Raw genomic sequence first — 57,671 nt, forward strand, 5'->3', positions numbered from 1 at the left:
GGCGTCTCATGAACTGTTACAACTACATTGCCTAAAGAAGCCTGGATAGCCTGGATAACAGGATCAAGGTTATAAACACCAAAACCGTCGTTGTTCGTATCACAGATCTCAAGCGGTGCAGGAACTGAAGCAATGGGCGCTGGGATAACTTCTAATACCACAGGGGTAATAGTGAAACAACCGGTTTGGGCATTTTCTACTCTGGCATAAACAATTTGTAAATTATTACCGGTATAGGCAGAATCAGAAATGGTATTATTTCCACCAATTTTAGCGGCTTGAAGCGTTTCATAATATTTTACGCTGTTTCCTGTTTGATTTTGAGTGATTTCTCCGTTTTTTTGAGACAACTTAAAAACGCCTGTGTTAGGCGAAATTCCATCACTGCAAGCGAACAAAGGAGTAGGAGTGTTAATTTGAGGTGTTTTTATCCATAGAACAATCTGTCCAATGCTAAAACAATCAGTTGCTAAATTATGTTTAACCCTTACATATATAGTTTCTCCATCGGTAGCAATATACCCATTTGTGAGGCGGGCTGTATCATTTTGAGCATCAGACAATAGTTTATAATAAGTAATACTATAGTGTGATAAATCAGTATCCTGTATTGGAACAGCATTAAGCTCGAGTAACGGAATATTTAGAAATTGACTATTAGATAGCAAATTTTTAATAAAATCAATTGTGTTAATTGTTGCAGTTGTTGTATTTTCTACATCGGGGCACATAACATAACGAAAAGGATTGCCGTCAGGGTTAAGTACAGGGCTTCGTAATACCTTAAGAGAAAATGAAGCTATTTCATAGCATTCAGGATATAACAAATTGTAAACACGGGCATATATTATGGCATTGACAGAGCTATAAGTTTGAGGCAATGTTATCTCGGTACCCGGAGTACCATTATTTGCCAGGGCAACGGTAGTATAATAATTAACACCAAATTTTACCGGATCCTGACTTCCTAAAATAAGAGCAGTATTCTGCGTTAAATCAAAAGTACCTGTGGTACCATTCTGATTGCAAATTGTCATATCTACTTTTCCAAGCACCTTTGGTTTAATAATTCGCATGGTTTTAAACTCAACAGTTTTAAAACACCCAGTTGCAGTATTTGTTATTTTTGCAATTATTGTTTGGAAACTTAAAGTATGTGTTATTGAAGTAATTGCATTTCCATTAGCTAAGTCGGTTTGCGAGGCATAATAAGTTACAATCAGTACTGTAGGAATCTGATTCCCTAAAACAGCAGGAGTTTGCAATACTAAATTAAAAGTTGCGGGATCATTATCTGAAATACAAATTTTTATATCATTCGGCTGATTGGCAATGGGAGAAGCTATAATGAGAATTTGTTTAGAAAGGTTAATTATATCCGGACCCGCATTTGTAGTGAAACTAACCGTTACATTATAAGTCCCTCCTGTTTGATAGATATGTCCAGGATTTATCTCGTTTGAAGTTGTTCCATCACCAAAATTCCAATTGGCACTTACAATTGCAGCACTCATTGTGATTGAAAAAAGGGTTGGACTACCGGTACAAAATTGCTCAGCTTTAATATCCTGTAAAAAATATCCTTGTATAAAAGGAGGTAACCCACATTCACTTGTTTTTCCTCCAAGATTAACTCCATTACCCACAAAATTAGATGCGGCACCTATTTCATTTGGATTATTTATAACCCCCAAATGATTTTCAAATCTTTTCGCAGCATAAATTTTACCATCTAAAGCCAGCTGTAATCCGCCGTATTTATTTTCTGAAGTAATTTGTTTTACAGATTGTTTTATTGCTGCCAAATTACCCGCAGTTAAATCATATTGATAAATTACTCCATAGAAATCACTGCTGTAATACAGTTTTTTATTATCACCTGAAAATTCTACTCCATAAACCGAATAGATATTTAATGTCATTGCATTTGATAGTGCTCCTGAAGTATTATTAAAATCAAATAATTCTAGACCCGTATTTGTGCCCAAAAGTACTCCACAGGCAATTTTTTTACCATTAGATGAAGACTTCAAATAACCAATTGCTCCTGCACCAAGGTCGATCGTATGAATTTTGCCTACACTACTTATTATGGGTGTTGTATTTACACCATTGTTATCAATTAAGTAGCTTACATATTGATTATTACCCATTCTATGTGCAACAACCCATATTTTTTCGTTATCCGAATGCTTTACGGCAGTAAGTTTTTCGGCAGTGAGAAAACCAGGGTCTAAAGCTATATTTTTAAGAGCTGTAACAGCTCCATTTCCACCGTTTAAGGACATATCAACCTGGGTATAGCGTAAACCATTAGCTCCTGCTTCTTTTGGGGTTGTAAAAATATAATAGATATCGGGATTGCCTGGAGCAGGTATTATGATTGCTGATTGTGTACTGGAAGGATCTCCCATTAATCCTGTTCCGTTTAGGATAATCTGATGGTTGAAATTGTAAACAGAAATTCCATCGGTATATATACGCAATTGTCCTGTAGATGACGATATAGAAGCGCAGCCTTCCAACTGATCCATTTGGCCATTAAGTAATGGAACCGGACTTCCCGAGTTAAAATCGAGTCCGGCTTTATTTCCAAAATACCAGTTAGCAGCCTCTTTCTGAGAAAATAAAGAAAGGCTGGTAAGAAGTATAATTATTAAATATCTTTTTTTTAGCATAGCAATTTTATATTAAACCATATTAATCATAGATTCCCTTAATATGGATATTAAAAAAAGAGTTTTTTATAGCCTTTAGGAGTGATCACTTCCCAATCTTTTGTATTTATATACATTGCAGGATTTGGGATATAGCACCAGCATTTTAATAAAAATAAATTCTTACCAAAATGTGACCATTGGTCTACTTCAAAATCAAAATATCCCAGCTCTACCAGATTTCGTTCGTTACCATAAATTAATACGGTTTTACTAAAACTCGGATCGCTCTCATCCCGTACAGGTTTTGTTGCCATAGGAAAAAATATAATCTTGTTCACCATAATTATACGTTTTTGATAAGTAGACGGGTAATTCTTTTAATTTATTTCTATATAAACAGGCTACCGGTTGGATCTGATTCATCCGGGCAACCTGTTACTCATATTTTATTCTTGCCTGTTAATGTAAACCCAGCCAGTTTGGCTTTTACCATCGTTGCTCTCCATCATATAGTAGTAAGTACCCGTAGGCAATTCATCCCCTTTGTCGGTTTGGCCTGTCCATTCATTAGTATAATTAGATCTATTATACACTTCAACTCCATAGCGGTTGAAAATACTCAACTGGCTAACGTTAAACCCTGAAAGATCGAAAAAGTCATTTTTACCATCTCCGTTTGGAGAGATACCGCGAGGTATCTGACAATTGCCTATTTTAATCTCAAGCTCACTAATTGAAGCGCATCCTTCTGTATTTTCGGCAAGTACATATACAATAGTAGCTTCGTTAATAACATAAGCCGTAAAGTTTGTAATGCTGTTTACTTTTTCTGAAGCATCTTTTTTATTGGTATAAAAACTGTAAGAGAGTCCGTTTTGTATTTCTTTTGTAATAGTTTCCAAATTAAAAGGCGAACATCCTGTAAAATCAAAAGTATTAGGAAGGAGTGATGATTCTGTAAGGATCAAATCGAAATCAACGATAGAAAAACATCCAGTGTCATTATTTTTAATTTGAGCATACATGGTTTGTCCAGCTGAAGGAAAACTTGTTGTATTCGGTATAGGATTATTACCGATTTGTGCATCTGTACTACTTATAAAATAAGTGATAGTATATTCATTTGGATTCAAACCTCCCAAAATACTTTCATTTTGCGTTGACAAATTAAATAATGATGCTGCACTGGCTTTTTTACATTGCTGCATGTCTTTAGGAGTAACCGCTTTTGGAAGTGGATTAACCAGTAAGTTAAACTGAGAAACAGATTTGCATCCTGTTTCTTTATTAGTTACTGCGGCATAAATAGTTTGTACTGATGATGAGAAATTTACTGCTGCAGGAATAGCATTTATGCCATTTTTGGCCTCTGTAGCATCAGTATGATAGCTAACAGTAAATGCCGTTTGATTTTGTCCGGCAAGTATTACAGAATTTTGTTGCGTAAGATCAAAAATTGCTGAACCTGTTACACCTGCACATTCTTTAAGATTGTTTGCTGTACCTATTTGTGGGAGTGGGTTAATTTTAAGAACAAGTTCAATAATGGCTGTGCAGCCAGTACCAGTATTTGTTACAACAGCATAAATGGTTTGTCCGACAGTTAAAAAATTATTTGAATCTATGATAGGAGTATTCGAATCTAAATCTGCTTGTGATGCATAATAGGTTACAGTAAAACTGTTTACATCCTGTCCGTTAAGGATAGCAGCATTAAAACCAGTTAAGTTGAAAGAAGCTTTACCAGTACCGTCATTACATAGTGCAAGGTCCTTGGCTAATGGTGCAGCAGCAGTTGGGGCTGCAATAATTATAACCTCGGTAACAGCTGTTTGAATCGCACCATTACTGGTAATCTGAGCAGTAACGGTATATGTTCTGGAAGCAGTATATGTGTGCGAAGGAGCTATATCCGTAGAACTAGTGCTATCTCCAAAATCCCATGTTATTGAGGTTATACCCGGTATGCGAAGTGTTGAAAAGGTAACCTCTTTACCTGAACACTGGCCATTATGTAAAATCCCTGATTTAAAATAATCTGTAATAAAACTGGTTAAGCCATATATTGCATTTTTTGGTGCCAGACTCAATTCATTCAAGACAAATCCGCAGGCATCTCCAATATTATTAGGGTTATTAATAACGCTTAATGTTCCGTTATCCATAGCCATATAAATTTTACCATCCATACCCGTTTGCAAAGCTCCATAGCTGGAAGAAAAACTGAAAACCTGTGATATGTTTACATTTGAATCTTCAAAAGCGGTATTATCGGCAGCAGTAAGATCATATTGGTGTAAACGGCTTGGAGTTTGCTCCGTAACATAAAGAAGTTTGCTGTTAGGTGAAAATTCAATTCCGTATGCCCCTTTCAATCCTCCAAAATTAAGAGATTGACTTAAAGTAAAAATTGGTTGAGAAATTGTACCGGTATTATTATCAAAATTAAATACTTGTAAAACAGAAGGGACACCTGCAAATCCTACACCATGATAGGCCATAGCGATCTTTGTTCCATCTGGGGAAACTTTCAAATATCCTCGTTTGTGCGGATTTTGGTTTGGTATGCCTCCTGGTACCGGTGCAGATGTCATACCTACGCTACTTATAACAGGTGTTGTGCTAATTCCATTACTATCAATTAAATAAGAAACAAAATCTGAACTGGAGGCTTTATGGGATATGATCCATATTTTATGTTTGTCTGCATGGTAAACAGCAGTAACTTTTTCATCAATATCTAATTGAAGTAGAACATTTTTTGTGGTGTTTATTGCCCCTAAACCTCCATCCAATGTCATATCTATCTCTGAATAAGTAAGGTTGTAACTATTAAACGTCGAAGACCCGACCTGAAAAAGATAATAAAGGTTTGGATTTCCGGGTCTTGGAATAATTAGGGGTGATTGTGAACCGGGAACACCTTGCATATTATTACCATTAACCATAACATTATGATTAGTATTAAAAATATCCTTATGCGTTGCATAAAAAAGAAGATTACCTGTAGGAGACGATATAGTGGCTGACTCAGAACTGCTGAACAATAGATTCGGGTTATTTTGCTGATTGTTAGTTAAAGGTGTGGGAGGGACTGTATTAAAGTTTAGCGCTGCTTGTCCAAAGTACCAGTAAGCGGCCTGTTTGCCTGTCCAAAGCCCATCTTGCCATTGTGCATGCAGCATTGAACCCGTTAATAGCACTAGTAATACGAGAAATCGTTTTTGTAATAGTTTTTTCATAGTAGTCAGTTAATAGTTTAGTAAATATTTGAGATTAATAATAGTATAGCTAATCATTGTTATTATTTCCTAATTGCCCAGACATTGAAATAATATTTAATGATTATTATCGTAAAGTGATGTTGAATCGACTTCATAATACCCTTCACCCTACATTAGAATTAACCATAAGGTTAAATTTCCAACACCACTTTTACGATAATTAAGATTATAGAAGCATTAAGTTTGCACCACCTGAATATTTCTTATCCTTCACAAATTTTGTTAAATGCATCTAAACTCCTTAAAAAAATGCAAGAATAACGGGGACATACTGTTGGAAAACTGGGGACTTCCAGTATTTACTGATGTTTACAAGATGTTGTGTGTTTTACTAAAAGTTTTAATATTTAAAAATATTAAAGCGTATTGTTTAGAATTATGATAATTTAAATCTAAAAAATAAAGATATTTCTCCCTTTGAAACAAGTGTGCAATAAAAGAGAAGCTATCTTTTTTTTAAATTACAAGGCATAAGAATACATTTGTCTTTGAGTAGGACTAAAGACAATAGAAGGATGTGAAATTTGAAATTGTAAGTAAGCTTTAGGTTAGTTTAATGATGTATTCGTGTAAATCATCAGGCTCTATTTCCATTTTTTTAGCGATACGCTGCTTTCTTTTTTTACAGGCTTCCAAAGTAATATTTAGAATTGTACTGATCTCTTTCAAATCAAGATTCATATAAATATAGCATATGAAACGTAGATCCTGTGCAGTTAAAAGAGGATGTCTCTCTTGAAGGGTTTTTATAAAATCAGGATTTACTTTTTCAAAATAGGCAATGAAATCGTCCCATTCGGCATCGGTTTTAAGGTATGATTTCAGTGTTTTCATGTAATTAGCTATCTCATTATTTTTAGCAACTTCAGGAATTTCTGATAGTGAATTCATTACCTCTGCTATAAGTTCATTACGACCGGTAAGATATAAAGCCTTTGCACTTAACTTTCTATTTTTTTCGGCAATATTATTCTTTAGGTTTTCCATTTCCAGAGTGAATATTTTTTGCTGATTTTCGGTTATTATTTTCTCCTGCTTTTGTTTGGTAATTCTGTTTTTAAGTACTCTGTATACAGAGAAGAAAATAAGCAGGGAAGAAATAATACAAATAATAAAAATGATTCTTTCTGCTTTGTGCTTTTCCTGGTTTATACTAAGCTCCTTTTGATATTCCTGGAATTTCAGTTTTATTTTGTTAGTTTGATATAAACCCTTATTTATTACACCAGACATTGAATCCCGGGCTATTATAACTGAGTCTTTATATTTAAAAGCAGTATCATAATCTTTGTTCTTTAAATAGAGGGTTGATAACTGGTTATATAGATTAAAACGATATTCGATAGACTGTGACTTATTCAGTCCTTTTTTTGCATATACTATAGCAAGATCTGTTTTATTCTGTTTTGCATATATTTTAGCCAAAAGATCGACAGTTCCCATATAAACATCAGTATCATTTTTGTTATTTATATTTGGAATTAACTGTTCCATCATTTTTTGCGCTTCGGTTAGCTGTCCTTCAAGCATTAGGCTTTCAGCATAATTAATTTGCCATACTAAGGATTGCGGCCTTGTTTTTGGACTATTTTTAATGCTCATAAGGCATTTTTTTGCCTCAGTAACATTGTTTAAACGGTTATAAATGTCTGACAGGTTTATTGTAAGGGTTACCTTATCATATTTTATGTTTTTATCTTCTACCAGACTTAATGTCTTTTTATAATAATGAAGGGCATTAGGATAATCTTTTTCCAAAGCATAAAGTACTCCAATATTATTGAGTACTTTAATTTCTAATTCGGGATTGTCTTTTGCAAATTCAAGTGCTTGTTTATAATTATTGAGGGCTTCACCAGAATTAGATAAATATCGGTAGGCAATTCCAATACAGTTTTTTATTGAAAATAATTTTTCAGGGGTTGGATTCTTTTCAACAATGGCCTCGGCTTTAATAAAATATTCTAAAGCATCAGGATAATTGCCATTATCTATCGATTTTTTGCCTTTATCTTTTAAGTTCTCATATTCCTTATCTTCCTTATCAAGAACTTTTGTTTCCTGATCCTGAGCAAATGCAGTGGCAGCAGAAATTATAAAAACAGAAAGGAATAATAAATATTTTGAAAGGGTACTCATAGTCATGGTATTAAACTTTAATCGATTTAGCGGGTAAATTTTTAAGTTAGTTTAATGATATACTCATGCAGGTCATCCGGCTCTATGTCCATTTTTTTTGCAATACGCTGTTTTCTTTTTTTACAGGCTTCTAAAGTAATATTTAAAATTGTACTGATTTCCTTAAGATCAAGATTCATATAAATATAGCAGATGAAACGAAGATCCTGTGCCGTTAAAAGAGGATGTTTTATTTGAAGGGTTTTTATAAAATTAGGATTTACTTTTTCAAAATAAGCAATAAAATCATCCCATTCGGCATCGGTTTTAAGGTATGATTTAAGCGTTTTTATATAGTTGGCAACTTCTGTTTTTTGAGCCACTTCAGGTATTTGTGATAGGGAATTCATAACTTCTTCTATAAGTTCGTTACGTCCTGTTAAGTATAAAGCCTTGGCACTTAAATTCCTGTTTTTTTCAGCTATATTATTCTTTAAGCCCTCAAACTCGAGATCAAAAATTTGCTGTTGGTTTTCAGCAATTATTTTTTCATGCCTTTGTTTGATGATTCTGTGTTTGAGTCCTCTATAAATAAAGAAAAAAATGAGCAGAGTAGAAGCAATACCTATAATAAAGATGTTCCGTTCAGCCTTATGTTTTTCTGTGTTTACAACAAGTTCATTTTGATATTCCTGTACTTGCAGCTTTACTTTATTGGTCTCAAAAAGTTTCCTATTGACTAAAACAGTCATTGAGTCTTTAGCAATCAGAACAGAATCTTTATATTTAAAGGCAGTTATATAATCTTTGCTTTTAAAATATAATTGAGAAAGTGACTCATAGAGATCGACTGTGTCATGCATTTCCTGTGAATAACGCAATCCTTTTTTAGCAAACAAAATTGCTAATTCTGTTTTATTTTGTTTGGCATATATTTTCGACATAAGCTGTACTACGCATAAATAGCAGCCACTATCCTTTTTTTTATTTACTTTATTTTCCAGATTTTCCATTAAAGCCTGGCTTTCATTTATTCGTCCTTCTAAAATTAAGCTTTCAGCATAGTTTATTGTCCAAAATTGTTCTATTCTTTCTGACTTGGGAAATGATTTAACTTGCATTAAAAATTTTCTGGACTCTTTAAAATCGCCCATTTTATTATAAATATCAGAAATATTAATTGCTATATAGGTTTGATATTCTGTATTCTTATCTATAATGGCATAAGCTTTTTTATAATATGTAAGAGCGTTTTTATAATCTTTCTCCCCTAAGTAGAGTAGAGCAATATTATTTAAAACCACTATTATATTTTCTGGTTTTCCAGTGTCTTTTGCGTAATGAAGTGCTTGTTGATAATAACCGATTGCCTCTCCATAATTAGACAAGTTGGAGTACACATTGCCAATGCTGAATTTTGCTTCAAACAACTTGTCTTTCCATTGCTTTTTTTCAGCTAAAAGTTCTGCCTTTGTAAAAGCTTCTAATGCTTTTGTATAATTGCCTTTTTGCATTAATCTAGAGCCATCCGATATTAATTTCTGGCAATCCTGTATAGTTGCTGGCTGCTGGTCATTGGCAAATAGCTGACTTGAAGTGACTATTAAAAGAAGAAGGGGAATTATGAATGAAGCTCTAAAAGCAGTATTGATATTCATAGTAGTAAGCTTATGTATTATAATAGTAAGTAGTAGTAATTTAAATTTTACGCGTCGAAATAACAAATAATAGTAATTTATTCATAAGATACTTGAGGGGTAATACTAAATATACAAGCAAATAAAGGCTTTCTTTATAAATTTGGTTGAATTTAGTTTAATTACCCTTTAAATTTTGGTTGAATTTCTTTTCTAAAATTGTCGATTGATTTAATACTCTCTTTGAATTTTGGCGAAAAAGCGGCCTTACGACATTACATTATACCTAACTGATGCTTTAATGATCGCTAAGGCTCTTATTTTGCTTATTTTGACGTCTTTGTCCTGATGGTGTCTATTTTGGCTCACAAGCTTTATATAGCCCTCTTTCTCCGATTTCTGTACATACTTTATGGTTACAAGTTCCTCGCCTCCTACATCAATAGAAAGTAAATACATTTCACCCCAAAAAATGTCATTTTCAATATCATGTATCTGTTTATAGGCTATTATATCGCCGCTCTTTAATAAAGGGTACATACTATCCCCCGTTACAAACAAAGCCCCGTCACAGTTCGGTAAATTAGGAATACTTATAAAGTCTATAGGCGTTTGACTGTGAATGTTATCAAGTAACTTAACAAGCCCCGCCGTTGCCTCCATGCTATATAATGGTATTACCTGCGTTTCCCGGTTCTTATCAGTCTTCAGACGGAAATCTTTTGAAACAGTCACGTTTTTTTGAATATTTGGTTCTGTACTTAAAATGTGACTGTTTTTGTGACTGTTTGAATTAGTCACATTTTCTGCATTTTTGGTTTTTATCATTTCACCCTCTCCTGATAATAACCAGTCAACATTAAAATCATGATAATTATCAATGATTAATCGTAATTTATCCACTCCTAAACTACTCCCGCTGTCTAAAAAACCTACAGAAAGCCCGGTTTTTATATAAAACTTATTCTTGCTTATCCCCTTATATTCAAGGTATTGAAGTATTTTTTCTTTATCGGTCATGATTTTTATCTTGATAATTGTTGGAGTAATGATAATTATCTTTATATTTGTTCTTGTAATATTTAACAAAGAAAGTCAAAAAACATGAGTACAGAAAAAAAATTTACGGACGCCTACTATCACGGCACTGCGACAATAGTTGCAGAAAAAACAAACGTAACCCCAAAGTATGTAAGTGATGTTCTTGCGGGTAAGTATGACGGTCAAGGATTTACAAAGAAAAGAATTGCGACGGTAAAGAAAATTAAAGCAGCCGCCGAAAATTTTAAAAGACCAATAGCATCATGAGAAAAATGATAAAAAGGATTCTCGCACCACTGGTACGAGAAATCATAGAGGAACAGAAGGACAAAACCCCGGTAGCGGTCTTGGTTACTGCTCAAATTCTGAAAAGTCTGGAAGCTTGTAATCAGCTATAACATCATTGTAATGTTTGTTGAACTCTTCCTGTAATTCGGGGGTGTTAATAACCATCTTTTTTAGAGCCATTACAATTGCTCCCATCCTTAACTGAAGCTGCATATCCTTAGGCAACTTTTCTAAATTATCCATACCACTACTTATTAAGATTAGACACCCCAAATGTAGTGATTTTCCCGGATGGCATACTGAGCGGTTCGAGTCCGCTCCGGGAACAAATAAAATGACTTACCAACACAAATGAACTTTAAGCAAAACGACATTCTAATAAGAAAAACCTCAGACGGCCAAACTACATGGCTGAATGAGCGTTTAGTCGTTGAAGTTTGCGGTATTTCTAATGATTACTGTCGTAAAATTAGAAAGGACTATAAAAAGTCTGTCCAAAACTGCTATCAAAGGTTTAATATTTTACCCGCATCCGGTAAGGCTTGGCGTTGGGCAAAAATTAACGGGCAGTTCTATTATGATCTTGATTTTATCCCGAACCAAAAACCTAAATACTATCGTGATCTATTTGGTGATAAAAGCGACCTTATAGAAAGCTTTACTACTTACCAAGCAAATCAGGACAGCAATATTATTGAAAGCCAATTTAACGGCTATATAAAAGCCAATGAAAAGGACTTTTTACATTGCTACCTAGATTGTACTAAAGAACAACAAAAGGCACTGGCTAAAGCTTGCGCCGTTTTGGAATTTAGTGTTAAGTACATTCAGGAAAACGAGTTCAGGACAAACAACGAGGGTTATAAGATACTTGCCGACCTGATCGAAAAGAACGAACTGCGTTACCTGCCTAAAAATTACAGAATTTTAAAGGAGAAAGTAACCGAAATTATAGACAATGGCCAAGCCATTGCCGATGTTATACAATTGCCACGCGCCGGCAATACTAACGCTGTTGAATACAACGACCCGGAAGTATGGAACTGGGCAATGCAATTGACCGCAATGGGTCAGAACTATTCTAACGACTGGAAAACCCGAAAAATACAGGATATGTGCGCTATGACAGGTAAAAAAGTACCGTCACGCCGTTGGTTCGGGCAAAACATATACGAACAACACAATACCAAGTTTTTAACGGCTTCACAGCGATTTGGCAAGGGAACGACTAAAGCATCGATATATGACGGCTATATACCGTTTGATAACGCCCTGTTTGCGGGTGACTGCTGGCAGGTTGATGCGACCCGTGTGAATATTATCTCCCACAAAACCAATGAGGGTGATAAAAAGTTCTTATACATCATAGCTGTTAGGGATGTTCATAGTGGTGATATACTTGGTCAAAGCTTTGACTATAGTGAAAACCGTTGGAGCGTAATAAACGCGGTTAAAATGGCTGTTCAGTCTGCCGGGTATATTCCTTACGAGATCGTATTTGACCGTTTCCCCGGACATAATACTGATGAGGCTAAAAGGCTTATGGCATCACTTAAACAGCTTGGCGTAAAAGTAACTATTGCACACGACGCCAATGCTAAGGCATCATTAGAGCGTTGGTTCGGGACTTTACAGTCAGTATTTATGGCCGACAGTCAGTACTATTATGGTGAGGGTATCAAATCGAGACGATTACATGCTCACAGAAGCCCGGAATACATAGCACAACTAACTAAGGAAAGCGATAAGGCTAAATTTGATCTTGTGGAGGCTTACGGTGAGTCTGAGAGTATTGTTAACGCTTACAGAACTACAGCATACTCTTACTACTCAAGAAAAAACAAGCACATTAATAAGTCTCCAAAAATGCTACATGACGAGTCCGACAAACCGCATGTACAATGGTTAGAAAATCACCAAATCTCAATGATTTTCGGACTTAAGAAAAAGATCAAAATACGTAACGGCTTAATCAAAACCGAGATACAAAACATTGAATTTATCTATCAGGTAAATGACTACCAAATATTAAGCAACGAACCTGAGGTTATAATCAGTTACGACATGGAAGATTTAACTTTTGTCTACCTGTTCAAACCTAAAGGCGATTACCTCATACATCTTGGAGAAGCTGAACAATTTAACCGTATTCAAAAATATGGCCCACAAGCTGAGTTTAACCGCGTAAACACTGAGAAAATAAGGCTTGCAGAAATTGAGAGACTTAGACAGGAAGAGCTAGAAGAGAAAAAAGGGTATAACAATGATGTTGCCCTAATGTTAGGCCGCTTTACGAATAAGTATGAGGCTGAAAATGCCGAGACCGTACACCTTTTAAATTCCATTAAAAATACTGAAAATACACCTATAAAAAAAGCTGTTGGTAGTGGTTACAACACAGCCAACAGCCAAGAAATAGATATTAATTCTCTAACAAAAAATCAATACTAACTTTTAAATCCTTTTCCAATGACGAATGTACAAAAAAACGAGATCGTTACCGCTATACAGCGCGAAATTAAAGCCTTAGGCAGTGCTAATAAAGTATCTGTTAAGTGTGAGATTTCCAATGCTACCATTAGCAACATGGTTAATGAAAATTGGGACTTGATCAAGATTGAAATGTGGTTAAAGGTTGCCGGGAAACTTGGCGTACAGTTCTCAGGCTGGCAGATCGCCGAGACTACCAATTTTAAAATGATGAATCATGTACTAACCGATGCTAAAAACGCAAGTTTGTTTATTCCGGTATCTGAAAAAGCCGGGGCGGGTAAAACTGCCGCTATCGAGGTGTTTACACAGGCTAACAGTGACTCGGTTTACAGGATTAGAGCAAACGAGTGGGCAAAACGTGAGTTTCTTACTGCCTTAGCCCTTAGCCTTGGTATTGAGATACCTAAAGGGGTTATTTCTGTATATCAGCTAGGCAACAAGATCATTGAATTTTTTAAAGAAAGAGCGTTCCAAAAACCGCTATTGATCATTGATGAGGCCGATAAGCTTAAAGCTCCTGCTTTACGTTGGCTGATCGCCTTTTTTAATGAGTTAGAGGACATTGTAGGCGTAGTGATCTCAGGTACAGAAAACCTAGAAAAAGAGATCGTAAAAGGCGTAAAAATGCAAGCCAAAGGATATGACGAGATCGCAAGCCGTTTCGGTAGAAATTTCGTTCACCTGATCGGTTCTACAATGAAAGATGTTGAGTTGATCTGCCAAGCTAACGGCATTGATAACAAAGATACCATCACAAAAATATTTAATGAGTGCAACCCTGTTCCAATGATCGTAAACAAACAATCCTTTAAGGTTGTTAAGGACATGAGACGGGTTAAACGAGTAATAAAAAGAGAATTATTAACCAAAGCCGCATAATTATGATCACAGTAAATTTTGAATACAACCCGCAAAAAATGCACCTGATCTTAACTACCCCAAAAGGGAAGCCAGTTATAAGTGTTACAGGACAGATTGCAAAAGTAATGTACGACCGCATTAACCAAAAAAACAAAAAACCTGCCGACATGACTAAGAAACAGCTAGAGACCAAAGTTAATGATCTTAACGAATGGCTTATGAACCCTGTAAACTGTAAAGGAAAAGTTTACAGCGAAAGAGAACACAACCGCAATTACTATGTAAGCAAGCTCATAGAGCTAGAAGAAAGTAAACTAAAAACTATCCGGGTATGACCAAAAAAGCAACAAACAGGCGGTACAAATTACACCAACGCATAAAAGGTAAATACCGCTACGAATCACAAAAAAAAACGGTTTACATCCCACACGATGACGACCAAGCCGACAAAGATGTCAACGAATTAAAAGTAAAATTTCACTACAACATACAATTAGAGATAACATGAATACAACAAACGAAATCACAGTAAAAGACGCTCAGGAAGTAGGTGCAGGAATGGTTTTTTTAGGCAATATGACGGCTGAGCAAAAGAAAGAAGCCCTAAAACAGCTACAGGCGGAAGAAAAGGCAGAAAAGGAAAAGAAAAAAGCCGATAAACAGGCTTATAAAGATATGCAAAACGAATTTCTCGCAAAGCATATTGACGGCCTAGTAGACAGGCAGAACAGTATGGAAACTCTTGTAGCAAACATTTTTAAAGACTACGCACCCATACTGGCATTAAAGGCAAATGTTTTTGGTGAAGATATACACGATCAGGAAAGCCACACCTATACAAACCCTGACGGTTTAAGCAGTATCAGTATAGGCCATAACATAACAATCAGTTTTGATGGTACAGAGGGTGCGGGAATAGCTAAGATTAAAAGCTTCCTTTTTTCACTCCAAAGTGATGATGAAGTAGCCGTAAAACTTCATAAAGCTGTAACCGTTTTATTAAGGCCAAACAGAAAAACCGGAATGCTGAACCCCGCAAGTATCATACAGTTAAACCAAATGCGTGACGAGTTTCAAAGCAATGCTTTTAATGAAGGTCTCGACATTATAATAGAAGCGCAAAACAGGGTTAAAGGGAGTATGTATGTTAGCGGATGGAAGCATGTGGAGATAGAACCCGGAAGAACTAAAAAAATAGAGTTCAGATTTACAATTTAAGTATGAGTCAGTTAGCTGAACACCTTTGGCAACAAAAACAGGATGCAAAAGAAGCTTTGCGCAAAGCCAAAGAACAGGAAGCCCAAAAGCTCCAATCGGGCGCAAAGCTTAAAAGAGTGAATACAAAAACCTTTAAAATAGCCTAATAAGGCAAAAGACAGGAGAAACGATTAGGCGTTGTTCCGGGTTCGATTCCCGCTCCTGAAACGAATTTAAAAAGTACAGATCATGGCAACACAGGCAAAATTAATGACCCTTTTCACTAAATATGGCATTGACGAAAAGCAACGCCATGAACTTATTTACGCATGGACATCGGGCAGAACCGAAAGCACTAAGGATTTACACGGTTTAGAAATTGACGATCTATGCGAAAAACTAGAGGCTGATTTTAGGTATAGAACAAACATAGATGCTTACACCGAGCTTGAGAAAAAAAGCAAAAGAAGTATTGTCCTGACCATTGCGCAAAGAACCGCAATACATGATCCGGCAAACTGGAAAAAGTTTAACGACTTCATGTTAAATAGCAGTATTCATAAAAAACGGCTGAACGACTACGAGCTAAACGAATTAGACGAGCTTATAAAGCAGTTTAGAGGTTTAGAAAGGAACTACAACAAATCATCAAATAAAGCCGGGACAAAGGCTTATTTCCACTCAAAAGGCTTGCCTAACGTAAATCCGAACTGATGGCTTACAACAAAAAGAACTTATACAAAAAAATCATCGAAATACAGGAGCTTACAAAGTCCTGTCAGTCGCTAGGTATGACCAATGTACACATTTTCAATGAGTACATATCTAATCATTACCATATCTCTAAAAGGACTTTTGATGAGTACCTGGGCATACCTGCCGAAAGAGAGTTAAAAAAGCTTGTGGATGCCGAGAACTCCCAAACCAAGCTATTTGCAGACGAATAATAAAAACAAGTATATGAGACCCGAAAACGTGTTTACAGAACCATTCTTTAAGGATGAGAATTTTATGCTTGAGGTTGTCAATAACATGAATATTGATTACACAAGATTTGGCCATGATGTAGAGTTGCAAAACAACGGTTTACCTCTCGTTTTTGCAATAAACTACGAAGAGAACGAGGTGCTTTTATCCCAACTTATAAAAGATTTAAACGCCTATGACAAGTACTATAGAAATATATTCTATAGTGAAGCTTACGACATCGAAAAACAGACTTTATGCCTTTGCGGGCTGTTCTTCTGTTTTACAGAAATCCACGAAAGACAGGCATTTTACCACTCAGGAGACATGCAATTTTACAGTTACCCGCCTAATGGAGGGTATTAATGCTCAGGAGGTGTGTTTGCATGTAAATACACACCTCTTAACCCTTGATGTTTTAATGGCTTTTGAGACAACAGTAACCGCCTGTTTGGATTGCGGTAAACACTTAGACGAACCAAAAACAGAATTTCGATGAAAATCAATATTAAACTTAGTTCTTACGATTTAGATTTTTTGTTTGAGCTTTTCGCTTTTATGCCGCAAGTAACCTTAATAGGGAAAGATATGTCATACAGAAGCAATTTTTACATATTGAATGATCTATCTGCTAAGCTCCTGAAAAAGTCAATAGATAAAAGGCGTTCGACAGGTAAATTCAATGTTAGTTTAAAATATTACGAAGCTTATGCGCTATATCTTTTTATAGGTGTTTCGTTAGATTATACAAAAGACGAACAACGTAGGGTAACACGTGAAATATTAAGTCAATTAGACCAAAAACTAACATAATGAGCATAGGAAAAACATATACAGTTACAGGTACATCGTTTACCGGGTCATTGGTTTTTAACTATGATTTAAACGGTGTTTTAACAGGTTTTGACCTTGACGGAGAGTTAACCCCTCAACAAATAGGATGGCTATATAGTGGCCGCTTTCCATTTACTGAGGTGGGTATGAAAATGTTTGTAGCAATTACAAATTTTACTGTTCACGGCGGTGAGCTTGATTTGAGCTTTGAAAACTTTTGGAACATGTATGGCTACAAGATCGGTAAAAAGGTAATGGCTGAAAACATATGGAAACGTATGTCAAGAGCCGACAAGATCAAAGCATTAACGGCTATAAAACCGTATAACGCACACTTGGCAAGGCACGTAAGAAAAGACAAAGCCCATGCCTCGACCTACTTAAACCAAAGAATGTACGAAAATGATTTTAACAAGTTTTAAAACAGCTTTAAAACCATGCAGCAAGACATATCATTTATAACCTGTATTAAGATTTTGCTTTGTTTGGCCGGAGCTATTGCATGCGCCCTGATCTATGCCCGGATGAAAGCAAATGACGATAACGATTTAACTTATTAACCCCTTTAAATATGAATAAAACAGAAGTAGAACGCGATGACCTTTTTACTGATGCCGCTAGGCTGATTGTATCACAGCAAAAAGCATCATCGGCCATGTTGCAGTTAAAATTAAAATTAGGCTACATGCGCGCAAACAGGATAATGAACCAATTAAAAGAAGCTAAAATAATTAGCGGTTCTAACGATATGAATTGGAAAGTTAGTATTCTTTCGCCTGTCGATCTTGAAACACATTTAAACACTTTATAAAAACCATTTAAAACCCTTTTAACAATGAAGAAAATTTATGTAGCTAGTAGTTGGAGAAACGTGTACCAACAAATTGTAGTAAAACTTTTAAGATCACACGGGCATGAAGTTTACGACTTTATGAACCCGCCAAGCCGTAGCGGTTTTGCTTGGAGTTCTATTGACCCGAATTGGGAGAACTGGACTACAGAAGAGTACAAAGCGGCCTTAGAGCATCCGTTGGCCATTGCCGGGTTTGATTCCGATTTTGACGCGATGAAATGGGCTGATACCTGCGTAATGGTTCTGCCATGTGGTAGGAGTGCAAACACAGAAGCCGGATGGATGAAAGGAGCGGGTAAAGAGGTGTTTGTTTTTCAACCGTCTGAACAAGAGCCGGAACTTATGTATAAAATTTACGACGGCATATTATCAAGCTATGACGAATTAGCACAACAGTTTCGCCAAACATCAGAAGTTTAAACAGATCAATAAACAGAAGTATAAAGAGACGGTTTGAACCGTCTCTTTTTTTTATTACATTTGGCCACTTGATTAAACCTTTGCAAATGAGTGTTATTGTTGATTATTGTGAGGCATGTGGTAGTGAGACGGTTGCCGCTTACCAATCCGCAATTAATAATGTTCCCTGTTGGAAATCTGATTGTACAACCTGCAATACTACTGTTGTTATTGCCACAAAACCCAACCTAAAACATGCTTAGAATTTTTACTTTATTGTTTCTTATGGCCATTGCCCCGGCGACTGCTCAGGGCGTTACTGGCGACATGATCAAAGACATTGTTTTTAAGACAGAAAAGGAACTAACCGCCAAATATGGTAAACCTGAGAAAGAAATAAGTAAGCCGGGCGATGTATTAGCTTTTGGTAGTTATTCACTGACATGGGTAAAAGACAAAAAGCAAATAACTGTTTTTTATGAAGATGATACTTTTAAAAAGGTTGAAAGCATAGCTCTCTATGCCTATGTTTTTAATAAAGACACTTTTTACAAAAGCTTCGGTTGGGATAAACCTGTATTAAATGAAGATACTAAAGAGATAAAAGTATCAGGACTCAATGGGTTTAAGGCATACTATGTAAAGAGGGATAAAATGTTTATGATCTCTTTGCTAAGGCAAAACCCTAATATCAAAACCTTTGGTAAGAAGAAATAGTAAAGCCCTCGTTTGAGGGCTTTTTTTATAGGTCTATATTAAATTCCGGTAGTTCCTTTTCCTTTATAGTTCCGGTGGTGCTTACCTCTTCCAAGTCGACAAAGTTATAATTGCCGTCTGCTCTTTTAACCCTGCCCATATAACTGCATTCAAAGTTAAGTATATGCACATGTACAGGTGTTTCGTCCTGTACCGTGTTTTCAGACACCAGTGTGAGCTTTCCGGTGTTTAAGCTTTCCATTTGATAAACAAGATCGTAAACAACGTCCTGCCAGTCAAAAAATTGTAATGCCTTTTCCCGGTCTGCACTCTTGTTGTCGGTCTCGTAGAACTGCTCCCAAACACAATGCAGGTTAATAGTTGCCGAGTTGGTTTGATGGTTTAGGCTGTATTCAATCAGGACGGCGGGTAAAATTAACTGTTCAAATTCGGTTTGGTAGAGGTATTGCCCCCGGTACAGATCGACCATTCTAACCCCCGGCACAAATTTTTCGGTAAACTTCTCTAATGCCTGTTCAGACTGTAATGTGCTGATTATTTTGGTGTAAAACTCTTTCATTTTAAAACTATTTTAAAGCTTCTTTAATATCATTTTCTAACATTCTTTCAATTCGCCTCAACAGTACGGCCGACTCACCAATGAACTGACGTTTTTTAAACGTGCGTTCCATTTTTCGCGAGTGGGATGCTACTGTTACCCGGCGTGCGGTTCTGCCACGGGTCACGGTTCTTTCGTGCTGTCTTACCGTAACCGTTTTATTGATTACTAAGCCGTCGTTATGTGCTTGGGCGTACTCAACATCTGTCCCGATAAGAAAGTAAGTTCGCCCTATCCTTATTTTTCTGATCGATCGTTTTAAACGGCCTGTCCTCACCATAAGCGAACCCCGGTCTTTACGCTTCCGGGGTTCCCACTTTTCGCGGGTTCGGTCTACCCAGTTCTTTTGTACAAAACGCTCTTTACTAAAGTTAACCGCTACTATTGCCGCCTTTGGTATAAAAGACTCCTGAACCCGTTGAAGTTTTTTAAGCTTCTCAAAAATACTGCTACTCATGGCTTAACTCAACACTACGTAAAACCCTCATCATTGCCTCGCTAAACCACTGTTCAATCTCCTGAGGGGTCTTACTGCTCAGTGTGGTTTGTGAGGTGTTTATACCGCCTTTGTTCAGGGCATCAATGTTTATAACAATACTCCTTGGTTGTGAAGCTCTCTCAGATACATTGCCGATCTGTTCCCCAGTTACTTTATCAGTCTTGCCGCCCTTATCGTCGCTTATTAACTTCCTGCCTGCAAGATTACCAATTATACTTTTGTTTTTATCCCGCATTTTAAGTAGGTCACTGTCGGTATATCCGCCTGTAAAATCTCTTACTGTTGCTGAAAGAGCGTCCCTATACTTTTTAATGTTTTTTTGTACTTCAGGGTAGGATTGATTAGGGTTGTTTAATTCATTTTGTAACTTTCCAGTCAGATCGTTTATTTTTAGAGTGTACTTATCATTTGGATTCTTCATTGTACCTCTAAGGTTCATAATTGCCTTGTCGATTTCCTCTAATCTTGCTTCGGCAGAACTTTTTAACTCATCCCCCTGTTTTTTTGTAAGTCCACCTAATAAAGATTTATTATAATCAAGATTTGTACCGCCTACAAGCTCCTTTCTTTTGTCATTAAGTACCTTTTCTTTTTCAAGGAACTTTTTAAAACTTTCGCTTTCTCCTTTAAGATCGCCAATACTCAAGGCTAGTGTAGCGATTAACGAAGCAATAAGCCCGATCATGTTACTTTTAAAAGCGGCGTTAAATGCTTTCATTGAGGTAGTGGCCGCCCTGATGCCGTTGGTTAACCCGCCGCCAAAGGCTAAGGCGATCTTACCCACCGATGAGGCAACGAGCATGTTTGTAACCTTAAACACTGTAAAGGCTATAATGGCCTTTTTAAGCACGATCAGGATTAAGTCTATGTTCTTATAAACCTTGTTTAACATCTTCTCGAAAAACTCAAGCCCACGCGCTACAGATGGTAATATCTTTTCGCCTAACGTTATAAGAACCGTGTTGAACTTGTTTTTTACAATGCCGCTCAATACTGTAAAGTCGCCCTTAGCGTTGGCCAGTGCCTTATCTAAATCAAAACTTGAGCTATCGTACGATTCCATCATAGTAATAAAATCGTCTGCCCCGGTCTTGATCTTAGTAAACAAGGCACGTAAGCCCTCGTTACCTCCAATTTTATTGATAAGCTCGTCGATCTTTTGCGAACTCATGCCCTTAAATCTCTTGTCTACCTGTACGATGATCGACTCAAGGCTTTTCATATTGCCCTTAGTATCATACATGGCAATCCCTATCGATTTTAAACCCTCAACGGTACTCTTTTGCGTAAGACCGTCAAAAGCTCCCTTTGTCATAGTGGCCGCTATTTGGCTGTTTTTGGCAATGGTGGTAAACCCTGCAAATATCTTATTTGCCGTATCTATGTTTTGCCCGGCACTTGCGGCCGCTCCTGCAAATTCGGTCTGAACCTGTGTAAACTCCTTAAGGGTGGTTAATCCGATCTGATCGACCTTAGAGAACCCGGTAAGGATGTTTTGAACGTCGGAAGCCTCAAGGCCAAAAGCTTTGATTGCCTTAGAAACGCTGTCCATAGTGTCCTCTAATCCTGCCCCGGTTGCGGTGCTGAACTTGGCAACGTCACCAAATATCTTTGCGGCATCTTTGCCGTACACGTCTAACGCCGATTGCATCGCATAGAGCGAGTCGGACGTTGTGACGGCATTCTGCCCGGTGGCAAAGGCAGTATCTAAAATGAGGGTTTTGTAATCCCGTAATGACTCCTGCGATTTGTCGAGGTTCAGGTTTCGGATGTTCAGGAATGAGGCATCAAACTTTTTAGCCTCGTTAACCCCGGTTGCGAGCAGTCCCATAACGGCGACCAGTCCCGATGCCATTAGTACATAAGGGTTGCCAAGCATTTCCATAGCCTGCCCAAATATTGGTACTTGCGAGGTCATTGCCTTAAAGCCCCTTACGGTTGAGTCGCTTAATCCCCTAAGTTTGCTTTTCATGCTGTCGGCCGCTTTTCCCAGCTTTTCCTGTGCTTCCCGGAGCTTGTTGTTAAAGAGCTTATTTTTAAGCTCCATCAATAATTCTAATTTGCTTTGCGCCATGTATTTATAATTTTATATATTTGCTGTAGTAAAAGCTTTAAATCACACTGATTAATAGCGGGGTCAATGATTGACAACCTCGTGAATATCCCTCAGGGCAGTTGATTTAAAGCTTTTTTTTATGGATTAAAACCCCGCTCCTGATTACTCCCTCATCGACTTTCATTTTAAACCACGTACCAACCTCATTATGTTGCTTGCCCACATTAACCGGGACAGCTAGTACAAAATCCTCAAAGAAGCTCAGGTAAAAAGTTTGTTTCGTTTTAGGTTTTAACCAAACCTCGTCAGGCGATAACAGGGCATTTTTTACAAGTGGGAAGATCTTGTGCCTATCTTCCCCAGGCGCAACATATTTGCCTTGTGTATGGGTGTTAAAATTCTTTTTGGTCATTACCATTTTCCTTTTTAAATAGTCTTCAAATGCCATTAAACCCGGTGCGCTTTCCTTAAACAGTTCTTTTGCGTTCTCAGGGGTTATAGTGTTATCAATTGGAGCTTTGCTCAATGATTTCATTTGTTTGTATGGCTCAAGGTCATAGGCTTTGTCAAAGGTCATTTTCTCAATTGTTTTGCCCTCTTCTTTAGCGTACATCTGAGCTTTGGTAAATACCTCTTTAAGATCGCCCCGGTTAAGGTCGAATTTTGAACCGTCGAACTTTTCGCCCAATGCCTTTTTAGCATCCTTGCCGCTTGTTATCCTGCCGTCTGTCTTGCCGATGTACTGTACCATTTCACAACGGCAGTTATAGCTATTAGGTGGCCATAGCTTCATAGCCTCCTTGTCGTCCAATGAGAATATTTTACCGTTTAGCGAGGCGTGTTCCGGGCGTACCCTGTTATCTCCTGCCGTTTGGTATTGTACGAATGAGGTTATATTATCCTTTTCGGCCATAAACCTGAGGTAAGCCGCCGAGGTCTGCCCGGTTGCTACCGATAAATTGTATTCGGTTTCGAGCCACGTTGTGTTAAAATTGTCGGTCTGTTTAAGAGCCTCCTGTTTGAACTCGGCAAACGATCGTATTTGCGCTTTGTCTTTATTGATCAACAGATCAGACAAAGTGGCTAACCTTGCCTCGGTCTTGCTTTCGGCAAACTCAAAAAGGTTATACTCCATCATGCTCAGGGCTAAATGGTCGGGCGCGTTCCATGCGGCTTTTATCCTTTGTTTGCCCCAACCGTCCTGTAACCCTTTCAGGAACTCCAAACCCTCGTTTGCTATTAATTGCGCCTCGGTGCTAAGGGTGTCTTTGTTGTCCCAAACCTCCTGTATTAGTTTGTCGTGGTAGTCTTTGAGCCTGTTTTCAAAGCCTTTTGATACTGCTACCACGCCCTCGCAACAGGCATCCGGGTAATGTGGTAGGTTAAGCTTTCCCGATATACTCTCATATTTTGCTACGGGTTCAATTGAGACTTTTTTTTTACCAACTAACGGGATACTGAACGTTTTAGAAATCCAATCGATTTCAGGCTCATAACCGGATTCAATAATACCTTTAACAATTGGCCAAAACTTGTCAAGCTCTAAACTGTGGCTTTGGTCAAATTCGAGAGTGTCGGTCTCTTTAAAGAAGCCGTAACCCTGAGCGATCAGTAAAGGCAAAAGCTGATCAGTTACTAAGAATTTTATAAACCTCTTATCGGCCTCCGCTATTTTGTCATCAAGGTTACGTTCGTGTACCTCGCTTTGGCTTTTTGATGAACCGTTTTCGGTGATCATATTGCCCCCAACAATGGCTGTTGATATTTCGGTTTTGTTCATTTTAATGAACTCGTTATACACTTGATAAGCGTCGGTTCTGTTGGCTTCTTTAAATTCTATAGTTGTGCCAACCGGGAAAACGGCGGTTGAAGCTTCGCCAAGCTGTTGTAACATATAGTCAACCTTGTCAATTACTTTGGGGTCGGTTGAGTTGGTAGTAGCCGTAATAAGCGGAAGCCCGAATTTTTCGCAAAACTCAGCCCACGACTGTGAAACGTTACGTTTCCAGATCAGGTTTGGTATAATGTCATTTATTAAACCAAATTCGGTCTCATCGTCTTTTACTTCAATAAGCCAGTTATCATAATAAGGGTCGTTATAATCTATGTAATCGTCTTTTGTTACATCCGGATAAATTGCCTGCATGTCCGGCACAACGTTACGGCGTGGGATCATTTGAAACTTTGCTCTTTTAGCGTCAAAGCTTAAGAACTCCAAAAGAGTCGGTCCGAAAATTATTGCATCCAATGACTTAGAAAGAAAGCTATAAAACCAAGCATTGTTTAAAAACTTAGTTGCTTCATCATTGGTCTGTCCGTCTTCTGAGTTAACTGTAAATTTTGTATTTAACGTTGCGTATTTACGCAACCTCACCTGAGCCTTAAAATGGCCGTCTTTCTTGAGGTCATTAAAAACATCCTGCAATTGGTAATACCTGGGCTTTTCCGGATGCATCGCAAGGGCTTCACCAGAACGCCACTTGTCAATGTCTTTGCGTGATCTGTCAGTATATTGTTTAACGATCTGATCGATGATTTTTTTGTCATTGTCGTTTACCCGATCGCGTGCGCTGCTCGTGCTTGCTACTTTGTTGTTTACATTCGCTGTGTTGCGCGATATGTTGAACCCGAATATATTCATGTGTTTTTATGTTATAAGTTCGTTACGTTTGAGTTTTAAAGGTGTTTTAACGGTATTTGTTTACCAACGTTGGTTTGTACTTGGGTATTTGCTCGATATTTTTATGTTTAGCATGGTTTCGCCTCCCTCATCTTCATAAGGTGGCAGATCAGAAACGAATGTCCCGGATGCCACTCCTTTGAGCCAGTCCAAAGCATCCTGATAGCGTTCACTCCTATGTTTGGGTATCAGGTTGGGGGCTGTTGATGAATACAGGTGATACAGGGCTAAGTCGATCGAAAGCATTACTATATAGGCATCCCTGTTGTCTACTGCATCCGGGTCGGTTGGGTCATAGCTCACAAAAACCTTATCTATAGGGTGCTTACCCGCTACGTACTTTTTGATCTGTGATACGGCCATGTTTTCGGCTGTAAAGAGCTTGGTGTCGGTGTAGTTGCTCGTAAGAGCGGCTTTTATTTCATTCCTGATCAAAGCCGTATAATCGGTATCGTTTAGAAATCTCATTTTAGTATCGGTTTTTCTTTTTGTCTAATATTTCACGTCTTGAACTGGTGCGTGTATCGAATTTGTTTATAAAAGATATTTCGTTCACTTCTTTGATTGCACTTTGGAGTGCATCCGGCGCATCGTCATTTGCCCCGCTTCCTTTTTCAAATGCTAGTAACTGATCTTCTAAGTTTTGAAAGTCTGTAGAACCTTTATATTTCTCATTAAACCAAACATTCCCTCTTTCAAAAAATCCGCTCATTCCCTCAATCCTGTCATATTTTCCTTCTTTACTTTTCTTATCTGAGGTTACAGGTATGTACCATCCGCGATCGTCCCCCTCGGTATCAAAATCATTGACAAATTCGTCCTGAGCGAATAGCCCCTCAATCTTATATTTCACATTGTAATTAAGGAGCTTATTGTCGAACACATAATCGTACAGCCATTTTGCTACATTGGTTCGTGAGGTTTGTCTAACGTATGCAGCCAATACATGAAATTCACGCCCAATTTTACCAACAAGTATCATGGCCTTATAATCTCCTGCATCTTTATAGGACAAGTCACCATAAAAACAAAGGCCATCGTATTGATCAAAGCGTAATCTTTGCCTCCATTGTATTTGCTCAGGTTTAAAGATTACCCCGTCTTGTACGTGGGTGTGTTGGTATTCCCTCATAAATGACCTGTAAGGGGTCTCGTCATATTTTACCCTCCAATATTCGGCGTTTGTTTTTTCAGGCCAATTGGGTTCAAATGTGGACAAGTCTTTTACGGCTTTGGCTGTAACTATAAAATGACGGCTTTTACGCCCTGCAGCTTTTGCTTTTTCATTAATGAGCTTGAATTGTTTTTTAAGTTGGTTTATTACCGTATTAGGATGGAAGTTATTATTTGCAACCACAAAACGCTGTCTTTCGCCACCCTCGTCAAATGTTCCCCTTATGTCTTCCCAAATTGTATCGCAAGCCTCACGGCTAAGCTTATCATTTTTGCAACGTTTCTTTGTATCAACATCGTCAATGAGAATATAGTCCGGCCTGTTTTCTTCCTCACTTTCACCCCTTGCAGATTGCTCAATACTCAAGGCTTTAAACTTTACCCCGTCAATAGTAGTAAAGTCGCCGCCTGTCCAGTCTCCATAATTGTAGCGTTTACCATAATCATTTATTAACCTTTGGTTATGTTGTAGCTGAGATTGTAGTTTGCTTATAAGTTTTTTGGCCTTTGGGTCTGTCTGGCCAATAAGCAACATATAAAAGAGGTCTTTCGTAAAGTATAAAAACAAAGGAATACCCATTCCTAGATGTACAGATTTTGCACCCGAACGGAATATCTCAGCCAATAGACTAATGATTTTAAATTTTATCAGAAGTCTTGCCATTTCCTTTTGATACCATGAACAAGGGCTTTTGGCGTAATTTGGAAAATAGAACTCAAACCATTTAATATAGTTTTTTGCTAACTCCTCAATACGTTTGGTTTTCTCGCTTGGCTTTTCGTTTATGTTAACAGTAGTTGCTTTGCGTATACGCCTGCAATGTTCCTCATACTGCTTAATTAACCTTTCCCACTTTTTATCCATTATCCCTCCTGATTAATTCTATATATTAAAAATCGTTTATGATATTCTGTAAACAGCACCGCCGTTTTAGGGTCTTGTTCAGCCATCCAGTTGTCAAACTCTTTAAAAACAGACAGTATAATCTGAACCGATACTTTGCCGGAAACGGTCTCTAAAACTTTTGAGATTTTTGCAAGAGCATCGGCGTCGACGTTTGGTTTTTCACCCTCGGCAACGAGCTTAAGCTCTTTAAGTAAAATTTCCTTAATGACGTGAGGTGCGCTTATCACTTCCGCACGGCGCGCATCCCAATCCTTTTCCCCGGTTCTGCCTTTTCTCCACTTGCTAAGGGTCTGCTCAGAAATATCTATTTGCGTAGATATTTCTTTACAACTCATACCATCATTGACAAACAACCTTTCGGCGATGGCTCTTTTTTTCTCGTTCGATAATACACTCATAATTACGCGCGGTTTTGGAGCAAAGCTCCAAAACAAAACCCTCATAAAATCAAATGTTTGCAACGGTTTCAACAAAGTTCGCAACGGTTTCTGAGTTGTTTTCGGGCGTGCTTTTTTCGCCCGATGTTTGCCAAAGAATAACACGAAGTAGCAATTATGATAATCAAAATCAAGGATAACCAACTGTTTTTATACGGCACAATCTGGGAGGGTGACGGCACTTATTTTTTACAGTGTTTTTCGTCCATTGACGGGAATTTCCCGGTTATAGACGTACACTGGCATTGTAACGGCGGTTCTGTGTTTGACGGCAACCTGATGTATAATGCTATTCTAAATGCAAAATCTATTTGCGACGCTTATGTAGATGGTATCGCGGCCTCAATGGCGGCAGTCCTGCTAATGGCTTTCCGTAAGGTGTACATGGTTGAAAATGGCTTCTTAATGATACATGCGCCGTCCGGCTATACACGTGGTGACGCTTCACAACACGAGGCCAGTGCCAAGCTGTTACGATCAATAGAAAAGAACTTCAGTAAAAAACTGATCAACAGGACAGGTAAAACCGAGGCTGATGTAAAAAAATGGCTTGTTGGTGATAATTGGTTTGACGCTGAGCAAGCATTAGAAGCTAAGCTAATTGACGAGATAGTAGACCCTGTTATAAAAACTCAGCAATTAGAAGACCCTACAAGTAACCTTGATAACACTTTTGGCTCGTTTGCGGCCTTAATGGTTGCAGTGGAGGATAAAGATTTAAACGATAATAAAAACCCTTTAGAAATGAAAAATGAAATCATTGCAAAATTCGGTTTGGCGGGTGTAAATGCCCAGTCATCCGATACGGCGGTCATTCAGGCACTTGAAGACCACTTTAAAAACTCAACTAGCACGTTACAAACTTCACTAGAAGCCAAAACCGCACAGGTTACTAGCTTGGAAACGGCTATAACCTCACAACGTGAGGCTAAGATCAAAGCCATTTTAGATGTTGCCGAAAGCGAAAAAAAGATCACAGCCGTACAAAGAGCCACTTATGAGAATATTGGCAAAACATCGGGTATTGACGCTTTAGAAACGGTAATATCAGGTTTAGGAATTAGAACACCAATTAACTCTGTTCTCAAAAAAGGCGGCACTACAACAGGCGTTACAGCCCGTGAGGGTTGGGATTGGGACAAATACCAAAAAGAAGCACCCCGCGAGATTGAAGCTATGGCATCGAAAGACCCGGAAGCGTTTGCGGCTTTGTACGAGGCAAAATTTAACCAACCTTTTAACACTTAATAGAAATGGCATTAAATCAACAGATTTGGACACAGGTGGCAGTGGAACAGTTCCGTGCTACTGAAGATGCGAGTTTCTTAAATGAAATTCCCGATGAGTCACAGCTTGTCGTTGCGACCCGGAACGAAAACGAGGTGATACACCTTAACGACATTGGGGCTGATCCGGAAGTATTGATTAATAATACTACCTACGATTTGCCTGTAGCAGACCAAACCGACGCTGATATAGCAATAACACTAGATAAATATCAAACGGCGGTTACAAAAGTTACTGATGATGAGCTACAATTCATTGCGTACGATAAGATCAGAAAAGTGCAGGAAAAACACACCAAAGCGATCATGTCGAAAAAGCACTCTAAGGCGGCTCATGCCTTAGCTCCTGCGGGCAATACCGTAAATACACCCGTATTGATCACAACCGGCCCGGATGATGGAGCAGGGCGTAAAAAATGTATCCCTAAAGATATTCAGGGGCTTAGCAGGGCATGGAATAAAGCAAAAATTCCTGCTGAGGGGCGTGTTTTAGTTTTGGGTTCTGACCACTTAGGCGACTTAGAAGATTGGGCGTTAGAAAATCAAAAGTATGTTGGCCAGTTTACTGATTTAGACGGTAACAAGCTAAAATCAAAACTTTTTGGATTTACAATTTACTGGTATGTGGACATGCCTTACTTCAATGTAGCGGCTAAAACCAAAGTAAGTTTTGGAGCTGTACCGGGTGCAGGAGCAAATGAGGCTTCAATAGCTTTTTTTGCACCTAACACTTTCAAGGCTTCCGGTTCAACTAAGAACTATGAGGCAAAACCTGAGCCTAGGAGACAGCAATGGGAATACAACATGAGACATAATTACATTGTGTTGCCGCTTAAACAAAGAGCTATGGCCGCAATCGTTTCGGGAACTGTTTAATAAAAAACAATTATGCTAAAAATAACTAAAGAAAACAAGCAGGAAGCGGCAAAGATATTTGCCGCTAATCCAACGGTACAAAACTTATTTGTGAACAACAAAAGTGAGTTTTTTACAAGTCGCAATTTGGCTGAAAACAGCGTTTCCAAGCCAAAAGAAGAGGTTACGGAAATCCTTAGATCATCGGTTGATACTGATGTCTCAGAAGAAACACCGGAAGAAGAAACAAAGGCAACGGTTAACAGCAAGCCCCCGGTTGCTAAGCCAGCAACTAAGAAACCCCCGGTTGCTAAACCAACAACCGCTAAGCCCCCGGTAAAAGTATCTGCCCCGGTAAAGGATAAAGCGGAAGAAGCGCAAGAACCTACCCCGGTAGAAGATAATGCAGGAGAAACGCAAGAACCTAAAGCCTAAGCTATGTCAGATATAAGCGGTGTTAATATAAAAAAAGGGCGTATAGGAGCAAATACGATCAATAAAAGTGACGGTATCTCGGCAATTATTATTGCCGGGACTGCCACTGCCGGACTGGCTCACGGGCTTGTGAGATCGCTTATGAACTCCAACGACATACAGGCTTTGGGTTTTACTGCGGCAGTTGATACAACTAACAACCAACATGCCTACCGTCATTTAAAAGAGTTTTACAGGATGGCGGGCGAAGGTCAGAAATTGTATTTAATGATTGTTCCGGTTGCTACTACAATGGCCGATATACTGGATAAGCCGGAATATGCCAAAAAGCTTGTTATTGAGGCTAAAGGCGAGGTTAGACAATTAGCTATTGCCATGAACCCAACGGCCGTACCTGTAAGCTTAAACGGATTGCCAACCGATGTATATAGCTCTATACCAAAGGCGCAGGCTTTAGCCGATTGGGCATTTGAACAGAACTTCCCGTTACAGGTTTTACTTGAGGGACATTCTTATACATCACCCGCCGCCGCCGCCGCCGATCTTAGGGATATTCTTAACGTTGAAGCTCCGAAAGTGAGCATCGTTAACGGGCAGGACTGGAAATATGCCGATACTAAAACAGGATTAGCACAAAAGTTTGCCGACGTTGGGACGGCTTTGGGAACGCTTTCGGCCGCAACAGTTGAGCAGAACATCGGAGACAATGAAGTGTTTAACCTGACCGACGCTACAAAAGACGCATGGCTTATTCCTGGTCTTTCTTCCCACGAAACTAATACGGCAGTATATAGTGATTTGCAAACTCTTGAAAATAAGGGTTACATATTTGGTTTGGAGTATTCAGGAATGGACGGCGTACGATGGAACAATGACCATGTTTGCGTAGAGATCGTAAAGGATTCGGATGGTAATATTAATGAGCATTCCATAGCGTACGGCAGAACACACGACAAAGCCCTGAGGCTTTTAAGAACTGTCTTACTGCCTAAAATAAAGAAATCCTACCCGGTAGACCCTGCCACTGGTCTACTACCCATCGGTGTGCAAAAGTACCTTAAAGGTGTAGGTGATACAGTGTTTGGAGATATGGTGCGCCGTAAGGAAATATCGGCAGGTGAAATGTATGTTGACCCAACGAGTGACCTCGTAACTGAAAAGGTTTTAAAAACAAGTTACGCATTTGTGCCTTATGGTACAATAGGAGAAATTAGAGGAACGTCTAACCTTAAATCAAGTCTGTAATGTCTACAATTATAAGAAACAGTAAGGCATACGATAGCGGTGACGCTGAGGCAACTATTAACGGCATCCCTTTAGAGATTGTCGAGATAAGTTATAACACCGAGCAAGAGCATCAATTAAACCATACGCTTAAAAATAGGGCTACATCATGGTCACAAGGTAAAATTACGCCAACGGCCACGATTACTGTAATGATGCATGATATTACACCTATTGAAACGGCGGCTGGTGGTGATTTGCTGAAAATTAAACCTTTTGATATTAATGTCACTTTTATTAATGACTACAATATTCCGGTTAACGATACTATTATCGCAAAATTCCAAGATCAAGGCCGTGAAGTTACAGGTGACATGGGCTTGAATAAACAATACACCCTGTTTGTTTTAGATATAAAATACAACAACCCAATTTAAAAAATGGAAGATAAAATCATAAAAAAACAAGATACAGAACATAACGAATTATGTCTGTCGGCTATAGTAACACCTGTTCAAAAGGAGGCTTTTATTAATCAATATGGTAAAGCAAGATTAAGGATGTTAGAAGTTCCGGCCAGTGACGAAACAGCAGAATTTTACAACGTTGTTGCTGTAGTGCCGGACAGGTCGACCATGTCCCAATACATGAAGTATGGCGACATTAACCCTAAAAAGGCACAGGAGATTTTAGTAAAGAACTGCGTTAAAACGCACCTAGAGGAAATTTTAGCAGACGATGCGCTGTTTATGACAACCGTAACGTTATTGGCTGAGCTTGTCCCGATAAGAGACGGCAGGGTAAAAAAGTTTTAGAGGACTGCCCGGGCTTACATTTCAGTCAAACAAAAGATATGATATTAAAGATTGATGCTTTTATCTCTCATTTTTTACACATCCCTTTTCCCGAAAATCTAACAGATGCGCAATGGGCTGAAAAGTGGGCACAGGTTAAGTTCTTAGCAGAAAAAGGAATACTAGGCAATTTAAAAGATGGTGTTTTATTATGACAAATTCACAGGAACTCATTATATCCCTTAGCGGAAGATACGCGGCGGCTTTCGGCTTTTTAGCCACTACAAAAACACCCACGGCGGTGAGAGTATCAAATGATTATAGCGTGGTCACTTATCCGGATGCTGAGGGAGATTTTGAGGGTATGGAGTTTATTTATGATGGAAACTCTTTAAAATTTGGCGATATGCTCTTAGCGAGTGAATTTGATGGGTTGATTGCCCCACCGCCAATAATAAATTTTACTCAAGATAAAGACCTGATCGAAACACAGATCAACGGTACAGATAATTTAGTTATTGAGCGTTGGGGTACACGACCCTATGACATTAGAATGAGGGGTTTGCTGATTGATGTTAAAAACAGGCGTTACCCTGAGGACATCATTAAACAGCTTTACCGCCTCTTTAAATACAACAACGTAGTTGATGTAGTAGGTACACAGTTCTTTGATAAGGATATTAAAACGATCTATTTTACAGGTATTGAGTTTAGCCCGGTACAGGGTTTTGAAGACACGATACAATTTGCACTCATAGCCCGTAGCATATCCCCGGTATCGTTCACTCTTACTAATCCAAATCTATAATGAATTTTCTTTATTACAATATGACTTGTCATGTGACCATTGGCAATGTGCAGTTTGATAGGGTAAATTCAATACATATAGAAAGAAGTATCAAACAGCCTACCGATACGGCTAAGATCATTATACCTCGTGAGTATAATTCTGTGATCGTAAACGGGAACGTTGATTCATTTGCCCGCAAAAACATTACCGAATACATTAAGGTTGGTGATGCTGTAACGATAAGCTTAGGATATGACGGGAATAATGAAGAGGAATTTTTGGGGGTTGTTAGCTCCATTGGTGCGGATGTGCCGCTCGAAATAGAGTGCGAAAATGATATGTGGCATTTGAAGCGAACGAGTTTTACAAAGGCGTTTACAAATCTCAAGCTCTTAGACTTGCTCAGGTATATTGCACCGGGTTATCAGTACAACGTGATTGATAATGTAAGCCTCGGCAAATTCACGATCTCTACTGCATCGGCCTATAAGGTTTTAGAAGAGCTAAGAACAAATTACGGCCTACACAGTTACTTTAAAAACAAAGTACTAACGGTTGGGTTTATGATCGATGTCAAGCCTATTGTTTCTCACCCGATTAATATTAATCGCAATGTTAGAGCTAATGAGTCTAACGAATTGAAGTTCATTAAAAAGCAGGATTTAAACATACTGTTAAGAGGGATTTCTATTAACCGGAAAGGTAAGCGGCTCAAGTATGATTTTGGCGATAAGAACGGAGCTATTAGAACCCTGCATTATACCGATAAGACAATAGACGAATTAAAGAACCTAACCGAAAAGACATATAAGTCTTTGAGTTTTGACGGTTACAGGGGCAAGATTCCAACTTGGGGACTGCCCAGAACCAAACCGGGTGACGGTTTTGATATAACCGACCCAAACTATGTAAACAGCGAAAGAGCGGGCAAATATCTGATCGAAGCTGTAACCATAGATTTTAACGCCAATGATGGCTTTAAGCGTGAGAACACATTAGGAATGAAATTATAAAGTAATAAATGAAAGGACAGAAAATAATTGAAATCGCTTTCAAAGAAGTAGGCCAAAAAGAAAGCCCGGCTAACAGTAATCAAACCAAGTATGGTAAATGGTTTGGAATGAACGGAGTTGCTTGGTGCGGTATCTTTTGTAGTTGGGTGTATGATCAGGCAGGTGTAAGTCTTGGTAACATCGGTTTTAAAAAAGGTTTTGCAGGTTGTCAAACTGCTGTAGCACACTTTAAGAAAAATGGTGAAGTAACTAATACGCCGCAGGTAGGTGACTTGGTTTTTTTTGATTGGAACGCCGACGGTAAACCTGATCATGTTGGTCTTTTTAATGGGTGGAAAACAAAAGGAAAGGAGTTTTTTACTATTGAGGGGAATACTTCATTAACCAATCAAAGCAATGGCGGGCAAGTTATGAGCAGAACCCGAAGCGTGAAAGATGTAATTTTTGTTCACCCAAAAATATTAGACAAATGAAAAAAACAATAGTACTACTTACGATCTTATTTTTTGCAATAGGATGTAAAACCCGGCAGACTTCCAAGTCTGAACAAAACAGCAATATTGATGTTGGCCAAGTCACTGAAAACGCCGACAATTTAACCGATAAATCAAAAGCTACAGTAAGCGAGGCTATCGTACAAGAGGGTATAAAAGAAGTGATAAGCGTAGTGACCTCAAACGGTTTAAAAATTACCCCGATAGATAGCGATAAGCCTGTGAGTTATGAAGATTCGGACGGCAACAAATTTAACGTTACTAACGGGATTATTGAGAGTGGCCAATCGGAAACTAAAACCAACTCAAAAGAAAAGCACCGGGAAGAAAAGAAAACCGAGGCCACAAAACAGAATGATATAAAAAAAAGCTCTCAGGGAAAATCTGAGGGCTTTATTAAAGGGAGTTCTAAGACTAAAGAAAAAGATACAAAGTCCGAACCTGTTTTCGCTTGGTCTGTATGGTGGCTAATTATCCCTTTGCTCATTATTATAATTATATGCCGGGTAATTTATAACCGATTTAAAACTCCTTTAAAACCCCTTTAAAATGTTTGAAGCTTTCAGGATGGCCGTTGATGCAATGATTAAGAAACAGCTTATTGTTGCGGTTGTTTCCGGGACAGTAAAAGAGGTCAGGGAAAACGACCTTGATGTTAGCCGGGACAATTTGCCTGACCTGATAGGAGTACGTTTTCATTCGGTCATAGATGATGCACAACAGAACAAATTTAAGATCGTGCCGAAAGTTAATAGCGAGGTGTTATGTGCGATCATTGAGAACGATGTTAACGAAGCTTATTTGTTGTCATGCTCAGAAGTTGAAAAAGTAGAGGTTAAGATCGAGAGCTTACAGTTTGATCTTGAGCAAAACGGTGTAAGAATCACTAACAAGGGCGAAAACTTAAAGACAGTCCTTAACGAATTTCAAGACAGTTTTGGCGATCTGTGTACGGAAGTTTCAAAAATTGTGGTCTCCATTGGTGTTACTCCAGACGTTCCGGTAATTACAGCGATAAAGAATAAGATCATAACCGGGAATAAAAACAAGTTGAACAAAATACTTATTGAATAATGGCCTTAGATAAAGCAACCTTAGAGCAAGCCCTAGTAACAATATTTACACAGCCTACTACTCAGAACAACGCTGAGCAAAGGGCAAAACAACTGGCCGATGCATTCGAGGCGTATGTGAAAAGCGGACAGGCAGTAGGAACATGCCCGCCAAACGGGGGGCTTTTAGTAGACGGTAAATTAGTATAAATATGAACCTAGATATTCTCTTAGACGACGATTTTAACCCGCTCATTCAAAACGGTGATTTTGTGATCGGTCAAAGTGATCAACAACATGTAAACTGTATTTTTTTGGCTCATCCGGGTGAATACAAACAATTTCCCTTAGTCGGTTTTGGAGCATCCCGATACCTTAAATCTACAACGGCCAGTAAAGAGAAATTTATACGTGACCTTACAATACAGTTAGAGCTTGATGGCTATGTAAACCCTGAAATAAGCAACGACTTAGACAATCTAATAATTAAAGTATGACTATAAACGAATTATATGTAGCCATAGGCGGGGGAATCGGAACTGTCTTAGGTGGTTTTAGTGGTTGGTTTTTTCGTCGGAGGTACGAAAATGCATCGGCAGAAGAAAAAGAGGCAGATGCTAAAGGTAAAGAGATCGACAATGAAATAAAGCTTAGTGATTATTATAAAATTATGCTTGATGATCTTGGCACACGATACGATAAGAAATTTTCGGACATCATTTCAGTTTACGAGCAAAAGGCAAATCTTCAACAAGATGAAATTAACCTTTTGAAAAGCAAAAACAGAATGTTAGGACAAGAGAACGCCGCCCTAAGGAAAAGAGTAAAAGAACTCGAAGAATAATTAAGGCTTATGGCAGTAAAAACGGTGGTAATATCTAACAGGCAAAGCCTTTTTGATATAGCAAATCAGGAATACGGAAACGCTCAGGGAGCTTTTGAGATCGCAAGGGCTAACAACCTCTCTACAACTGACAGCTTAGAACCGGGACAATCCATAATAATACCTGAAAGCAAAACAAAAAAAACAGAGGTGATGGCGGTTATTGACAGGCAGCGCATCAAATTTTCAACAGCAGTAAATATTACTGATTTTGAACCTAGACAAAAAGGGATTGGTTATATGAGAATTGGCTCAACTTTTAAAGTTAAATAAATGGCAAGAACAACAGTAGAAATAGCAAATGAAATGCACAAAGCAGTACAGGCCGATATAGTACTGTCTGCCTTTTTTACCTCAGTTAGTACAACGGCTGTTTTCAGGTTGTTTATTTATATCGTGGCAGTTGCAATAAATACTTTTGAGCAGATACTTGACACGCATTCTATTGAAATGGATGAAATAAAATTAAATCAGAAAACTGGCCGACTCACTTGGTACAGAACAATGGCCTTGAAGTTCCAGTACGGTTTTATCTTAATTACTGATCGCGATTATTATGACAATGGCAATGCCACTCTTGAGCAGATCGAGGCTTCAAAAGTAGTTAAGTATGCGGCCGTTAATGAAAGTGAGGGAAGTAGTGCAGTTATAATAAAAATCGCGGGTGAAGTTAATGGTGTTTTATCTCCAATACCACAACCTCAGAAAATCGCTTTTGAGGCGTATGTAAAAGAATTTAAAATCGCTGGCGTTCAGGTACGCGTTATTAACTTTTTGCCGGACAGGTTATATTTTAATATGACCATGTATTATGATCCTGAGTTATTAACGGCAAACGGTATGAGCATTTTAAACGGCAATTATCCTGTAAATGATGCAATAAACGAATACATGAAAGAGCTGCCGTTCAACGGTGAGTTTGTGATCGCAAATTTTGTGGATAAGCTACAGCAAGTACCAGGAATAAAAATACCGCATGTTAACATTATTGAAAGCTCTTGGATTGATACAGATACATCCGGTTACGGTGAGCCGACAATCATAAATGTAAGGGCAATACCGGAAAGTGGTTATTACATGCCAATGGGTTTTGATACTATAAATTATTTGCCTTATGTGGTTTGATCTAAACTTTTGGGTGTTAATCCTTGAGAATACCCCAACCTTTAAAAGAACATCTTGGATCACCTTATTTGCAAAAGCTTTGTTAGCACCTTTAATCAGCAGTCATTATAATTGGCTTCAATTCAGGAAAGACAATATTTATATAATGACACACACAGGCCAAGTGTGTTATATGCGAGAAGCCCTAAATGACAGATTCGATAAAGTGCAAAGGCGTATTTATATCGGTGATGGCCAAACAAACGAAACAACATACATCTATACGGATGCGGAAGATCAGGACGAATATTTAGATGATACCCTTTGGCTCTACACTGAGGCTGAAACGGCAGACACCGGACTCGATTTTATAGTATATGTACCGGAAGAAATTTATACAAATCAAATACATGCGCTTCACTCACTTATTAAGCTTTATAAAGCAGGTGGCAAGCGATACGCAATACTAACAATTTAGAAAAATGGACGTATTACAGTTTTTACAAACAGGTGGATGGCCATTAAAGGCCGACAGGTTACAGGAGTTGCAGGGCGCATTAAGCATAATGCAGTCTTTTGGCTATTTAGCGGGAAATTTTTCCATCATTTCAGGTTGTGAAAAAGTAGGCACTAGCACAACTAATGGCGTTGTTTTCTTTAATGGTGAACTCTTCAATTTTGTAGGCGGTGTAACCGGAACTAACGTAAAGATCATAGAGCAAACAATCAGCAAAGAGTTTAAAAACGGGGAATTAAAACCCGTTCTAATAAAGCGTCATGTAACATTTGCAAGCGGGCTAGGTTCTGTTACTTGGGCGAGCTTCAAAAAGCCAATGTCAATTTTGGAGCTTCAAAGCCGAATATTGCCGCCTAAAACAAACCCTCAAATATACACCGGACTTGTTGCCAATATACCTGCCGGATGGCAATTATGTGACGGAACTAACGGAACGCCAAACCTTAAAGGAATGTTCCTTGTTGGGTATAATCCAACAGATACAGATTATAACGCAATTGGCAAAACAGGTGGCTCGAAACAGGTGCAATTATCTGAACCGCACATGCCCGCTCACTACCACGTCGGTACTACAATAGCATCGGGGGAACATAAGCATACAGGCATGGTTCTAAAGGGGTCAAACAGTGACAACGGCGATGCAGGACAGTATGTTATTACGTCGGGTGCTGAGCCTAACGGAAATCAGCCTAATAGCGGTGAGACTTCATGGGCGGGTAATCATTCCCACAATTTTAATACTGATTCGACGGGTGGCAATCAACCACACGAAAACCGCCCGCCTTACTATACGGTAGCTTACATAATGTACACAGGTTTATAATATGGCAACAGATATAAATATAATTTTTGGTTGGTTCGCGACAGGTAAAGAACCTACGCAGGAACAGTTTAGGCAAACCTTTCTTTCATTTTATCACAAAAATGAAACTATTCCCTTGGCTAAGGTTTTTAAGCTTATAGAGCTACTGGATGCAAAAGCAGAAAAAGAACAGTTTGACGGTCATTTAATCGATCCAAATGCACACCAAGCAGAGTTTGAAAAGCTTAAAAACCCCTGTAGGTTTATGACTATCTCAGTAAATGAGGACATTGGACAACTACAGCACGACAACTTAAAAAATGTTGAATTTAACGGTATTGCCTTTCAAAATCAGTTCTTAACCGATGGCTTTACACTTGATCCTGAAACGGGAATTTTAAAAGGCTGGGAGTTCGAAAAAGACATCAAATATTTAATCTATTACACAATACAATGAAACAAAGATTTTTAATTTATCTAATCGCCCTCTTTTCGTTGGGCGGGTTCGCACAGAGCCAAACTAAGGTAACGCTATCAGGAGCAAACAACCAAGCTACAATAACACGTGGCGGGATTGGTGCAAATAGTGCTTTATGGCTACCGGTTACCTCTGATAATTTGTTCTCCGATGTGCCAATGAAAGGTAGGCTTAGGCTTAATGATGTAACAAGTAAACTAGAAGTGCATGACGGTATTGACTGGATTGATGCATCGGGGTTTTCGGCGTGGAAGCAAAGAGAGTATAGCGAGGGGCAAGTAGTTACTAAAGAGATTAACTCAGTGCTTTATGTTTTTAAAAGCACTTCTAATTCAAACGAAACCGAACCTTTATTACTTAGCGAGAAAGAAGCTTGGTCATTAAATTCCTATGGAGGCACTTATGTTGCAGAATGGTTACCCGGCACATATACAGCAGGAAAGATAGTATCAAGAAGTGGGTGGGCTTATTACTGTCTTACAACTAATAATACCGATCCTGTTTTATTATCGCCTCCTAACTGGATAAAACTTGGTAAATGGCGAGGCAGTTATAATACTGGAACTATATATAATAATGGTGATGTAGTTGTTGACGGCTCTAACATAGTTCACATCTCAAATTATGACAACAACAATTATCCGGTTAACTATGGAATTGTCTCAAAATGGACTGTAATTACTGACAACCCAACCAAAATAGTTTGTTGGGGCGACAGTTTAACAGCAGGTGCTGGCAGTACAGGAAATAGTAATTACCCTGCTACGCTTTCGATTCTTTCTAATGTAATGTGTTATAATCAAGGTGTGCCGGGTGAAACATCAACACAAATTAAAACGAGGTTTTTTGAGCATCCGGAACTTTGGCATTTACCAACAATTTTTTGGGTAGGCAGGAATAACTATGGTGATCCTGAAACGGTAAAAGCTGATTTAGCTGAAATGATCGCTGCGTTAGGGCATGATAATTATTTAGTTGTTGGAATAATAAAGGCCACAACTGACGGTGATGGCCCAATTGAAACTTTAACCGATGAACTACTGGCTTTGTATGGCTCAAAATTTCTTGATCTACAAAGATATTTATTACGCATCTACGATGCCTCAAACGCTCAGGATGTAGCCGATCACGCTGCGGGTGATATAGCATGGTCAATGCGTTCGGACTGGTTGCATCTGAATAACAAAGGTTACTTCTATGTCGCAAAATTTATTGAAAGCAAGTTAAATCTATTGTTAGGCAAAGAATATGGATATTATACTAACATGGAGTCAGGAGGTATAAGGGTTACAAATAACACAACACCTGCGAACGATACAGCCGGACTTGAACTATTGTATAGACCAGACCTAGGAAAAGCATTTGTACAGGCATATAGTAGAAAAGATAGTGAAGTGTTACCATTATCGGTTGGGTATGCATCCCCTGTAAATGAAGCAATATTATATCTTATTGAAAATGGAGGTGAGTTATATATTGGAAGTCCCGGAACATGGACAAGTGGTAACGTTTCTCAGTTGGTTCGTGATGATGCAACAGGAAGAGCGTTAACTGTTCCCAAAGTACCAACAAACTACATTCCCGCTTCTAATCCTGACGGAACACTTAGACAGTCTTTAGGTTATGACACCGGGAACGAATTTTCAATCGGTAGCCCATACCCTGAGTCTGGTTATAAATTTCAAGTTGAAGGAGCTACAAGAATTGGTGTATTATCGGGCGTGAGCTTGTATTTGGGTCAGTTTAACACAACTAAAGGTTATATAAGTGCAAGGAACGCGGGAATTACACAAGATATACAAATGTTTACAAAAAGCTTTCTTGTGGGTTCAAGTGATATTATTAGTACAGGCGAGGCATTGCAGGTTGGAGGTAAAATTAAAGCCACTAGCGATATTGAAATTACTGACGCGACCAAAGGCGTTATAATGACCGATACAGTAACTGGTACACGTTACAGAATGCAAATTACAAGCGGAGCAATAACTATAACAGCATTACCTTAATAATCTAAATTATGAAAAAAATATCAGAAAATATTAAACCTATACTGGCTCTTGTAATAGTGCTTTTGGGCTTCACATATTACTTTGTTAACCTGTTTAACCATACTAACCCAAACGATCAGATATTAATAGCAATCGTATCGCTAACCAGTAGTGTAGTGGCTTATTATTTTGGTGCGTCAACAGGTAACACAAAAAAAGATGAAACGATTAGCGATTTAGCAAAAAACAAAACCTTGATCGTAAGTGATATGGCAGAAGAAATAAAGAGAACGTAGTATCTCAATTACTATATAAAGATAGTGATTTACAATGATATACGCAAATAAATAGTATAGAAAAACCCTGTGAAATCAGGGTTTTTTTGTTATTTATCTCTAAATCCTACTCGTATAATGCCCTGTTCTTTGAAATGCTGAATATAAGATACATAAGGTATTTCTTTAGTGCGTTTTTCCCATGTTTTGAAGTGCCAAGCTCGCCATTTCTCAGCCATCACATTGACATATATCTCACTGCAACTAAAGTCGTTTTTAATCCCTTTAGCGAATACACAGTTAACCCGGTACTCTTGCAAAGGGTCGTAAGCTTGCACCGTTGTAGAGGTCGTAATTTGCAGGTGTTTGAATATACTTTCTGTCTTGTTGCGTGTGCTAAAATCAATCATGCAGTAAAGATATAAAGAAGCCCACTCAATGAGCGGGCTTTTAACATCGTTTAAACGGTGTTTAAATGGTATTAAAAAATGACCTAAATTTGAACGCCGGATTATAAACCATTGGGGTTAAAATTTGCCGTTTTGGTTTTGCCGATTATGGATACAAGAAGATTCCTAAAAACAAATTAAGCTAATTTTTATGATAAAATTAACAATCCAGGAAGTAATTTATGATCTCAACACTAACATAACTATTTTAAAATTAGCAGCAACTAATCACAACATTTCAAACAAATTTAAAAAACTTATAATCAACTAATATTAAAACACTTATACCCTAAGGATTTATTTGCAACTATTCATACTGAAGTTACTAAAATAGCTTAGCGAAGGTTTCTTTAAAAGCTCAACTTCGTAAAATTTAGGTTTAACGTATCAATAAGTAGTATTTCGTTATGAAGTACTTTTAAACCAACAATAAGTTTTAGCACTTCATGCGCCATCATGGTACCAATAATTCCCGGAAGTGTACCTAATACACCATTCAGGTTACAATTAGGTACATCGCCTGGATTAGGCGGTTCAGGAAAAATATCTCTTAGATTTTTACTTCCATTATGATTAAATACCGCTATTTGACCTTCAAATTTAAGTATACTACCATAAACCAATGGTTTATTGATATTTACGCATGTATCATTAACAAGATAACGTGTGGAAAAGTTATCACTGCCATCTATAATAACATCAAAATTTGTTACTATCGAGTTGCAGTTTTGAGCGTTTAATTCTTCATCAAAAACAATATATTCAACTGCAGGATTTAATAATTCTAATGCTGATTTTGCCGATACCACTTTAGATTGTCCTATTTGCTGTTCATTATAAAGGATCTGCCTATGCAAATTATGTAGTTCTACAACATCAAAATCAATTACCCCTATAGTACCTATACCCACTGCCGAAAGGTATTGCAGGACCGGACAGCCAAGACCCCCGGCGCCTATAACCAAAACCTTGGCATTCACTATTTTTTCCTGTCCTTCTTCTCCAATTTCAGGGAGCATCATCTGTCGGTTATATCGTAAAAAGTTATCTATAGAAATCATATGTAGTTATATTAAGATGAAGTATATATTTTATCCCAATCTTTCCAAACCGGTTCATAACCAGCTTCAGAAATTACATTTGCAACTTGCTGTGCGGAACGTTCATCACTCGTTTCAAACTGCTCTAAAGACTGAGTGTCTACTACATAACCACCGGGATTTGTTTTAGAGCCTGCACTCATACTTGTTGCACCAAGCGAAATTATATTATCCCTGAATTTTTCATTTTCGCGTGTAGAAATAGAAATTTCAAGATCTTCGTTCCATAAACGGTAAGCACAAATAAGCTGTACCATGTCCTTATCATCCATAATAAAATTTGGTTCTATAATTCCCTCAGCAGGACGCAGTCGCGGAAATGAAACAGAATATTTACTCTGCCAGTATTGCTTTTGTAAATAATCAAGATGGAGTGCATTAAAAAAACTATCAGTACGCCAGTCTTCCAATCCTAACAAGACGCCCAGACCTATTTTATGAATACCGGCTTTACCTACTCTATCAGGCGTTTCGAGTCTAAAATCAAAATTTGATTTTTTCCCTTTCGGATGATACTGCTTATAAACATCTCTATGATATGTTTCCTGATATACAAGTACCGAATATACACCGGTTTTATGGAGGTTTACATATTCCTCTACACTAAGAGGCTGAACTTCAATAGAAATATTAGCAAATTTATCTTTTATCAGATGTATAGCATTCAAAAAATAATTAATATTTACAATCTGATTTGCTTCTCCTGTAACCAATAAAACATGATCGAAACCTGCCGATTTTATAGCTTCAGTTTCTTTTACTATTTCACTATCTGTCAGTGTTTTTCTTTTCAATTTATTGTCCAGACTAAAACCACAATAGGTACAAATGTTTTGGCATTCATTGCTAAGATACATGGGTGCATACATTTGTATGGTTTTACCAAAACGCTTTTGTGTAATGGCTCTGCTCATCCTTGCCATCTGTTCCAGGTATGGCAAAGCCGCCGGAGAAATGAGTGTCAGAAAATCTTCTATATCACGCTTAGGCCTGGCAAGGGAACACTCAACTTCGTGAGATGTAATAGCAAGTATTTTAGATTGAATGGTATCCCAATCATATTTTTCGAAAACATCTTTAAACGTAGTCATTGCTTTTTGTATTAATCATATAAAAATGAGGTAAGTGGGCTTGATGCAGCAGCACTTGTTAAAGTTCCTGCAAGCTTAGCTTCAAAAGCCTTTCGCCCGGCAATAACGGCTTCTTTAAAAGCTTCAGCCATTAATTTTGGATTACCTGCTACTGCAATAGCTGTATTTACAAGAACTGCATCTGCTCCCATCTCCATTGCCATTGCTGCATGAGAAGGCGCTCCAATGCCGGCATCTACAATTACAGGAACCCTACTCTGTTCAATAATTATTTCCAAAAAATCAACTGTCTTAAGACCTTTGTTAGTACCAATAGGAGAACCTAAAGGCATTACTGCCGAAGTACCTGCATCTTCAAGGCGTTTACAAAGAACAGGATCAGCATGTATATAAGGTAATATAATAAAGCCTTGCTTAGCAAGTTCTTCCGTTGCTTTAAGTGTTTCAATAGCATCTGGCATAAGGTATTTAGGATCCGGATGTATCTCCAGTTTAAGCCAATTGGTTTCTAGTGCTTCACGAGCCAGCTGGGCCGCAAAAACCGCCTCTTTTGCGTTTCGTGCTCCCGATGTATTGGGTAGTAAATTTATATGACTATGCTGTAAATAAGACAGGAGTGAATCGGTATCTGTTTCCATATCAATACGTTTAAGCGCTACAGTTACAAGTTCACTTTTGGAAGCAAGTACAGCTTCTTCCATTTGTCTTCCTGAACCAAATTTTCCAGTACCTAAAAATAAACGGGATTGAAATGTTTTATCTCCAATGATTAATGGCTGCATAATGTATATAATTCGTTAAATAGTTGTTTTTTTTGTGAATGACGGGTTATAAGTCCAGACAATGCTACTCCATAAATACCGGTTTGTAAAATAGTACCGATATCCTCCTGTTCAATTCCACCAATAGCAAATACCGGAATTGTTACTTGCAGTTCATTTAATTGTGAAATGATTACTTTATACCCTTCCAGCCCTACAATAGGACTCAATTTTTCTTTTGTAGTTGTAAACTGAAAAGGTCCAAGGCCTACATAATCACATTGTTCTGTATGTCTTTGCAATACATCTTTAAGGGTATTTGCAGTTCCTCCAATAATTTTATCATTCCCAATAATAACACGGGCTACTGCAACTGGCATATCATTTAAACCTAAATGCACACCATCTGCATCTACTTCTTTTACTATTTCAGGGTGGTCATTTATTATGAGTCTGCAATTATAATTGTCTATAATTTTCCTGACGGACAATGCCAGCTGCAGTACTTCACCTTTAGAACCGTTTTTATATCTCAGTTGTAACCATTCACAGCCAGCATCCAAAACTTGTTCTATATTTAAAAGCTGTTCATCAATAGAGCTGCCCTGAGAAATATATTGTATTTTATTATACATAATTTGTAATAGCCCGAAAGCATTTTTTAAATTCTTCTAGCGGATATTTGGCATTCCAAATACACCCCAGTACAGCTACATCATCAAAACCTGATTTTACAGTATCAATGCAGTTTTCATGGGTTATACCTCCTAAAGCAATAAGCCTGGTAGTGAAATTTGTACGCCGTTCAACAGAAGCAAGAATATCATGACCGGCTTTATAACCTTGTTTAGATATGCTCTCGTAAACCGGACTCAAAAAGGCATATTCAAAGATTCCTGAAAGTCTATTAAAATCTTCTATACTATGTATTGAGGTTGAAAATACCATGCCTGCTTTCTCTGTTAACTTATTAGTATCATCATAAAAAGCGGATCTGTTTTTTTCGGTTATATGAAGCATAGTTATATCGTAATCATCTGTAATTTCATAATACTGATGTAGCACCAACTTAGAATAATACTCTTTATCAATACTATTTACAAACTGAATAAATTCTAACCTTGATAGCTCAGGTTTTCTTATATGCAGTAGCTCCATACCTTCATCAAAAAGCTTATGGATTATAGAAACTTCATTAGCTATTGCACCCGGATTTGTTATAATGATCATTACTTCTTACAAATAAATTTCTTTTCCACTTTCTACAAATTCCTCCGATTTATCTTTCATTCCTTTTTCAGCTACATCCCTTATTTCCTGCGATATTTTCATAGAACAGAATTTTGGACCGCACATAGAACAAAAATGCGCAACCTTCGCTCCATCTGCCGGTAAGGTTTCATCATGAAACTCACGTGCAGTGTCAGGGTCTAATGCCAAGTTAAACTGATCTTCCCATCTAAATTCGAAACGAGCTTTACTCAATGCATTATCGCGGTACTGTGCACCGGGATGCCCCTTAGCTAAATCAGCAGCATGTGCAGCGATCTTATAGGTAATAACTCCATCTTTTACGTCTTTTTTGTTGGGTAATCCTAAATGCTCTTTTGGTGTAACATAACACAACATCGCTGTACCATACCATCCAATCATAGCAGCACCAATAGCTGATGTTATATGATCATATCCCGGAGCGATATCCGTTGTTAAAGGACCTAATGTATAAAAAGGAGCTTCGCCACAATGTGCAAGCTGCTTATCCATATTCTCTTTTATCATATGCATTGGTACATGTCCAGGTCCTTCTATAAATACCTGGACATCATGTTTCCATGCAATTTTTGTGAGTTCGCCCAGCGTTTCCAATTCTGCAAACTGGGCTGCATCATTTGCATCGGCTATTGATCCCGGGCGCAAGCCATCCCCTAAAGAAAATGCAACATCATAAGCTTTCATGATTTCGCATATCTCTTCAAAATGAGTATATAAAAAATTTTCTTTATGATGAAACAGACACCATTTTGCCATGATTGATCCTCCTCTTGATACTATACCAGTAACACGATTTGCTGTAAGATGGATAAATCGTAACAGTACCCCTGCATGAATCGTAAAATAAGATACACCCTGTTCTGCCTGTTCGATAAGTGTATCCCTGAATATTTCCCATGTAAGATCTTCGGCAATACCTTTAACTTTTTCTAATGCCTGATAGATAGGGACGGTACCTATAGGCACTGGTGAATTACGAATAATCCATTCTCTGGTTTCGTGAATATTTTTTCCGGTAGAAAGATCCATAATAGTATCTGCACCCCAACGGCATGCCCATACTGCTTTTTCTACCTCTTCTTCAATACTGGATGTTACAGCACTATTACCAATATTAGCATTGATTTTAACCAAAAAATTACGCCCTACAATCATAGGTTCGCTTTCAGGATGATTAATATTATTAGGTATTATAGCACGTCCCGAAGCAACTTCACTACGTACAAATTCAGGAGTTATTTTGTGTTTAGGTGTATTTGCACCAAAACTATTACCGGGATGCTGGCTGCTTATCGATCTACTATTTTGTTGAAACTCTTCCAGGCGTTGGTTTTCCCTTATGGCAATGTATTCCATTTCGGGTGTTATGATTCCATTTTTTGCGTAATATAGCTGTGTAACATTTGCTCCGGCTTTTGCCCGCATTGGTTTATGCAGATACTCAAACCGTAAATGATCCAGCTTATCGTCATTTAAACGTTTCTTGCCATAATCAGAAGATATTTCTTTTAGCTCTTCTACATCATCACGATCCTTTATCCATTGTTCGCGAAGGCGTGGAAGCCCTTTCCTAATATCAATATCTATAGTAACATCTGTATATGAACCGGAAGTGTCATATACCGTTACAGGAGAATTTTTCTCAATATTCCCGTTTGTAAGCTTAGTATCACTAAGTGATATTTCACGCATTGCCACTTTGATTGGATACAGTTCCCCTTCAACATATATCTTTTTAGAGTTGGGAAATGGCGCACGTGATATTTGATGTTCTTTATTTTCCATTGTATAATGTGTAGTTAGTATTAAGCAATAGTAGTTTAGCCGCCTTGAGTGGCAGAAATAATAAGAATTTGATGAGTTCGATTGAGAAGATAAGAACCCCAATCAGATTTTGGGATTACACAGTTATTAATAGCCACTGCAATGCCTTTTTGCTTTTCAGGAATTTCTATATCAAGCAACTGCTGTATAGTAATTTCTTCTTCAAAAAAATGTTTTCTCTGATTGTTTAAAAGTAGTTCCATTCCAATAATATATTTATATATACTTTAGGAATGGCAACAAAAGTACGCAATGGTACAATGAAGTCATTTTACTTTTCCCTACGGCAGTATGAACTGCGTCAGGTTCAGAGGGTAAAATCTCAGCCTACATATTGCATATTGTAGACACCCCTAAAGTGTGAGACAAATGTATGCTTTTTTAGTTGCAAAATGACTTTCCTTAAAAAATTTAAATAGTACTACAAAGTTTTCTTATAATTATAAGCAACAAGTAAACTAAGATGATTTAAAATGAAAAAGCCTTCAGAATCAATGATTCTAAAGGCTTTTATTGAACTATTTATTTTATAATTTCATTAATTCCATCCGCCGCCTAATGCACGATAAATATTAACCGTTGCATTCATTTGCTGCATTTTGGTTTCAATAAGATCAAATTTAGATTCTAATGCATCACGCTGAGTTAGCAATACTTCCATATAATCTGCCCTTGCAGAAGTGAAAAGATCATTTGAAATATCTACAGACTGGTTTAATGCGTCAACCTGTCTTGATTTCAGGTCGAAAGTTTTTTCCATATTACTAATCTTAGCTAATTGATTTGCAACCTCTATATAAGCATTTAAAATAGTACGCTCATAATTATAAACTGCTTGGATTTGTTTGGAATTAGCACTATAATAAGCGGCTTTAATAGCATTCCTGTTAATTAATGGAGCCGTTAGTTCTCCTGCTAAAGAGTAAAGCAACGATTGAGGCTTGATTAAAAAACTTGGATTAAATGCCTGATAGCCTACTCCTGCCGATATACCCAAAGAAGGATAAAATCTGGCTCTTGCTACTTTTACATCTAGTTTTGATGCCATTAATTCTAATTCAGCCTGCTTAACATCCGGACGGTTTTCTAATAACTGAGATGGGATACCGGCATGAATAATGTTAGGCATTAAACTGCTTAAAGGTTCAGAACTTCTTTTAACCGGTTGGGGAAATCTCCCAACCAGAAAATTGATCTTGTTTTCAGTCTCAGTAATCTTTTGCTGAATAGTATACTGAAGTCCTTGAGTATTAAGAAGCTGTGCTTCAAACCTTCTTACCGCAAGCTCTGTAACTCTGGCAGATTCTTTTTGTAGTTTAACTATTTCAAAAGCATTGGTTTGAATACCAATATTCTGCTTTACAATAGCCAACTGATTATCTAATGCCAATAATTCATAATAAGAATTGGCAATTTCAGAGATCAGATTAGTTACAACAAAGTTTTTACCTTCAACTGAAGACAGATATCTGCTCACTGCAGCCTTTTTGGCATTATGGAGTTTATTCCATATATCTATCTCCCAGGTAGCATAAGCACCTATTGCATAATCCTGCAATGGCTCAGGCATTTCTTTACCTGGTTTTATTTCGGTATTAGCCTCAAGAGCACCAATATTGGTATACCTTCCAACTTTATCAAAACCGGCAGAACCTTTAAGTCCAATAAATGGTAAATATTCCCCTTTTCTTGCCCTTACTTCATTTCTGCTAATCTGGATTTCCTGTAAAGTAATATTTAACTCCTGATTGTTTACCAATGCAGTATCAATAAGTGTGGTAAGATATTTATCCGTAAAATACTCTTTCCACTTCATTTTACCTGTACTAACAGTGTCCTTTGCAGCAGTGCTGTTAAATGCTCCCGGGACATTCTTGTTTTCTGTTTTTACAAGTAAATCGGGAGTTTTACAGCCTGTAAAAGTTAATACCAAACAGGCTATCCCTATATATATGCATTTATTAAACTTATTACTCATTTTCTTCATTTTTTGTGAAATTGTCTATTTGATGAACAAATACTTCTGATAAAGAACTATCCTCTTCATCTTTTATTAATTTTCTTCCAGCCGCAAGTGAGCCAAAAATATAGTACAATCCGGGTACTATAATAACTCCGAAAATTGTTCCGAAAAGCATACCACCAAGTGCTGCAGAACCAAGTGTTCTGTTACCAATAGCTCCTGCTCCACTTGCGATCATCAAAGGAATTAATCCTGCTATAAAGGCAAATGATGTCATTAATATCGGACGGAAACGCACTTTAGCACCTTCAATCGCGGCCTCGAGTACTGTAGATCCTTCATGGTGCTTCTGGACGGCAAATTCGACAATAAGTACGGCATTCTTACCGAGCAGCCCGACGAGCATAATAAGTCCGATCTGAGCATAAATATCATTTTGAAGGCCCATTAATTTAAGCAGCAGGAATGAACCAAAAATTCCGACAGGCAGCGAGAAAACTACTGATAAAGGAATAATAAAGCTTTCATACTGTGCAGCTAAAACAAAATAAACAAACGATAATACAATTAAGAAAATATAAATCGATTCATTTCCTTTACTTGCCTCATCATAAGAAAGACCTTCCCATGCAATATCATATCCTTTTGGTAATGATATTTTAGCGACTTCTCTAACTGCCTGAATAGCTTCGGCTGTAGTATAACCTTTTGCCGGTAGTCCTTGTATTGCTGCTGAGTTGTACATATTATAACGGGTAATTTCATTAGGCCCCTGCGTTTTTATCAGTTTCATAAATGCTGAATACGGAACCATTTCTCCATGATCATTTTTGATATAAAGATTCAAAATGTCAGATGGAAGTCTTCTAAATTTAGGATCGGACTGAACATAAACTTTAAAGAAACGTTCAAACTTAATAAACCCTTGTTCGTAAGTACTACCAATCAAGATATCAAGGTTTTCCATTGCTTTTCCAATAGATACTCCTTTTTGCATTGCTAATTGATTATCTATTTCCAATTCATATTGAGGATAGTTAGCCGCGAAGAAAGTAAACAGACCAGATAATTCCTTACGCTTACCTAAATCGTCCATGAATTTTTTATTGATCTTATCAAAGTCTTTGTAGTCTACAGTAGTATTTTTATCCAATAGACGCATAGAGAAACCTCCGGAAGAACCAAATCCAGGGATGGCAGGCGGCTCAAAAAATTCAATTTTTGCCCCAAGTCCTTTAGATTTTTCTTCCAATTCCTCCATGATTTCGGTCACAGTATGATCTCTGTCTGACCATTCTTTCAGGTTAATAAGACAAGTACCCGCATTAGATCCCCTACCTTCTGTCATGATTTCATAACCTGCCAAAGAAGATACAGATTCTACACCAGCTACATGTTCACAAATTTTTTGAAGTCTTTGTGAAACCTGATTCGTTGTTTCCAGTGTTGATCCTGGTGGTGTTTGAATAATGGCATAGATAGTACCCTGATCTTCACTTGGAATAAATCCAGATGGAAGAATTTGATTCATATAGAATGTACCTGCACAAAATGCAATTAATACTCCAAATGTTACCCATCTTCTACTAACTATAGATTTTAGTAATGTTACATACTTACCTGTCATTTTATCGAATGCACGATTAAAAGCATCCAATCCTTTAGTTAGTAAATTCTTTTTAGTTTCTTTTCCATGATTATTTTTTAGCAGCATTGCACACAATACTGGTGTAAGTGTAAGTGCTATCAATGCAGAAATTACGATTGAACTCGCCATTGTAATAGAGAACTGACGATAGAATGTTCCAACAGGACCAGACATAAAAGAAATAGGTACAAATACAGATACCATAACTGCTGTAATAGCGATAATAGCACCACTAATTTCTCCCAATACTTTTTTAACCGCCTGATATGGTGTTATATGAGGAAACTCTTCAAATTTGGCGTGCACCGCCTCGACGACGACTATTGCATCATCGACCACGATACCAATTGCCAATACAAGAGCAAATAATGTAACAAGGTTAATTGAGATCCCAAAGAACTGAATAACAAAGAATGCACCGATTAATGATACGGGAACAGCTAATATTGGTATCAATGTAGAACGCCAGTCACCAAGGAAAATAAATACAACTAAAGCAACAAGTATAAATGCATCTCTTAAAGTTTCAATCACCTGTTCTATAGAAGCATCAAGGAATTTAGAAACGTCATAACTGATTTTATAATCCAGTCCCGGGGGGAATGTCTCTTTCATTTCCTCTAACTTCGCTTTAACCTGCTTGATTACCTCATTCGCATTACTTCCGTAATTTTGTTTTAATACGATAGAAGCCGAAGGATGCCCGTCTAAATTGGAATAAATATCAAAGAATTCACTTCCTAATTCTGCTTTACCAATATCTTTTAAGCGTATGCTCTCTCCATTTGAATTAGCACGTATAATAACGTTTTCATATTCAGCCGGCTCACTAAATCTACCTTTATAGGTTAAAACATATTCTAACGACTGAGCTTCAATTCCTGAACTCTGTCCTAGACGTCCTGGACGACCTACAATACTTTGCTCACCCAAAGCTTTCATAACTTCCTCAGTAGAAACATTATAAGCCCTCATACGATCAGGATTTAACCAAATACGCATAGCATATGTTCTACTTCCTAATATTTGTGATCTTGCTACCCCTTTAATCCTGTTGATTTCAGGAAGCATTTTAACGTTGGCATAATTGTACAGGAATTTTTCATCCATGTTCTTACCTTTTGCATAAAGGTTAACATACATCAACATACTTGGCTGTATGGGTGTAATAACAACACCTTCACGCTGTACAAGTTCCGGTAAAAGAGGCATAACCTGGTCTACCCTTGTTTTTACCCTGATAACCGCCTGATTGGGATCGGTACCCGGTTCAAAAATTATCCTCAAAGTGGCTTCACCCGCACTTGTAGCATCGGTTGCCATATATCTCATATCCTGAACACCATTAATAGCATTCTCTAATGTTATAAGAGTCGATTTAACTAATACATCTGCACTAGCTCCAGGATAAGCAATAAAAATATTTACTGTTGTTGGTGCAATATCCGGAAATTGCGATGTAGGCAATTGTTTAATTGCCAGGGATCCCATAAAAACAATCATAATCGAAATTACTATCGCAAATACAGGTCTATGTATGAATTTACTAAACATGTTTTTTATTTTTAAATTATTCGATTATTCTGCATAAAGCTCCAAATGCGACATAACATATTCAGGTTTCTCTAATTTGTATTCAATCTTTTGGTTTTCTTTTACAAGACGTATACCTTCAAGAAGAATCTTATCATCCAGAGATAAACCGTCTTTTATTACGAAAATATGAGGGAGTTCTGCTGCTATTGTAATCTCTCTTGATTTTATCACATTGTTTTTGTCTACTACATAAACATATTTCTTATCAAGAACTTCAAAAGTTGCTTTTTGAGGAATCAAAATAGCATTTTTTAGAGGCATTTCCATTTGTATATTACCGGTTTCACCATGTCTTAATAATCCTTTAGGATTAGGAAAAGTTGCCCTAAAAGCTATATTACCAGTTTCATTATTAAATTCACCTTCAATGGTTTCAACGATACCCGGGTAATCAAACATTTTATTGTTAGCCATTAATAAGCTCACCTTTGGTTTCGTGTCATTATTCAATTTAGCTTTATAATCAAGATATTCCGATTCAGGTACATTATAATAGACCCACATCTTACTATTATCAGATAAATTAGTAAGTAAATCTCCTTCATCAACTAAACTCCCTAATCTTACATGGAAACGGTCAATTATACCATCAAAAGGAGCTCTAATCTGTGTAAATCCCAGATGAACTTGTGTTAAAGCCAATTCAGCTTTAGCTTTATCAAATTTAGCTTTAGCCATAGCAAGCTCATTTGGAGCTACTACATTTTTATCAGCAAGTCTTTTTGTGTTTTTATATTCAATTTCAGCAAAATTAGCCTCGGCAGCAGCTTTTTGCATTTCAGCTTCATATAACTTAGGCATAATTTGAAATAACAACTGGCCTTTTTTTACAAACTGACCTTCGTCAACAAAAATTTTGTCCAGGTAGCCTCTTTCCTGAACTCTTAGTTCGATGTGTTGAATTGAATTGATTTGTGACACATATTCTTTAGTTATAGATGTGTCTACTTTTACAGGGTTTGTAACTAAAAACTTTACCTGTTCTTCTTTTTCTTTTTCAACTTTAGATGTGCAGCTTGTTAGACACATCAAGGCACACAGGCCTGCGAGCATGAGGATTCTCTTCATAATGGTTTTGCTTTTTAAGCAGTATGATTTATTGGATTTCTTTAAGATAAGCGCATAGAAATACACCCCAGCATCCTTATTAATTTAAAAAACTAAGGATGATGAACAGTAATGAATAACTAAACAAAGGAAGTAGGCAGTAGAAAATGCCTGAATGAATTTTTAAATCAAATTCGAATTACCCGAAACATTATAAACCTCTTACAGGAATATAAAAAAGAAAAGTGCTTACATATGGGTAAGCACTTTTTTATTTTTGTGTAAAAATATTCAGGTGTATTTGCAGATAGAACTGTAACAAAGTAGTTGTTTAGCTCTAACCATTTTCTTGAAGAAGTCTCGTTTTCTTCATTTTCATTATTTATAGTATACGACTTGTTATTTCCTTTTTCAATATAACATGAAGCATAATTGGATATAATATCCATTCTGATATCGAGACCTGTATCTTGTGATTTATCAAGACTAGATACTTTAGAGTAGCTCATAGATTCCTCATGGGTATGATTAGCATATAACTGACCATATCCACTAAAAAGGAAAACACATAACGCTATAAAAAATCTAATTTGAAACTTCATAATTCGAATACAAAATTACATAATTAATTGTACAAACAAAATAGTTACTATTAATAAATGTTAAATTTTAAAATAAAAACTTAAAGTAAAAAGCAGTAAAAGCTTTTAGAACTAGTATTACCCTAAATATAATAAGCTATTATAGCTCACAAAAAATTGAAATTAGATAATATACAAAAATGGTTATCAATTAATATGCCACTTTTTAACATTATAAATTATTGGTTCTCAATACACCAATGTAAGATCTTAGGAATGTCCCAAAGAAGATAAGTATCAAACAAAAATTAGAGACAACTTTAAAAAAATATGATAATACCTAAGCCCTGTAACCATTGTTGTTAAAAACTAAAAGTTATACTACATCTAGCAGAATAAAACCAACTTACTATTTAAATTTGCAACTCAATATAAACTCATGGATTCTTTTACCCAGATTGTTTTAGGAATTGCAACAGCCGAATTGTGTGCGGGGGAAAAACTACAACGTAAAACGTTTTTATATGGAGCAATACTAGGAACTATTCCAGACTTAGATGTTGTAGTAGGTCAATTTTTGAATCCTGTAGATGGTGTTGCAATACACCGTGGATTAAGCCATTCTTTATTGTTTTTCGCACTACTTTCTCCCCTACTGGGTTGGCTAATCTCAATAATAGAAAAAAATAAAATTAGCTTTAAAAGTGCAAGTGTTTTAGTGTTTTGGTGTTTACTAACACATGTATTATTAGATATGTTTACTTCTTGGGGAACACAGATATTTTGGCCGCTACCCAGCCGAATTGCACTAAAAACAGTTTTTGTAATTGATCCGTTATATACCCTTCCCATATTGATCTGCCTGATCTTAGCATGGCGGGAGCCTATATTTTCAGTGCGAAAAAAATATGTATGGCGAGGTATATGTATAAGTTCATTTTATTTATTACTAACATGTAGTTTAAAACTTTATGCATTACAACAATTTGAGAATGCACTTCACCAGCAACATATAACTTATAATGACATCATTGTAAAACCAACGGCTTTCAATTGTATTTTATGGAATGCTAATATCGCATCGAAAGATGCTTATTTCTTAGGAGATTATTCACTATTTGATACCAAGCAAATCACATTCAAACGATATGAAAAAAACAGTACTCTTTCAAAACAACTTGCTGAAAATCCAGATTTTGAAACTTTAAAAGAAGTAAGTGAAGGATGGTTTATAGTAACTAAAAGAGATGATAACTACTATTTTAATGATTTGAGGTTTGGTTTACTCAATTCTGACCCTGAACATCCACAATTTGCCTTCAGTTATGTTTTTAAAGATAAAAACGGAACACTGAAAGCCGAAGATGTTCCAAAACAAAAACGTGATGGAAAAACCTTAATGAAGGGGATCATAAATCGAATTAAAGGAAATTAAAAAATTTAGGCTTTTCTTCCATAAAGTAAAATTCTTTGAAATACATATATAGCTGGAAGTTTAGGAAATGACTTTACAATTCTTTCTTTATAAGCAGCTGCAAAAAAGTTCGATATAAGGAATTAGAGAAGAACCCAAAATAAAGTTATACAGTGTATCATGATCATTAGCAATGACTGGATAGACTTTTTGTATTATCTGAATATCTTCTAATCCTCCATCAAAAAGCATTTGTATATACTCATCAATACTAAGCACAGGCGAATCTCTCTTCCAACCCTTAAAATAGGATTTGAAAGGTTCTTCCTTAACTAATTCAAAAAAGAATCCTATTAAGTATATTTTCCTTTTGAACAGGCTTTTTCAAAGCAAATTATCCTTGTGGATTAATTGAGGAAATAGTATTTTGTATTCATCAGACCATTGTAAAACTGCATTACTAAAAATTAAAAGGAAGATAAATAGTCTAAAACTATCATCTCCATAAAATGGAGTATCAATTAGCTAATTATTACCATTAAAAATAATCTATATTTATTTAGACTTATTACAAATAAACTGTATTTTTGGCACATCAAAAAATCATCAATCATGTCTTTAGTAAGTTTTTCAAAAAACATCCTTATTCTAATTACAAATAGCATCCTGAATTTTTATACAATAAAAATTCTTTGAATAATTCGAGTAATTAAAATAGTAAATCAAATTCTCAATAATCCCAAAAACACTGTCTTAATTCTTGACATGCTCCATCGTACGCATCAAAATAAATTATACAACCAAAATGAAAAATATCCTGGCCACTTTTATCCTTACATTTTCAATATGTAGTTACTCACAATCAAAAAAAATAAATGATACTATTATTGAAACAGAAATGAATGTATTGGAAGAAATTGTACTTACAAAAAAGAAAAAGCTTTATACTCAAAAATCCGATCGCATGATCTTTAACGTACAAAATAGTATTGTTTCGGAAGGTACAAATGCAATTGATGTTTTGTCTCGTGCTCCAGGTGTTGTTGTATCTCAGGATGGAGAATTATCAATTAGAGGTCAACAGGGAGTTGGCGTTATGATTAACGGTAAACTTACACAACTTTCTCAAAGAGAACTGGCAAATTATTTAAAATCTATGCCTTCCTCTAATATTAAGCAAATTGAAGTAATTACAAATCCTTCATCAAAATATGATGCAACAGGTAAGTCAGGTATT

64 protein-coding genes and 1 riboswitch (1 of these 65 running past the window's edge) are annotated in these 57,671 nt (G+C 37.2%); of the genes, 39 read left to right on the forward strand and 25 right to left on the reverse strand.

Annotated features, from left to right (window positions below; translation table 11 throughout):
* The 6 genes from EPI11_RS17455 to EPI11_RS17480 form a co-directional block, all read right to left on the reverse strand.
* Nucleotides 1–2,678: PKD domain-containing protein (locus EPI11_RS17455; RefSeq protein WP_128391280.1), on the reverse strand; the 2,678-nt coding region annotated here is incomplete at its 3' end.
* 50 nt (nt 2,679–2,728) lie between these two features.
* Nucleotides 2,729–3,001: a hypothetical protein gene (locus EPI11_RS17460; protein WP_164879203.1), complete on the reverse strand. Its 273-nt coding sequence runs from the start codon at nt 2,999–3,001 to the stop codon at nt 2,729–2,731.
* 105 nt (nt 3,002–3,106) lie between these two features.
* Entirely contained in the window at nt 3,107–5,902 is a 2,796-nt protein-coding gene (locus tag EPI11_RS17465) for a T9SS type B sorting domain-containing protein (protein ID WP_128391282.1), read from the reverse strand.
* A gap of 585 nt (nt 5,903–6,487) precedes the next feature.
* Nucleotides 6,488–8,083 (reverse strand): tetratricopeptide repeat protein, encoded by a 1,596-nt coding sequence (locus EPI11_RS17470; RefSeq protein WP_164879204.1) that lies wholly within the window; start codon nt 8,081–8,083, stop codon nt 6,488–6,490.
* 41 nt (nt 8,084–8,124) lie between these two features.
* The gene (locus EPI11_RS17475) at nt 8,125–9,720 is read right to left on the reverse strand and encodes a tetratricopeptide repeat protein (RefSeq protein ID WP_128391284.1); all 1,596 of its coding nucleotides are present in this window, start codon (nt 9,718–9,720) and stop codon (nt 8,125–8,127) included.
* 246 nt (nt 9,721–9,966) lie between these two features.
* Entirely contained in the window at nt 9,967–10,719 is a 753-nt protein-coding gene (locus tag EPI11_RS17480; protein ID WP_128391285.1) for a S24 family peptidase, read from the reverse strand.
* Between the two features lie 84 nt (nt 10,720–10,803).
* On the opposite strand from EPI11_RS17480, the gene EPI11_RS17485 reads away from it, so the two are divergent.
* Entirely contained in the window at nt 10,804–11,007 is a 204-nt protein-coding gene (locus EPI11_RS17485; RefSeq protein WP_128391286.1) for a hypothetical protein, read from the forward strand.
* 84 nt (nt 11,008–11,091) lie between these two features.
* Here the strand turns inward: EPI11_RS17485 and EPI11_RS17490 are convergent, their stop codons facing one another.
* Complete coding sequence (locus EPI11_RS17490; RefSeq protein ID WP_128391287.1) at nt 11,092–11,271, reverse strand: hypothetical protein; 180 nt, start codon at nt 11,269–11,271, stop codon at nt 11,092–11,094.
* A 108-nt stretch (nt 11,272–11,379) separates the two neighbouring features.
* Between EPI11_RS17490 and EPI11_RS17495 the strand changes: the two genes are divergently transcribed.
* The 14 genes from EPI11_RS17495 (at nt 11,380) to EPI11_RS17550 (ending at nt 19,348) form a co-directional block, all read left to right on the forward strand.
* On the forward strand, nt 11,380–13,479 hold the full coding sequence (locus tag EPI11_RS17495) for an integrase catalytic domain-containing protein (protein WP_128391288.1): 2,100 nt from the start codon (nt 11,380–11,382) through the stop codon (nt 13,477–13,479).
* 18 nt (nt 13,480–13,497) lie between these two features.
* The gene (locus EPI11_RS17500) at nt 13,498–14,400 is read left to right on the forward strand and encodes an ATP-binding protein (protein ID WP_128391289.1); all 903 of its coding nucleotides are present in this window, start codon (nt 13,498–13,500) and stop codon (nt 14,398–14,400) included.
* Nucleotides 14,401–14,402: 2 nt separating this feature from the next.
* Entirely contained in the window at nt 14,403–14,717 is a 315-nt protein-coding gene (locus EPI11_RS17505) for a hypothetical protein (protein WP_128391290.1), read from the forward strand.
* Nucleotides 14,714–14,890 carry a hypothetical protein gene (locus tag EPI11_RS19025; protein WP_164879205.1) on the forward strand — a complete coding sequence of 59 codons (177 nt, stop codon included), beginning with the start codon at nt 14,714–14,716 and terminating at the stop codon, nt 14,888–14,890. Before EPI11_RS17505 ends, EPI11_RS19025 begins: the two co-directional genes overlap by 4 nt.
* On the forward strand, nt 14,887–15,600 hold the full coding sequence (locus tag EPI11_RS17510) for a hypothetical protein (protein WP_128391291.1): 714 nt from the start codon (nt 14,887–14,889) through the stop codon (nt 15,598–15,600). Before EPI11_RS19025 ends, EPI11_RS17510 begins: the two co-directional genes overlap by 4 nt.
* A 2-nt stretch (nt 15,601–15,602) precedes the next feature.
* Nucleotides 15,603–15,746 (forward strand): hypothetical protein, encoded by a 144-nt coding sequence (locus tag EPI11_RS19030; protein WP_164879206.1) that lies wholly within the window; start codon nt 15,603–15,605, stop codon nt 15,744–15,746.
* 82 nt (nt 15,747–15,828) lie between these two features.
* Entirely contained in the window at nt 15,829–16,293 is a 465-nt protein-coding gene (locus EPI11_RS17515) for a hypothetical protein (protein ID WP_128391292.1), read from the forward strand.
* Nucleotides 16,293–16,526, forward strand: a complete 234-nt coding sequence (locus EPI11_RS17520) for a hypothetical protein (RefSeq protein WP_128391293.1) — start codon at nt 16,293–16,295, stop codon at nt 16,524–16,526. Before EPI11_RS17515 ends, EPI11_RS17520 begins: the two co-directional genes overlap by 1 nt.
* Nucleotides 16,527–16,539: 13 nt before the next feature.
* Complete coding sequence (locus tag EPI11_RS17525) at nt 16,540–16,911, forward strand: hypothetical protein (protein WP_128391294.1); 372 nt, start codon at nt 16,540–16,542, stop codon at nt 16,909–16,911.
* Between the two features lie 222 nt (nt 16,912–17,133).
* A complete protein-coding gene (locus tag EPI11_RS17530) occupies nt 17,134–17,358 on the forward strand; it encodes a hypothetical protein (protein WP_206619138.1) in 225 nt (74 codons plus the stop codon).
* Nucleotides 17,358–17,801: a hypothetical protein gene (locus EPI11_RS17535; protein ID WP_128391296.1), complete on the forward strand. Its 444-nt coding sequence runs from the start codon at nt 17,358–17,360 to the stop codon at nt 17,799–17,801. The genes EPI11_RS17530 and EPI11_RS17535 overlap by 1 nt, the downstream gene beginning before the upstream one ends.
* 149 nt (nt 17,802–17,950) lie before the next feature.
* The gene (locus EPI11_RS17540; RefSeq protein ID WP_128391297.1) at nt 17,951–18,190 is read left to right on the forward strand and encodes a DNA translocase FtsK; all 240 of its coding nucleotides are present in this window, start codon (nt 17,951–17,953) and stop codon (nt 18,188–18,190) included.
* Between the two features lie 60 nt (nt 18,191–18,250).
* Complete coding sequence (locus EPI11_RS17545; RefSeq protein WP_206619139.1) at nt 18,251–18,652, forward strand: hypothetical protein; 402 nt, start codon at nt 18,251–18,253, stop codon at nt 18,650–18,652.
* A gap of 234 nt (nt 18,653–18,886) precedes the next feature.
* The gene (locus EPI11_RS17550; protein ID WP_128391299.1) at nt 18,887–19,348 is read left to right on the forward strand and encodes a hypothetical protein; all 462 of its coding nucleotides are present in this window, start codon (nt 18,887–18,889) and stop codon (nt 19,346–19,348) included.
* Nucleotides 19,349–19,373: 25 nt separating this feature from the next.
* Here the strand turns inward: EPI11_RS17550 and EPI11_RS17555 are convergent, their stop codons facing one another.
* From EPI11_RS17555 to EPI11_RS17585, 7 genes are all read right to left on the reverse strand, one after another.
* A complete protein-coding gene (locus EPI11_RS17555) occupies nt 19,374–19,907 on the reverse strand; it encodes a hypothetical protein (protein WP_128391300.1) in 534 nt (177 codons plus the stop codon).
* Between the two features lie 7 nt (nt 19,908–19,914).
* Nucleotides 19,915–20,403, reverse strand: coding sequence for a hypothetical protein (locus EPI11_RS17560; protein ID WP_128391301.1), 489 nt, complete (start codon nt 20,401–20,403; stop codon nt 19,915–19,917).
* Nucleotides 20,396–22,519, reverse strand: a complete 2,124-nt coding sequence (locus EPI11_RS17565; RefSeq protein ID WP_128391302.1) for a phage tail tape measure protein — start codon at nt 22,517–22,519, stop codon at nt 20,396–20,398. Before EPI11_RS17565 ends, EPI11_RS17560 begins: the two co-directional genes overlap by 8 nt.
* A 106-nt stretch (nt 22,520–22,625) precedes the next feature.
* Nucleotides 22,626–25,142 carry a phage portal protein family protein gene (locus tag EPI11_RS17570; RefSeq protein WP_128391303.1) on the reverse strand — a complete coding sequence of 839 codons (2,517 nt, stop codon included), beginning with the start codon at nt 25,140–25,142 and terminating at the stop codon, nt 22,626–22,628.
* A 60-nt stretch (nt 25,143–25,202) separates the two neighbouring features.
* A complete protein-coding gene (locus EPI11_RS17575; protein WP_128391304.1) occupies nt 25,203–25,649 on the reverse strand; it encodes a phage protein Gp36 family protein in 447 nt (148 codons plus the stop codon).
* Nucleotide 25,650: 1 nt separating this feature from the next.
* Nucleotides 25,651–27,219, reverse strand: a complete 1,569-nt coding sequence (locus EPI11_RS17580; protein WP_128391305.1) for a hypothetical protein — start codon at nt 27,217–27,219, stop codon at nt 25,651–25,653.
* Nucleotides 27,219–27,659 (reverse strand): helix-turn-helix domain-containing protein, encoded by a 441-nt coding sequence (locus EPI11_RS17585; protein WP_128391306.1) that lies wholly within the window; start codon nt 27,657–27,659, stop codon nt 27,219–27,221. Before EPI11_RS17585 ends, EPI11_RS17580 begins: the two co-directional genes overlap by 1 nt.
* A 156-nt stretch (nt 27,660–27,815) precedes the next feature.
* Here EPI11_RS17585 and EPI11_RS17590 point away from each other — a divergent pair, with 156 nt between their 5' ends.
* The 22 genes from EPI11_RS17590 to EPI11_RS17690 all read left to right on the forward strand — a co-directional run bounded on the left by EPI11_RS17590 (nt 27,816) and on the right by EPI11_RS17690 (nt 41,709).
* Nucleotides 27,816–28,946, forward strand: a complete 1,131-nt coding sequence (locus tag EPI11_RS17590) for a Clp protease ClpP (RefSeq protein WP_128391307.1) — start codon at nt 27,816–27,818, stop codon at nt 28,944–28,946.
* A gap of 5 nt (nt 28,947–28,951) precedes the next feature.
* Nucleotides 28,952–29,860, forward strand: a complete 909-nt coding sequence (locus EPI11_RS17595; RefSeq protein WP_128391308.1) for a phage major capsid protein — start codon at nt 28,952–28,954, stop codon at nt 29,858–29,860.
* Nucleotides 29,861–29,872: 12 nt separating this feature from the next.
* Complete coding sequence (locus EPI11_RS17600; RefSeq protein ID WP_128391309.1) at nt 29,873–30,274, forward strand: hypothetical protein; 402 nt, start codon at nt 29,873–29,875, stop codon at nt 30,272–30,274.
* Between the two features lie 3 nt (nt 30,275–30,277).
* The gene (locus EPI11_RS17605) at nt 30,278–31,519 is read left to right on the forward strand and encodes a DUF2586 family protein (protein ID WP_128391310.1); all 1,242 of its coding nucleotides are present in this window, start codon (nt 30,278–30,280) and stop codon (nt 31,517–31,519) included.
* The gene (locus EPI11_RS17610; protein ID WP_128391311.1) at nt 31,519–31,935 is read left to right on the forward strand and encodes a hypothetical protein; all 417 of its coding nucleotides are present in this window, start codon (nt 31,519–31,521) and stop codon (nt 31,933–31,935) included. The genes EPI11_RS17605 and EPI11_RS17610 overlap by 1 nt, the downstream gene beginning before the upstream one ends.
* A gap of 3 nt (nt 31,936–31,938) precedes the next feature.
* Nucleotides 31,939–32,313, forward strand: coding sequence for a hypothetical protein (locus EPI11_RS17615; protein ID WP_128391312.1), 375 nt, complete (start codon nt 31,939–31,941; stop codon nt 32,311–32,313).
* A gap of 38 nt (nt 32,314–32,351) precedes the next feature.
* Entirely contained in the window at nt 32,352–32,507 is a 156-nt protein-coding gene (locus EPI11_RS19040) for a hypothetical protein (protein WP_164879208.1), read from the forward strand.
* Entirely contained in the window at nt 32,504–33,100 is a 597-nt protein-coding gene (locus tag EPI11_RS17620; RefSeq protein WP_128391313.1) for a DUF6046 domain-containing protein, read from the forward strand. Before EPI11_RS19040 ends, EPI11_RS17620 begins: the two co-directional genes overlap by 4 nt.
* Nucleotides 33,100–34,095, forward strand: a complete 996-nt coding sequence (locus EPI11_RS17625; RefSeq protein WP_128391314.1) for a large ribosomal subunit protein uL4 — start codon at nt 33,100–33,102, stop codon at nt 34,093–34,095. The genes EPI11_RS17620 and EPI11_RS17625 overlap by 1 nt, the downstream gene beginning before the upstream one ends.
* An 8-nt stretch (nt 34,096–34,103) precedes the next feature.
* Nucleotides 34,104–34,568, forward strand: coding sequence for a CHAP domain-containing protein (locus EPI11_RS17630; RefSeq protein WP_128391315.1), 465 nt, complete (start codon nt 34,104–34,106; stop codon nt 34,566–34,568).
* Nucleotides 34,565–35,137 carry a hypothetical protein gene (locus EPI11_RS17635; protein WP_128391316.1) on the forward strand — a complete coding sequence of 191 codons (573 nt, stop codon included), beginning with the start codon at nt 34,565–34,567 and terminating at the stop codon, nt 35,135–35,137. Before EPI11_RS17630 ends, EPI11_RS17635 begins: the two co-directional genes overlap by 4 nt.
* 1 nt (nt 35,138) lies before the next feature.
* Nucleotides 35,139–35,663, forward strand: a complete 525-nt coding sequence (locus tag EPI11_RS17640; RefSeq protein WP_128391317.1) for a hypothetical protein — start codon at nt 35,139–35,141, stop codon at nt 35,661–35,663.
* Complete coding sequence (locus tag EPI11_RS17645; protein ID WP_128391318.1) at nt 35,663–35,851, forward strand: hypothetical protein; 189 nt, start codon at nt 35,663–35,665, stop codon at nt 35,849–35,851. The genes EPI11_RS17640 and EPI11_RS17645 overlap by 1 nt, the downstream gene beginning before the upstream one ends.
* A gap of 2 nt (nt 35,852–35,853) precedes the next feature.
* Complete coding sequence (locus EPI11_RS17650; RefSeq protein WP_128391319.1) at nt 35,854–36,138, forward strand: hypothetical protein; 285 nt, start codon at nt 35,854–35,856, stop codon at nt 36,136–36,138.
* Nucleotides 36,135–36,485, forward strand: coding sequence for a hypothetical protein (locus tag EPI11_RS17655; RefSeq protein ID WP_128391320.1), 351 nt, complete (start codon nt 36,135–36,137; stop codon nt 36,483–36,485). Before EPI11_RS17650 ends, EPI11_RS17655 begins: the two co-directional genes overlap by 4 nt.
* Nucleotides 36,486–36,494: 9 nt before the next feature.
* A complete protein-coding gene (locus tag EPI11_RS17660; RefSeq protein ID WP_128391321.1) occupies nt 36,495–36,797 on the forward strand; it encodes a LysM peptidoglycan-binding domain-containing protein in 303 nt (100 codons plus the stop codon).
* A complete protein-coding gene (locus EPI11_RS17665; RefSeq protein WP_128391322.1) occupies nt 36,798–37,649 on the forward strand; it encodes a nucleotidyltransferase in 852 nt (283 codons plus the stop codon).
* 172 nt (nt 37,650–37,821) lie between these two features.
* Nucleotides 37,822–38,106: a hypothetical protein gene (locus EPI11_RS17670; RefSeq protein ID WP_128391323.1), complete on the forward strand. Its 285-nt coding sequence runs from the start codon at nt 37,822–37,824 to the stop codon at nt 38,104–38,106.
* A gap of 4 nt (nt 38,107–38,110) precedes the next feature.
* Complete coding sequence (locus EPI11_RS17675; RefSeq protein WP_128391324.1) at nt 38,111–38,968, forward strand: phage baseplate protein; 858 nt, start codon at nt 38,111–38,113, stop codon at nt 38,966–38,968.
* Between the two features lies 1 nt (nt 38,969).
* Nucleotides 38,970–39,404 (forward strand): hypothetical protein, encoded by a 435-nt coding sequence (locus EPI11_RS17680; RefSeq protein WP_128391325.1) that lies wholly within the window; start codon nt 38,970–38,972, stop codon nt 39,402–39,404.
* Nucleotides 39,401–41,431, forward strand: a complete 2,031-nt coding sequence (locus EPI11_RS17685) for an SGNH/GDSL hydrolase family protein (RefSeq protein ID WP_128391326.1) — start codon at nt 39,401–39,403, stop codon at nt 41,429–41,431. Before EPI11_RS17680 ends, EPI11_RS17685 begins: the two co-directional genes overlap by 4 nt.
* An 11-nt stretch (nt 41,432–41,442) precedes the next feature.
* Complete coding sequence (locus tag EPI11_RS17690) at nt 41,443–41,709, forward strand: hypothetical protein (RefSeq protein ID WP_128391327.1); 267 nt, start codon at nt 41,443–41,445, stop codon at nt 41,707–41,709.
* Between the two features lie 89 nt (nt 41,710–41,798).
* Here the strand turns inward: EPI11_RS17690 and EPI11_RS17695 are convergent, their stop codons facing one another.
* The 11 genes from EPI11_RS17695 to EPI11_RS17745 form a co-directional block, all read right to left on the reverse strand.
* The gene (locus EPI11_RS17695) at nt 41,799–42,098 is read right to left on the reverse strand and encodes a hypothetical protein (RefSeq protein WP_128391328.1); all 300 of its coding nucleotides are present in this window, start codon (nt 42,096–42,098) and stop codon (nt 41,799–41,801) included.
* A gap of 389 nt (nt 42,099–42,487) precedes the next feature.
* Nucleotides 42,488–43,198, reverse strand: a complete 711-nt coding sequence (locus tag EPI11_RS17700) for a HesA/MoeB/ThiF family protein (protein ID WP_128391329.1) — start codon at nt 43,196–43,198, stop codon at nt 42,488–42,490.
* Nucleotides 43,199–43,209: 11 nt separating this feature from the next.
* Nucleotides 43,210–44,328 carry a 2-iminoacetate synthase ThiH gene (thiH, locus tag EPI11_RS17705; RefSeq protein WP_128391330.1) on the reverse strand — a complete coding sequence of 373 codons (1,119 nt, stop codon included), beginning with the start codon at nt 44,326–44,328 and terminating at the stop codon, nt 43,210–43,212.
* 11 nt (nt 44,329–44,339) lie between these two features.
* Nucleotides 44,340–45,110 carry a thiazole synthase gene (locus EPI11_RS17710; RefSeq protein ID WP_128391331.1) on the reverse strand — a complete coding sequence of 257 codons (771 nt, stop codon included), beginning with the start codon at nt 45,108–45,110 and terminating at the stop codon, nt 44,340–44,342.
* Nucleotides 45,098–45,724, reverse strand: coding sequence for a thiamine phosphate synthase (locus tag EPI11_RS17715; RefSeq protein WP_128391332.1), 627 nt, complete (start codon nt 45,722–45,724; stop codon nt 45,098–45,100). Before EPI11_RS17715 ends, EPI11_RS17710 begins: the two co-directional genes overlap by 13 nt.
* Nucleotides 45,717–46,319, reverse strand: a complete 603-nt coding sequence (locus EPI11_RS17720; RefSeq protein WP_128391333.1) for a thiamine phosphate synthase — start codon at nt 46,317–46,319, stop codon at nt 45,717–45,719. The genes EPI11_RS17715 and EPI11_RS17720 overlap by 8 nt, the downstream gene beginning before the upstream one ends.
* Before the next feature lie 6 nt (nt 46,320–46,325).
* The gene (thiC, locus tag EPI11_RS17725; protein ID WP_128391334.1) at nt 46,326–48,146 is read right to left on the reverse strand and encodes a phosphomethylpyrimidine synthase ThiC; all 1,821 of its coding nucleotides are present in this window, start codon (nt 48,144–48,146) and stop codon (nt 46,326–46,328) included.
* Nucleotides 48,147–48,181: 35 nt separating this feature from the next.
* Entirely contained in the window at nt 48,182–48,388 is a 207-nt protein-coding gene (thiS, locus tag EPI11_RS17730; protein ID WP_128391335.1) for a sulfur carrier protein ThiS, read from the reverse strand.
* A 58-nt stretch (nt 48,389–48,446) separates the two neighbouring features.
* Nucleotides 48,447–48,550, reverse strand: a riboswitch (TPP riboswitch).
* A gap of 173 nt (nt 48,551–48,723) precedes the next feature.
* On the reverse strand, nt 48,724–50,163 hold the full coding sequence (locus EPI11_RS17735; protein WP_206619140.1) for a TolC family protein: 1,440 nt from the start codon (nt 50,161–50,163) through the stop codon (nt 48,724–48,726).
* Nucleotides 50,156–53,350, reverse strand: coding sequence for an efflux RND transporter permease subunit (locus tag EPI11_RS17740; RefSeq protein ID WP_128391337.1), 3,195 nt, complete (start codon nt 53,348–53,350; stop codon nt 50,156–50,158). The genes EPI11_RS17735 and EPI11_RS17740 overlap by 8 nt, the downstream gene beginning before the upstream one ends.
* 24 nt (nt 53,351–53,374) lie before the next feature.
* A complete protein-coding gene (locus tag EPI11_RS17745; protein WP_128391338.1) occupies nt 53,375–54,460 on the reverse strand; it encodes an efflux RND transporter periplasmic adaptor subunit in 1,086 nt (361 codons plus the stop codon).
* Nucleotides 54,461–55,459: 999 nt separating this feature from the next.
* On the opposite strand from EPI11_RS17745, the gene EPI11_RS17750 reads away from it, so the two are divergent.
* Both EPI11_RS17750 and EPI11_RS17760 read left to right on the forward strand, forming a co-directional pair.
* A complete protein-coding gene (locus EPI11_RS17750; protein ID WP_128391339.1) occupies nt 55,460–56,455 on the forward strand; it encodes a metal-dependent hydrolase in 996 nt (331 codons plus the stop codon).
* Between the two features lie 784 nt (nt 56,456–57,239).
* Nucleotides 57,240–57,671: the start of an outer membrane beta-barrel family protein gene (locus EPI11_RS17760; protein WP_128391340.1), read on the forward strand. Its footprint extends 1,692 nt past the window's final position; only the first 432 of its 2,124 coding nucleotides appear in the window; its start codon is at nt 57,240–57,242; the stop codon falls past the right edge of the window.

It is taken from the genome of Flavobacterium cerinum (genome assembly GCF_004028155.1).
Classification (GTDB): domain Bacteria; phylum Bacteroidota; class Bacteroidia; order Flavobacteriales; family Flavobacteriaceae; genus Flavobacterium; species Flavobacterium cerinum.

Coding starts and splice junctions, on each gene's coding strand:
- EPI11_RS17540 (WP_128391297.1), top strand. CDS start 17,951: ATGAATAAAACAGAAGTAGAACGCGATGACCTTTTTACTGATGCCGCT.
- EPI11_RS17630 (WP_128391315.1), top strand. CDS start 34,104: ATGAAAGGACAGAAAATAATTGAAATCGCTTTCAAAGAAGTAGGCCAA.
- EPI11_RS19040 (WP_164879208.1), top strand. CDS start 32,352: ATGATATTAAAGATTGATGCTTTTATCTCTCATTTTTTACACATCCCT.
- EPI11_RS17605 (WP_128391310.1), top strand. CDS start 30,278: ATGTCAGATATAAGCGGTGTTAATATAAAAAAAGGGCGTATAGGAGCA.
- EPI11_RS17665 (WP_128391322.1), top strand. CDS start 36,798: ATGGCAAGAACAACAGTAGAAATAGCAAATGAAATGCACAAAGCAGTA.
- EPI11_RS17720 (WP_128391333.1), bottom strand. CDS start 46,319: ATGATCATTATAACAAATCCGGGTGCAATAGCTAATGAAGTTTCTATA.
- EPI11_RS17465 (WP_128391282.1), bottom strand. CDS start 5,902: ATGAAAAAACTATTACAAAAACGATTTCTCGTATTACTAGTGCTATTA.
- EPI11_RS17715 (WP_128391332.1), bottom strand. CDS start 45,724: ATGTATAATAAAATACAATATATTTCTCAGGGCAGCTCTATTGATGAA.
- EPI11_RS17680 (WP_128391325.1), top strand. CDS start 38,970: ATGGCAACAGATATAAATATAATTTTTGGTTGGTTCGCGACAGGTAAA.
- thiC (WP_128391334.1), bottom strand. CDS start 48,146: ATGGAAAATAAAGAACATCAAATATCACGTGCGCCATTTCCCAACTCT.
- EPI11_RS17490 (WP_128391287.1), bottom strand. CDS start 11,271: ATGGATAATTTAGAAAAGTTGCCTAAGGATATGCAGCTTCAGTTAAGG.
- EPI11_RS17565 (WP_128391302.1), bottom strand. CDS start 22,519: ATGGCGCAAAGCAAATTAGAATTATTGATGGAGCTTAAAAATAAGCTC.
- EPI11_RS17575 (WP_128391304.1), bottom strand. CDS start 25,649: ATGAGATTTCTAAACGATACCGATTATACGGCTTTGATCAGGAATGAA.
- EPI11_RS17585 (WP_128391306.1), bottom strand. CDS start 27,659: ATGAGTGTATTATCGAACGAGAAAAAAAGAGCCATCGCCGAAAGGTTG.
- EPI11_RS17670 (WP_128391323.1), top strand. CDS start 37,822: ATGCGAGAAGCCCTAAATGACAGATTCGATAAAGTGCAAAGGCGTATT.
- EPI11_RS19030 (WP_164879206.1), top strand. CDS start 15,603: ATGAGTCAGTTAGCTGAACACCTTTGGCAACAAAAACAGGATGCAAAA.
- EPI11_RS17660 (WP_128391321.1), top strand. CDS start 36,495: ATGGCAGTAAAAACGGTGGTAATATCTAACAGGCAAAGCCTTTTTGAT.
- EPI11_RS17595 (WP_128391308.1), top strand. CDS start 28,952: ATGGCATTAAATCAACAGATTTGGACACAGGTGGCAGTGGAACAGTTC.
- EPI11_RS17655 (WP_128391320.1), top strand. CDS start 36,135: ATGACTATAAACGAATTATATGTAGCCATAGGCGGGGGAATCGGAACT.
- EPI11_RS17740 (WP_128391337.1), bottom strand. CDS start 53,350: ATGTTTAGTAAATTCATACATAGACCTGTATTTGCGATAGTAATTTCG.
- EPI11_RS17685 (WP_128391326.1), top strand. CDS start 39,401: ATGAAACAAAGATTTTTAATTTATCTAATCGCCCTCTTTTCGTTGGGC.
- thiS (WP_128391335.1), bottom strand. CDS start 48,388: ATGGAACTACTTTTAAACAATCAGAGAAAACATTTTTTTGAAGAAGAA.
- EPI11_RS17645 (WP_128391318.1), top strand. CDS start 35,663: ATGGCCTTAGATAAAGCAACCTTAGAGCAAGCCCTAGTAACAATATTT.
- thiH (WP_128391330.1), bottom strand. CDS start 44,328: ATGACTACGTTTAAAGATGTTTTCGAAAAATATGATTGGGATACCATT.
- EPI11_RS17600 (WP_128391309.1), top strand. CDS start 29,873: ATGCTAAAAATAACTAAAGAAAACAAGCAGGAAGCGGCAAAGATATTT.
- EPI11_RS17625 (WP_128391314.1), top strand. CDS start 33,100: ATGAATTTTCTTTATTACAATATGACTTGTCATGTGACCATTGGCAAT.
- EPI11_RS17690 (WP_128391327.1), top strand. CDS start 41,443: ATGAAAAAAATATCAGAAAATATTAAACCTATACTGGCTCTTGTAATA.
- EPI11_RS17710 (WP_128391331.1), bottom strand. CDS start 45,110: ATGCAGCCATTAATCATTGGAGATAAAACATTTCAATCCCGTTTATTT.
- EPI11_RS17675 (WP_128391324.1), top strand. CDS start 38,111: ATGGACGTATTACAGTTTTTACAAACAGGTGGATGGCCATTAAAGGCC.
- EPI11_RS17615 (WP_128391312.1), top strand. CDS start 31,939: ATGGAAGATAAAATCATAAAAAAACAAGATACAGAACATAACGAATTA.
- EPI11_RS17485 (WP_128391286.1), top strand. CDS start 10,804: ATGAGTACAGAAAAAAAATTTACGGACGCCTACTATCACGGCACTGCG.
- EPI11_RS17500 (WP_128391289.1), top strand. CDS start 13,498: ATGACGAATGTACAAAAAAACGAGATCGTTACCGCTATACAGCGCGAA.
- EPI11_RS17560 (WP_128391301.1), bottom strand. CDS start 20,403: ATGAGTAGCAGTATTTTTGAGAAGCTTAAAAAACTTCAACGGGTTCAG.
- EPI11_RS17735 (WP_206619140.1), bottom strand. CDS start 50,163: ATGAGTAATAAGTTTAATAAATGCATATATATAGGGATAGCCTGTTTG.
- EPI11_RS17530 (WP_206619138.1), top strand. CDS start 17,134: ATGTCATACAGAAGCAATTTTTACATATTGAATGATCTATCTGCTAAG.
- EPI11_RS17525 (WP_128391294.1), top strand. CDS start 16,540: ATGAGACCCGAAAACGTGTTTACAGAACCATTCTTTAAGGATGAGAAT.
- EPI11_RS17475 (WP_128391284.1), bottom strand. CDS start 9,720: ATGAATATCAATACTGCTTTTAGAGCTTCATTCATAATTCCCCTTCTT.
- EPI11_RS17695 (WP_128391328.1), bottom strand. CDS start 42,098: ATGATTGATTTTAGCACACGCAACAAGACAGAAAGTATATTCAAACAC.
- EPI11_RS17590 (WP_128391307.1), top strand. CDS start 27,816: ATGATAATCAAAATCAAGGATAACCAACTGTTTTTATACGGCACAATC.
- EPI11_RS17510 (WP_128391291.1), top strand. CDS start 14,887: ATGAATACAACAAACGAAATCACAGTAAAAGACGCTCAGGAAGTAGGT.
- EPI11_RS17570 (WP_128391303.1), bottom strand. CDS start 25,142: ATGAATATATTCGGGTTCAACATATCGCGCAACACAGCGAATGTAAAC.
- EPI11_RS17610 (WP_128391311.1), top strand. CDS start 31,519: ATGTCTACAATTATAAGAAACAGTAAGGCATACGATAGCGGTGACGCT.
- EPI11_RS17550 (WP_128391299.1), top strand. CDS start 18,887: ATGCTTAGAATTTTTACTTTATTGTTTCTTATGGCCATTGCCCCGGCG.
- EPI11_RS17650 (WP_128391319.1), top strand. CDS start 35,854: ATGAACCTAGATATTCTCTTAGACGACGATTTTAACCCGCTCATTCAA.
- EPI11_RS17620 (WP_128391313.1), top strand. CDS start 32,504: ATGACAAATTCACAGGAACTCATTATATCCCTTAGCGGAAGATACGCG.
- EPI11_RS17505 (WP_128391290.1), top strand. CDS start 14,403: ATGATCACAGTAAATTTTGAATACAACCCGCAAAAAATGCACCTGATC.
- EPI11_RS17580 (WP_128391305.1), bottom strand. CDS start 27,219: ATGGATAAAAAGTGGGAAAGGTTAATTAAGCAGTATGAGGAACATTGC.
- EPI11_RS17495 (WP_128391288.1), top strand. CDS start 11,380: ATGAACTTTAAGCAAAACGACATTCTAATAAGAAAAACCTCAGACGGC.
- EPI11_RS17750 (WP_128391339.1), top strand. CDS start 55,460: ATGGATTCTTTTACCCAGATTGTTTTAGGAATTGCAACAGCCGAATTG.
- EPI11_RS17460 (WP_164879203.1), bottom strand. CDS start 3,001: ATGGTGAACAAGATTATATTTTTTCCTATGGCAACAAAACCTGTACGG.
- EPI11_RS17515 (WP_128391292.1), top strand. CDS start 15,829: ATGGCAACACAGGCAAAATTAATGACCCTTTTCACTAAATATGGCATT.
- EPI11_RS17745 (WP_128391338.1), bottom strand. CDS start 54,460: ATGAAGAGAATCCTCATGCTCGCAGGCCTGTGTGCCTTGATGTGTCTA.
- EPI11_RS17640 (WP_128391317.1), top strand. CDS start 35,139: ATGTTTGAAGCTTTCAGGATGGCCGTTGATGCAATGATTAAGAAACAG.
- EPI11_RS17520 (WP_128391293.1), top strand. CDS start 16,293: ATGGCTTACAACAAAAAGAACTTATACAAAAAAATCATCGAAATACAG.
- EPI11_RS17555 (WP_128391300.1), bottom strand. CDS start 19,907: ATGAAAGAGTTTTACACCAAAATAATCAGCACATTACAGTCTGAACAG.
- EPI11_RS17535 (WP_128391296.1), top strand. CDS start 17,358: ATGAGCATAGGAAAAACATATACAGTTACAGGTACATCGTTTACCGGG.
- EPI11_RS19025 (WP_164879205.1), top strand. CDS start 14,714: ATGACCAAAAAAGCAACAAACAGGCGGTACAAATTACACCAACGCATA.
- EPI11_RS17700 (WP_128391329.1), bottom strand. CDS start 43,198: ATGATTTCTATAGATAACTTTTTACGATATAACCGACAGATGATGCTC.
- EPI11_RS17470 (WP_164879204.1), bottom strand. CDS start 8,083: ATGAGTACCCTTTCAAAATATTTATTATTCCTTTCTGTTTTTATAATT.
- EPI11_RS17635 (WP_128391316.1), top strand. CDS start 34,565: ATGAAAAAAACAATAGTACTACTTACGATCTTATTTTTTGCAATAGGA.
- EPI11_RS17480 (WP_128391285.1), bottom strand. CDS start 10,719: ATGACCGATAAAGAAAAAATACTTCAATACCTTGAATATAAGGGGATA.